General features: G+C 62.2%; 52 protein-coding genes and 7 pseudogenes. 29 read left to right on the forward strand and 30 right to left on the reverse strand.

Going from position 1 to position 55,153, the window contains the following annotated elements:
* Positions 1-546: 546 nt before the first annotated feature.
* Positions 547-903, forward strand: a complete 357-nt coding sequence (locus AC1RT6_RS17605; protein WP_472791941.1) for a DUF736 domain-containing protein — start codon at positions 547-549, stop codon at positions 901-903.
* Positions 904-968: 65 nt separating this feature from the next.
* Positions 969-1,115 carry a hypothetical protein gene (locus AC1RT6_RS17610; RefSeq protein WP_472791940.1) on the forward strand — a complete coding sequence of 49 codons (147 nt, stop codon included), beginning with the start codon at positions 969-971 and terminating at the stop codon, positions 1,113-1,115.
* Positions 1,116-1,161: 46 nt separating this feature from the next.
* Here AC1RT6_RS17610 and AC1RT6_RS17615 read toward each other — a convergent pair whose 3' ends face one another.
* From AC1RT6_RS17615 to AC1RT6_RS17625, 3 genes and pseudogenes are all read right to left on the reverse strand, one after another.
* Positions 1,162-1,440 carry an HU family DNA-binding protein gene (locus tag AC1RT6_RS17615; protein WP_472791939.1) on the reverse strand — a complete coding sequence of 93 codons (279 nt, stop codon included), beginning with the start codon at positions 1,438-1,440 and terminating at the stop codon, positions 1,162-1,164.
* Between the two features lie 110 nt (positions 1,441-1,550).
* Positions 1,551-1,808 (reverse strand): WGR domain-containing protein, encoded by a 258-nt coding sequence (locus AC1RT6_RS17620; RefSeq protein WP_472791938.1) that lies wholly within the window; start codon positions 1,806-1,808, stop codon positions 1,551-1,553.
* Positions 1,809-1,893: 85 nt separating this feature from the next.
* Positions 1,894-2,289: pseudogene (locus AC1RT6_RS17625) on the reverse strand (thermonuclease family protein).
* A 258-nt stretch (positions 2,290-2,547) separates the two neighbouring features.
* On the opposite strand from AC1RT6_RS17625, the gene AC1RT6_RS17630 reads away from it, so the two are divergent.
* Positions 2,548-2,910, forward strand: coding sequence for a hypothetical protein (locus tag AC1RT6_RS17630; protein ID WP_472791937.1), 363 nt, complete (start codon positions 2,548-2,550; stop codon positions 2,908-2,910).
* A gap of 379 nt (positions 2,911-3,289) precedes the next feature.
* On the opposite strand, the gene traG is transcribed toward AC1RT6_RS17630, so the two are convergent.
* Genes traG through traC form a run of 3 tightly spaced genes read right to left on the reverse strand, consistent with a single transcriptional unit; the run spans position 3,290 to position 5,676 of the window.
* Positions 3,290-5,212, reverse strand: coding sequence for a Ti-type conjugative transfer system protein TraG (gene traG, locus AC1RT6_RS17635; protein ID WP_472791936.1), 1,923 nt, complete (start codon positions 5,210-5,212; stop codon positions 3,290-3,292).
* Positions 5,199-5,411, reverse strand: a complete 213-nt coding sequence (gene traD, locus AC1RT6_RS17640; protein ID WP_472791935.1) for a conjugal transfer protein TraD — start codon at positions 5,409-5,411, stop codon at positions 5,199-5,201. Before traD ends, traG begins: the two co-directional genes overlap by 14 nt.
* 4 nt (positions 5,412-5,415) lie before the next feature.
* The gene (gene traC / locus AC1RT6_RS17645) at positions 5,416-5,676 is read right to left on the reverse strand and encodes a conjugal transfer protein TraC (protein WP_472791934.1); all 261 of its coding nucleotides are present in this window, start codon (positions 5,674-5,676) and stop codon (positions 5,416-5,418) included.
* Positions 5,677-5,925: 249 nt separating this feature from the next.
* Between traC and traA the strand changes: the two genes are divergently transcribed.
* The 4 genes and pseudogenes from traA to AC1RT6_RS17665 all read left to right on the forward strand — a co-directional run bounded on the left by traA (position 5,926) and on the right by AC1RT6_RS17665 (position 11,569).
* On the forward strand, positions 5,926-9,246 hold the full coding sequence (traA, locus tag AC1RT6_RS17650) for a Ti-type conjugative transfer relaxase TraA (protein ID WP_472791955.1): 3,321 nt from the start codon (positions 5,926-5,928) through the stop codon (positions 9,244-9,246).
* A 2-nt stretch (positions 9,247-9,248) separates the two neighbouring features.
* Positions 9,249-9,779, forward strand: coding sequence for a conjugative transfer signal peptidase TraF (gene traF / locus AC1RT6_RS17655; RefSeq protein ID WP_472791954.1), 531 nt, complete (start codon positions 9,249-9,251; stop codon positions 9,777-9,779).
* A 19-nt stretch (positions 9,780-9,798) separates the two neighbouring features.
* Positions 9,799-10,934: pseudogene (locus tag AC1RT6_RS17660) on the forward strand (conjugal transfer protein TraB).
* Positions 10,935-10,945: 11 nt separating this feature from the next.
* On the forward strand, positions 10,946-11,569 hold the full coding sequence (locus AC1RT6_RS17665; RefSeq protein ID WP_472791933.1) for a TraH family protein: 624 nt from the start codon (positions 10,946-10,948) through the stop codon (positions 11,567-11,569).
* 86 nt (positions 11,570-11,655) lie between these two features.
* Here the strand turns inward: AC1RT6_RS17665 and AC1RT6_RS17670 are convergent, their stop codons facing one another.
* A complete protein-coding gene (locus AC1RT6_RS17670; RefSeq protein WP_472791932.1) occupies positions 11,656-12,084 on the reverse strand; it encodes a type II toxin-antitoxin system VapC family toxin in 429 nt (142 codons plus the stop codon).
* Positions 12,081-12,335 (reverse strand): hypothetical protein, encoded by a 255-nt coding sequence (locus AC1RT6_RS17675; protein ID WP_472791931.1) that lies wholly within the window; start codon positions 12,333-12,335, stop codon positions 12,081-12,083. The genes AC1RT6_RS17670 and AC1RT6_RS17675 overlap by 4 nt, the downstream gene beginning before the upstream one ends.
* Before the next feature lie 106 nt (positions 12,336-12,441).
* Between AC1RT6_RS17675 and AC1RT6_RS17680 the strand changes: the two genes are divergently transcribed.
* The 3 genes from AC1RT6_RS17680 to AC1RT6_RS17690 all read left to right on the forward strand — a co-directional run bounded on the left by AC1RT6_RS17680 (position 12,442) and on the right by AC1RT6_RS17690 (position 13,504).
* Entirely contained in the window at positions 12,442-12,777 is a 336-nt protein-coding gene (locus AC1RT6_RS17680; RefSeq protein WP_493029559.1) for a hypothetical protein, read from the forward strand.
* Positions 12,778-12,932: 155 nt separating this feature from the next.
* Positions 12,933-13,148, forward strand: coding sequence for a type II toxin-antitoxin system RelE/ParE family toxin (locus AC1RT6_RS17685; protein WP_472791929.1), 216 nt, complete (start codon positions 12,933-12,935; stop codon positions 13,146-13,148).
* Positions 13,149-13,177: 29 nt separating this feature from the next.
* A complete protein-coding gene (locus tag AC1RT6_RS17690) occupies positions 13,178-13,504 on the forward strand; it encodes a helix-turn-helix domain-containing transcriptional regulator (RefSeq protein ID WP_472791928.1) in 327 nt (108 codons plus the stop codon).
* Between the two features lie 38 nt (positions 13,505-13,542).
* On the opposite strand, the gene AC1RT6_RS17695 is transcribed toward AC1RT6_RS17690, so the two are convergent.
* A complete protein-coding gene (locus AC1RT6_RS17695; RefSeq protein WP_472791927.1) occupies positions 13,543-13,764 on the reverse strand; it encodes a hypothetical protein in 222 nt (73 codons plus the stop codon).
* Between the two features lie 351 nt (positions 13,765-14,115).
* On the opposite strand from AC1RT6_RS17695, the gene AC1RT6_RS17700 reads away from it, so the two are divergent.
* Positions 14,116-14,433, forward strand: a complete 318-nt coding sequence (locus AC1RT6_RS17700; protein WP_472791926.1) for a transcriptional repressor TraM — start codon at positions 14,116-14,118, stop codon at positions 14,431-14,433.
* Between the two features lie 100 nt (positions 14,434-14,533).
* Here AC1RT6_RS17700 and AC1RT6_RS17705 read toward each other — a convergent pair whose 3' ends face one another.
* The 13 genes from AC1RT6_RS17705 to AC1RT6_RS17765 all read right to left on the reverse strand — a co-directional run bounded on the left by AC1RT6_RS17705 (position 14,534) and on the right by AC1RT6_RS17765 (position 25,687).
* A complete protein-coding gene (locus tag AC1RT6_RS17705) occupies positions 14,534-15,238 on the reverse strand; it encodes an autoinducer binding domain-containing protein (RefSeq protein WP_472791925.1) in 705 nt (234 codons plus the stop codon).
* Between the two features lie 435 nt (positions 15,239-15,673).
* On the reverse strand, positions 15,674-16,975 hold the full coding sequence (gene trbI, locus AC1RT6_RS17710; RefSeq protein ID WP_493029560.1) for an IncP-type conjugal transfer protein TrbI: 1,302 nt from the start codon (positions 16,973-16,975) through the stop codon (positions 15,674-15,676).
* Positions 16,976-16,983: 8 nt separating this feature from the next.
* Positions 16,984-17,436 carry a conjugal transfer protein TrbH gene (gene trbH, locus AC1RT6_RS17715; RefSeq protein ID WP_472791923.1) on the reverse strand — a complete coding sequence of 151 codons (453 nt, stop codon included), beginning with the start codon at positions 17,434-17,436 and terminating at the stop codon, positions 16,984-16,986.
* A 2-nt stretch (positions 17,437-17,438) separates the two neighbouring features.
* Positions 17,439-18,278 (reverse strand): P-type conjugative transfer protein TrbG, encoded by an 840-nt coding sequence (gene trbG / locus AC1RT6_RS17720; protein WP_472791922.1) that lies wholly within the window; start codon positions 18,276-18,278, stop codon positions 17,439-17,441.
* Between the two features lie 17 nt (positions 18,279-18,295).
* Positions 18,296-18,958 carry a conjugal transfer protein TrbF gene (locus AC1RT6_RS17725; protein ID WP_472791921.1) on the reverse strand — a complete coding sequence of 221 codons (663 nt, stop codon included), beginning with the start codon at positions 18,956-18,958 and terminating at the stop codon, positions 18,296-18,298.
* A gap of 42 nt (positions 18,959-19,000) precedes the next feature.
* The gene (trbL, locus tag AC1RT6_RS17730; protein ID WP_472791920.1) at positions 19,001-20,155 is read right to left on the reverse strand and encodes a P-type conjugative transfer protein TrbL; all 1,155 of its coding nucleotides are present in this window, start codon (positions 20,153-20,155) and stop codon (positions 19,001-19,003) included.
* 11 nt (positions 20,156-20,166) lie between these two features.
* Complete coding sequence (trbK, locus tag AC1RT6_RS17735) at positions 20,167-20,349, reverse strand: entry exclusion protein TrbK (protein ID WP_493029561.1); 183 nt, start codon at positions 20,347-20,349, stop codon at positions 20,167-20,169.
* Complete coding sequence (trbJ, locus tag AC1RT6_RS17740) at positions 20,346-21,143, reverse strand: P-type conjugative transfer protein TrbJ (protein WP_472791918.1); 798 nt, start codon at positions 21,141-21,143, stop codon at positions 20,346-20,348. Before trbJ ends, trbK begins: the two co-directional genes overlap by 4 nt.
* Complete coding sequence (locus AC1RT6_RS17745) at positions 21,115-23,568, reverse strand: conjugal transfer protein TrbE (protein ID WP_472791917.1); 2,454 nt, start codon at positions 23,566-23,568, stop codon at positions 21,115-21,117. The genes trbJ and AC1RT6_RS17745 overlap by 29 nt, the downstream gene beginning before the upstream one ends.
* Positions 23,569-23,577: 9 nt before the next feature.
* Positions 23,578-23,877: a conjugal transfer protein TrbD gene (locus tag AC1RT6_RS17750; RefSeq protein WP_472791916.1), complete on the reverse strand. Its 300-nt coding sequence runs from the start codon at positions 23,875-23,877 to the stop codon at positions 23,578-23,580.
* Complete coding sequence (locus tag AC1RT6_RS17755) at positions 23,870-24,250, reverse strand: TrbC/VirB2 family protein (RefSeq protein ID WP_472791915.1); 381 nt, start codon at positions 24,248-24,250, stop codon at positions 23,870-23,872. The genes AC1RT6_RS17750 and AC1RT6_RS17755 overlap by 8 nt, the downstream gene beginning before the upstream one ends.
* The gene (gene trbB, locus AC1RT6_RS17760; protein ID WP_472791953.1) at positions 24,240-25,208 is read right to left on the reverse strand and encodes a P-type conjugative transfer ATPase TrbB; all 969 of its coding nucleotides are present in this window, start codon (positions 25,206-25,208) and stop codon (positions 24,240-24,242) included. Before trbB ends, AC1RT6_RS17755 begins: the two co-directional genes overlap by 11 nt.
* A gap of 17 nt (positions 25,209-25,225) precedes the next feature.
* The gene (locus AC1RT6_RS17765) at positions 25,226-25,687 is read right to left on the reverse strand and encodes an acyl-homoserine-lactone synthase (protein ID WP_472791914.1); all 462 of its coding nucleotides are present in this window, start codon (positions 25,685-25,687) and stop codon (positions 25,226-25,228) included.
* A gap of 405 nt (positions 25,688-26,092) precedes the next feature.
* On the opposite strand from AC1RT6_RS17765, the gene repA reads away from it, so the two are divergent.
* The 5 genes and pseudogenes from repA (at position 26,093) to AC1RT6_RS17790 (ending at position 30,673) form a co-directional block, all read left to right on the forward strand.
* Positions 26,093-27,307 carry a plasmid partitioning protein RepA gene (gene repA, locus AC1RT6_RS17770; RefSeq protein WP_472791913.1) on the forward strand — a complete coding sequence of 405 codons (1,215 nt, stop codon included), beginning with the start codon at positions 26,093-26,095 and terminating at the stop codon, positions 27,305-27,307.
* Positions 27,304-28,335, forward strand: coding sequence for a plasmid partitioning protein RepB (gene repB / locus AC1RT6_RS17775; RefSeq protein WP_472791912.1), 1,032 nt, complete (start codon positions 27,304-27,306; stop codon positions 28,333-28,335). The genes repA and repB overlap by 4 nt, the downstream gene beginning before the upstream one ends.
* Before the next feature lie 278 nt (positions 28,336-28,613).
* Positions 28,614-29,939, forward strand: a complete 1,326-nt coding sequence (repC, locus tag AC1RT6_RS17780) for a plasmid replication protein RepC (RefSeq protein ID WP_472791911.1) — start codon at positions 28,614-28,616, stop codon at positions 29,937-29,939.
* A 77-nt stretch (positions 29,940-30,016) separates the two neighbouring features.
* Positions 30,017-30,262 (forward strand): plasmid stabilization protein, encoded by a 246-nt coding sequence (locus AC1RT6_RS17785; RefSeq protein ID WP_472791910.1) that lies wholly within the window; start codon positions 30,017-30,019, stop codon positions 30,260-30,262.
* Positions 30,259-30,673 (forward strand): annotated as a pseudogene (locus tag AC1RT6_RS17790) (type II toxin-antitoxin system VapC family toxin). Before AC1RT6_RS17785 ends, AC1RT6_RS17790 begins: the two are co-directional and overlap by 4 nt.
* A gap of 4 nt (positions 30,674-30,677) precedes the next feature.
* Here the strand turns inward: AC1RT6_RS17790 and AC1RT6_RS17795 are convergent.
* From AC1RT6_RS17795 to AC1RT6_RS17805, 3 genes are read right to left on the reverse strand one after another with little or no spacing between them, the layout of a single operon-like run.
* Positions 30,678-31,751 carry a site-specific integrase gene (locus AC1RT6_RS17795; RefSeq protein ID WP_472791909.1) on the reverse strand — a complete coding sequence of 358 codons (1,074 nt, stop codon included), beginning with the start codon at positions 31,749-31,751 and terminating at the stop codon, positions 30,678-30,680.
* Between the two features lie 2 nt (positions 31,752-31,753).
* Positions 31,754-32,140 carry a type II toxin-antitoxin system VapC family toxin gene (locus AC1RT6_RS17800; RefSeq protein WP_472791908.1) on the reverse strand — a complete coding sequence of 129 codons (387 nt, stop codon included), beginning with the start codon at positions 32,138-32,140 and terminating at the stop codon, positions 31,754-31,756.
* Positions 32,140-32,394: a type II toxin-antitoxin system VapB family antitoxin gene (locus AC1RT6_RS17805; RefSeq protein WP_472791907.1), complete on the reverse strand. Its 255-nt coding sequence runs from the start codon at positions 32,392-32,394 to the stop codon at positions 32,140-32,142. Before AC1RT6_RS17805 ends, AC1RT6_RS17800 begins: the two co-directional genes overlap by 1 nt.
* A 268-nt stretch (positions 32,395-32,662) precedes the next feature.
* Between AC1RT6_RS17805 and AC1RT6_RS17810 the strand changes: the two genes are divergently transcribed.
* From AC1RT6_RS17810 to AC1RT6_RS17835, 6 genes are all read left to right on the forward strand, one after another.
* The gene (locus AC1RT6_RS17810) at positions 32,663-33,604 is read left to right on the forward strand and encodes a DUF1403 family protein (protein ID WP_493029562.1); all 942 of its coding nucleotides are present in this window, start codon (positions 32,663-32,665) and stop codon (positions 33,602-33,604) included.
* Positions 33,605-33,621: 17 nt separating this feature from the next.
* Positions 33,622-34,302, forward strand: coding sequence for an SMC-Scp complex subunit ScpB (gene scpB / locus AC1RT6_RS17815; protein WP_493029563.1), 681 nt, complete (start codon positions 33,622-33,624; stop codon positions 34,300-34,302).
* Between the two features lie 625 nt (positions 34,303-34,927).
* Complete coding sequence (locus tag AC1RT6_RS17820) at positions 34,928-37,990, forward strand: TrlF family AAA-like ATPase (protein WP_493029564.1); 3,063 nt, start codon at positions 34,928-34,930, stop codon at positions 37,988-37,990.
* Between the two features lie 64 nt (positions 37,991-38,054).
* Entirely contained in the window at positions 38,055-39,320 is a 1,266-nt protein-coding gene (locus tag AC1RT6_RS17825; RefSeq protein ID WP_472791903.1) for a metallophosphoesterase family protein, read from the forward strand.
* Between the two features lie 3 nt (positions 39,321-39,323).
* Complete coding sequence (locus AC1RT6_RS17830) at positions 39,324-42,848, forward strand: ATP-binding protein (protein ID WP_472791902.1); 3,525 nt, start codon at positions 39,324-39,326, stop codon at positions 42,846-42,848.
* A 231-nt stretch (positions 42,849-43,079) separates the two neighbouring features.
* Positions 43,080-43,511, forward strand: a complete 432-nt coding sequence (locus AC1RT6_RS17835; RefSeq protein WP_493029576.1) for a DUF3320 domain-containing protein — start codon at positions 43,080-43,082, stop codon at positions 43,509-43,511.
* Between the two features lie 600 nt (positions 43,512-44,111).
* Here the strand turns inward: AC1RT6_RS17835 and AC1RT6_RS17840 are convergent.
* A pseudogene (locus tag AC1RT6_RS17840) lies at positions 44,112-44,332 on the reverse strand (hypothetical protein); the annotation flags it as partial.
* 334 nt (positions 44,333-44,666) lie between these two features.
* Between AC1RT6_RS17840 and AC1RT6_RS17845 the strand changes: the two are divergent.
* The 3 genes and pseudogenes from AC1RT6_RS17845 to ligD all read left to right on the forward strand — a co-directional run.
* Positions 44,667-44,985: pseudogene (locus AC1RT6_RS17845) on the forward strand (zincin-like metallopeptidase domain-containing protein); the annotation flags it as partial.
* Between the two features lie 494 nt (positions 44,986-45,479).
* Positions 45,480-46,328, forward strand: coding sequence for an SDR family oxidoreductase (locus AC1RT6_RS17850; protein ID WP_472791952.1), 849 nt, complete (start codon positions 45,480-45,482; stop codon positions 46,326-46,328).
* Positions 46,329-46,640: 312 nt separating this feature from the next.
* Positions 46,641-46,970: a non-homologous end-joining DNA ligase LigD gene (gene ligD, locus AC1RT6_RS17855; RefSeq protein ID WP_493029578.1), complete on the forward strand. Its 330-nt coding sequence runs from the start codon at positions 46,641-46,643 to the stop codon at positions 46,968-46,970.
* Positions 46,971-47,710: 740 nt separating this feature from the next.
* Here the strand turns inward: ligD and AC1RT6_RS17860 are convergent.
* The 3 genes and pseudogenes from AC1RT6_RS17860 to AC1RT6_RS17870 form a co-directional block, all read right to left on the reverse strand.
* A complete protein-coding gene (locus AC1RT6_RS17860) occupies positions 47,711-48,841 on the reverse strand; it encodes an acetate/propionate family kinase (RefSeq protein WP_472791899.1) in 1,131 nt (376 codons plus the stop codon).
* An 11-nt stretch (positions 48,842-48,852) separates the two neighbouring features.
* Positions 48,853-51,227, reverse strand: a pseudogene (locus tag AC1RT6_RS17865) (phosphoketolase family protein).
* 200 nt (positions 51,228-51,427) lie between these two features.
* Positions 51,428-51,833, reverse strand: a pseudogene (locus tag AC1RT6_RS17870) (DUF763 domain-containing protein); the annotation flags it as partial.
* 669 nt (positions 51,834-52,502) lie between these two features.
* Between AC1RT6_RS17870 and AC1RT6_RS17875 the strand changes: the two are divergent.
* From AC1RT6_RS17875 to AC1RT6_RS17890, 4 genes are all read left to right on the forward strand, one after another.
* The gene (locus AC1RT6_RS17875; RefSeq protein ID WP_493029565.1) at positions 52,503-52,631 is read left to right on the forward strand and encodes a hypothetical protein; all 129 of its coding nucleotides are present in this window, start codon (positions 52,503-52,505) and stop codon (positions 52,629-52,631) included.
* The gene (locus tag AC1RT6_RS17880; protein WP_472791897.1) at positions 52,592-52,909 is read left to right on the forward strand and encodes a hypothetical protein; all 318 of its coding nucleotides are present in this window, start codon (positions 52,592-52,594) and stop codon (positions 52,907-52,909) included. Before AC1RT6_RS17875 ends, AC1RT6_RS17880 begins: the two co-directional genes overlap by 40 nt.
* 18 nt (positions 52,910-52,927) lie before the next feature.
* Positions 52,928-53,101, forward strand: coding sequence for a hypothetical protein (locus AC1RT6_RS17885; protein ID WP_472791896.1), 174 nt, complete (start codon positions 52,928-52,930; stop codon positions 53,099-53,101).
* Positions 53,102-54,130: 1,029 nt separating this feature from the next.
* Entirely contained in the window at positions 54,131-54,445 is a 315-nt protein-coding gene (locus tag AC1RT6_RS17890) for a hypothetical protein (protein WP_472791895.1), read from the forward strand.
* Here the strand turns inward: AC1RT6_RS17890 and AC1RT6_RS17895 are convergent.
* Positions 54,442-54,870 (reverse strand): ATP-dependent DNA ligase, encoded by a 429-nt coding sequence (locus tag AC1RT6_RS17895; RefSeq protein ID WP_472791894.1) that lies wholly within the window; start codon positions 54,868-54,870, stop codon positions 54,442-54,444. The genes AC1RT6_RS17890 and AC1RT6_RS17895 overlap by 4 nt on opposite strands.
* Positions 54,871-55,153: the final 283 nt, after the last annotated feature.

Consider the following 55,153-nt stretch of genomic DNA (forward strand, 5'->3'; position numbering starts at 1 on the left):
CCACACCAGTGTCGATCCGGCGACCAATCCCTAGACCTTCATCCCGGGTAACATTCCTTCCTGAGGCAATACGGGGGTCAAACTTCGGCGCCGATTGACACGCTGGGTCGCGCTTGCCGTGATAACCGCGTCGGCCCTGGAGGCGGACTTTCCATTGGCGAACATTGGTTGCCCCGCGATTGATCGTCCGGATGCCGGGTCGCGCTCGTCCGGTCGAAAACTTGCGGTGATTGATGCGAGCTTTCATCTCGGTGCTGCGCCCCTCGCCGTGGGGTATCGTGTGCCTGGCGCTCAGTCGTATCCCATCGGTCGGTCTGAAGCGCCCAATGCGTCCTCGATTTGGCATGTCTAACCGAAGGACGCCGTCGCTGCGCGCCGTCTCGATCTCAAGGCCGCAACGGCCGTGCTCAGCTTTCTTCCCCTGGCCGCTGCGCGCCCATTCCTCGCGAGACAAGAAAGCCTTGCCCTGGCCGTCCTCCACTGCGTTCCGGCCCTGCAGGTGAACGGCCCGATCGCCTTCGGAAAACGACAGCCATCGAGGACGCGATGGTCGCGGCCCGAGAAACGAAAGAGGACACGAACATGGCTACCATTGGCAACTTCACCCTGAACGGCAACAACGGCTTCGTCGGCACCGTCAAGACTCTGGCTCTCGGCACCGTCAAGGCGAAGATCGTCCCGGCCGAGCGCACCTCGGACAAGTCCCCCGACTTCCGAATCCTCGCCGGCGCGAACATCGAGTTCGGCGCGATGTGGAAGAAAAAGTCCCAGGACACGGGCCGCGAGTATCACTCGGTGAAGCTGGACGACCCGAGCTTCCCCGCTCCGATCTACGCGACGCTGATCGAGGTCGAAGGCGAGGAAGGCTACTCGCTCATCTGGTCGCGCCCGAGCCGCGACTGAGCGATCGCGCAAGAGGGCTCCGCCGGATGGCGAGGCCCTCTTCTTTTTAGATCAGCGATACGCTCATGACAGTTGATACCGTCGAAGAATTGCGGACGGAGCCGCGCGACTGCCTATTCACTTCTGGGGAGCGCACAGCCCTCGAAGCCGAATTGGGCCATCTCATCCGCCCGCGCGACGAAACGCTCGCGATCGAGGAGGAGGGGGCATAACCCCCTCGTCCACTTGCTCACCGCGCAACCGCCGTCATGGACGCTCTCATCCGTTGAGGGCGTCCTTGATGGCCTTGGCTGGTGCGAAAGTCAGTTTCCTCGAAGCCGCGATCGCGATCGTCGCGCCGGTGGACGGATTACGGCCCTCGCGGGCCGGTGCATCCTTGACCTTGAATTTTCCGAAGCCGGCGATGCTTGTCTCGGCCCCGCTCGCGGCTGCATCGGCGATCGCCTTGAATACGCCGTCGACAATGGCCTTCGCTTGCGCTTTTGTCAGGCTGTTCTCGGCGGCGATCTTGTCGGCGATTTCGTTGGCAGTCGTCATGAAGGCGGGCTCCGTTTCGTGTGATTTGCCTCCGTCTGACACCAAGATCGTGGGACGGGTAGGGCAGACATCGCAAGCAGAGCCGTAATCCACGGAAAACTGACGATATATCAGACTTTCTCGTCAGCTACGGCGTATCCGCGCTTGCGCTTGACGCGCTCCAGCCGGCCAAACGCTTCTCCGGCCTCCGCGCTGCCGTCGAAGGTCTGTACCATCGTCTGGCCATTGGTGCCGATCCGGCCCCAGTTGCGGACCAGCGAGAACCCGCCGAACAGGGTCGGCTGGATGGACAGCATGTAGAAGCGCTTCATATTGCGTGCGACATCGACGCGGCGAAGATGAAGTGGGTACGGCTCAAGGTCAGGCATGCCCGGAGTCTCGCTCGCTTCGCAAGCGCCGTCCAATTGGAATAATGAATCGAACCTATGCCATCGATTCATTTTCCCCGATGCCTCAGTTGCATCCGGGATGCCGCGCTCCGTTCCATCGCCGCGCTAGTCCTTCCGCCACCAGCGCCTCGCCGATGGAGCGGCCGTTCCGCGTCGGGGTACGCAGTTTGCGGCCATACCGGTCTTCGTCCCGGACTCCGCTGACGAGTGAGAACGCGCCGGCATTGAGCAATTCCTGTAAGCGGTATTTTGCAGCTTCGCCTTTCACACGTTCCACGTCACACCGCGGCGGGCTCAGTTCCGGCGCATCGATGTCCACAATACTGATCTTCACGCGGTTGAGCTAGAACGTGTCGCCGTCGATGACGCAGGTCACGCGATGGTCAGCACCGCAGATCGGAAATGTCGCCGTCAGCGTGTCGATCTGGAGCGCAGCCACCGTGCGCCTCAATCGATCGATCCCAAAGTGCTCGATGACGAGAATCCCCGCTATGACGACGGTGAAAACCAATGCCAATGCGGTTTCCCTGGGGGTGATGGGATCTCACCGGTCTATGATCTCGTCTGGAGTGGTGACATGCCCCCAAAGTGCGCCTCGGCGGGGCAAAAAGGGCCGGGCGGGGACGTCGGCCGTGACGGAGATGTGTCAATGGCATCGTCAAATTTAGCTCTCCCAATTCAGCCCGCGTTGGCAATTTTGGCCTGATCAGAGGACACGATGCCAGACCGTATTCCGCTCGACCCCAAACTGCCGAAAAGCTTCGACGCGATGCCGAACGAGACACGTAGCAAGGTGCAGCTCGACCAATGGTGGGATCGGCCCTACGGCGTCACAATGCCAGATGGGCGCATCGAGGTTCGCTGCCTGAATGGCGGCGCATGGGACCGTTCGACTTATCTCGGTGTTGCCGACGATTACGATGCGGCCTGCGCTTTGGCCGAAGCGAAGCAAGCGGAGTGGCTGAAGTTCCGCGAGCGCCCTTGCACCTGTCTCGACGCCGATCAAATCCTGATGATCCGCCAGCCACCGGACGAAGCCGCAACAGCTGGCAGCGTTCGCCACGGTGCAGGCGGCCACTGACTATCTGCACGTCCCGGACAAATAGCCGGATGTCCGGCCGCCCGCGCGGGAAAGGGACGGCGTCCTCGAACCGACTCCGCTTCGTCCGGCTCACGACGTTCACTATCTCGGAATTAATCCGCGGACCACAGCAGCGTTTGGGCGAGCCCCTTCGGGGACGGCTCTACTCGCTTCGCTCACGGAGCCTGCAAGCGGTCTCTCCGCGCATTCGCGTCACGATCCTCTCGCGGGGCCAAGGCTGCCGACGGACGCCGTGGCTTGCTCCGGGGTGCGCTGCTCCACCTCCGGCCGTCATTTTTGAATGCCAGTTTACCGAGCCGCGCGTTTGATCGGCCGAACGTGGACCGATCGCGACCCGGGCCGCAGCGCTTGGGCTATGTCATGTCTGCTTCTTCGGTTGAAACCGGTTCGTGCTGACGCAGGCTTTCATGTCGGCGCGCCGGAACCAAATCGCGCGCCCGCAGCGCAGCGGCGGATTGCCGGCGGTGAAGATGATCTGCTCGTCGGTCCGCATGCGCAGGACCTCGTGCGGCAGCATCAAGGCCCGGCGCGCGAGTTGCTTGGAGCGAGTCCGCGACGAGCCCGACATTTGTGAGGACCGGCTGAGCTGATCCACCTCGACCGTGGTGTCGCCGCAGCGCTTCGAGATGTAGTCCGCGGTCTCAGGATCGTTGATCGCCGCGAACGAGATCCAGGACACGCTCTCGAACCATTTGCTGGTCGCGTCGCGACCGCCATAGGCTTCGCGCATCTGGCCGATCGACTGATAGAGCATCAACAGGGTAATGCCGTATTTGCGGCCGGCGTCGCGGGCGGTCTCGAGGATGCGCAGATAGCCGAGGCGGGCGACCTCATCGAGCAGGAACAGGGTGTGACCGCTGACCTCGCCATTGCGATTGTAGATGGCGTTGAGCAGCGAGCCGATGACGACGCGGGCGAGGCCCGGATGGTTCTCCAGCGTCTTCAGATCGAGGTTGATGAAGATGTCGGTCTGCCCGTCCGCGAGCTCGGCGGTGGTGAAGCTCGATCCCGACACCAGCGCGGCATAGTTGGCGTAGGAGAGCCAGTGGGTCTCCTTCGCCGCATTGGCGTAGACGCCGCTGAACGTCTCAGGCGTCATGGCGATGAACGGCGCGACGTTTTCCTTCACGAAGCCGGACGCCGAGTTGTCGTAGATCGCCTGAAGCCGCTGCCGCAGCTTCGGCTCCGGCTCGGACAGGTTGGCGCGGACCTGGCGCAGATGCTGGTCCTTCTTTTCCGTATGACCGGACAGGCAGACGTCGGCGACCAACGCCGTCAGGAGCTGCAGCGCCGAGGCGCGAAAGAAATCGTCCCGCGCCGAGCCCTGGCGTGGATTGTCGGTCATGATCCATGACGCGACGGCGGCAATGTCCTCCTCCTTGGTCGCGCCGTGCTGACCGACCCAGTCAAGCACATTGAAGCCGATCTCTGACGAGCGCGGGTCGAGCGCGAAGACCTGCCGGCCGGCGTTCCTCCGATGCGCCGAGACCATCGGCGCGACCTCGTTGGACGGATCGAGGACAACGAGGCCGCCGTCCCATTTGAGCGCCGTCGGCACGGTCACGGACGTGGTCTTGAAGCCGCCCGATCCGGCGAAGACGATGCCGTGCGAGGAACCGAACGAGGCATCGAAGCAGAGCAGCGGGGATTCGCCGCCGGCGCCCCATGTGTCGGCATCGTCGGCGCGAAAGGCGCGGTCGGCGACCGCGTCCCGATCGACGCGATAGCCCTCGCCGACCACGATGCATCCTGTGTCGGGAAACAGCCGCGCGGCCTCGCTCGCCCCCATCCAGTCGGATTCGCCATGGATGGCCCGTCGTCCTCGGAGGCGGCGCGGCGCGGCGGCCGCGAACGCAGCATTGCCGCGCATCGCCACCCGCAATCCGAACACGGCCGCGAGCGCCGTGATCGTCGCCCCGCCGACGGTCGAGGGATCGGCATAAGCAAGAAGGCGTTCTCCGGCCGGCACGGCGGTGGCGAAGGAATGCAGGCGCGCGATCTCACGCGAGGCGGCAATGACGACGACGAGACAGCCGCCGGTCACGACACCCCATCCCGCCGCGCGGATCGCGCTGGCGCCCGCCGCCGCGAACAGGAAGATGACGCCGGCAGCGGCGGCCACCACATAGGGCAGTGCGAGGCCGATCCGGCCAAGCATCAGCCGCGCGTTCGGGCTCGCCCCGAACTTCGATAGCCACACTTCAACGTCCGTCGCGACGAAGCACAGCCCGACCATCAGCACGGCCGGCGCGATGGCGAATACGATCTTATTGAGCGTCATGGCCAAACGCTTTCGCGCCGATCGCCGTCAGACGTTCGCGTTCGGCATCATGGTGAAGCCGCTCTCTGGCATCGAGCAGCAGGCCGAGCAGCAGCGCACGCTTTTCGTAGCGCAAGCCAGCCTTGGCGATCAGGCCGCCGAGCTCGATCTTCTCCCGCGTGTCCTTCTTGCGGGCCTCCACGGAATCGGAGCGGCGCATCCGCTCAGCCCTCTTGAGCCGCGCCCGCAGACACGCCAGCCGTGACGGCCAGGGGCGCTTTCGTGACTCGTCCGCCGCCCTTCCGAAACCTGCTCGCCACCTCCTCGAAGGCCGACAGCAGAGCGGCCTCTTCGATCTCGATCTCGCCCAGTCCGGCCTTCAGCGCGATGCGGCCGATCCTCTCGGCCTCCCGCGTTTCAGCCTGCTTCAGCTGTTCCTGAAGCCGGGCGATTTCCTCCCTGATCTGCCGCGAGGGCTTTTTCATTCCGGACGACCTTTCCTGTCGGATTCAAGCGAAGCTTCGACCAAGGAAAGCGGGGATGAGCGCAAAGCGCGACCCCGCTAATTAACGGGGTCGGCGAAGCCGACACTTTGGAAGATCATCCCGCCGTTCCGAAGGAGCGGTCCAAGGGCGCAGTTATACGTCGCTGACGCGACGTCCTGCTTCCCGCCCATGCTGGGCGGGCCGATCCCGACGAACGGCATGTTCGTTCAACCTGGGATCGCGCCGTCCGTGGCCATCACCCACTTCACCGTCCAGATCATCAGCCGCGGCACCGGCGGCAGCGCGGTGTTGTCGGCGGCCTACCGCCATTGCGCGCGGATGGACTACGAGGCCGAGGCGCGCGTCATCGACTATTCCAACAAGCGCAACCTGGCCCATGAGGAATTTGTCCTGCCTGCGGACGCGCCGGCCTGGGTTCGTGCGCTGATCGCCGACCGATCGGTGTCGGGCGCATCTGAGACCTTCTGGAACAAGGTCGAGGCCTTCGAGACACGCTCCGATGCGCAGTTCGCGCGCGAGGCGATCATCGCGCTGCCGGCGGAGCTCACGCGCGAGCAGAACATCGCGCTGACGCGTCAGTTCGTGGCGCAGGAAATTCTCCCGCGCGGGCAGGTCGCAGACTGGGTCTATCACAATGAGCCCGGCAATCCGCATGTCCACCTGATGACGACGCTGCGTCCGCTGACCGAGAGCGGCTTCGGTGGAAAGAAGGTCGCTGTCACGAGCGAAGACGGCAAGCCGCTGCGCACGAAGGCCGGAAAGATCCGCTATGCGCTCTGGGCGGGCGACACGCCGGACTTCCTGGCGCAGCGGGCGCGATGGATCGATCTGCAGAACCAGCATCTCGCGCTCGCCGGTCTCGACGTCCGCGTCGATGGCCGCTCCTATGCCGAGCGCGGCATCGACATCGTGCCGACCACCCATATCGGCGTCGCGACCAAGGCGATCGACCGCAAGGCGAAGCGGCAGGGCGGCACGCAAAGGCTCGATCGTCTCGCGGTCTTTGAGGAAAGCCGCGCCGAGAACGCCCGGCGTGTTCAACGTCGTCCGGAGATCGTGCTCGAGCTCGTCTCCCGTGAAAGAAGCGTCTTCGACGAATGCGACATCGCCAAGGTGCTGCATCGCTATGTCGACGATACCGGCACGTTCCAGAATCTTCTGACCCGCATCCTGCAATTGCCGGACGTGATCCGGCTGCAAGCCGAGAGCATCGACTTCGCGTCGGGCGGACGAGCGCCGGCGCGCTACACGGTGCGCGAGCTGATCCGGTGTGAGGCCGAGATGGCGCGGCGCGCGATCCATCTTTCGGGGAGCACCGCCTTTCCGGTCAAAGCGCGCGTCATCGCGGCGGTGTCCGCGCGTCACGCCAACCTCTCCACCGAGCAATGTACCGCCATTGAGCATCTGGCGTCCGGGGAAAGGATCGCGGCGGTGGTCGGCCGGGCGGGAGCCGGCAAGACCACGATGATGCGGGCGGCGCGCGAGATGTGGAAATCAGCAGGCTATCGCGTCGTCGGCGGAGCGCTCGCCGGCAAGGCGGCCGAGGGGTTGGAGAAGGAAGCGGGTATTGTCTCGCGCACACTCGCCTCCTGGGAATTGAGCTGGAAGAACGGCCGGGGCGGCTTGGACGACAAGACCGTGTTCGTGCTCGACGAAGCCGGTATGGTCGCCTCGCGTCAGATGGCGCTGTTCGTCGAGACGGTGTCAAAGGCCGGGGCGAAACTCGTCCTGGTCGGCGATCCCGAGCAGCTCCAGCCGATCGAAGCGGGAGCCGCGTTTCGCGCTATCGTCGAGCGCATCGGCTATGCCGAACTCGAGACGATCTATCGCCAGCGCGAACAATGGATGCGCAACGCCTCGCTCGATCTCGCGCGCGGCCGCACGGTGCAGGCGCTTTCCGCCTATCGTCACCACGGGCGCGTGCTCGGCTCGGAGTTGAAGGCGCAGGCGATCGACAGTCTGATCGCCGACTGGAACCGCGACTATGATCCCGCGAAGTCGACCTTGATCCTCGCGCATCTGCGCCGCGACGTCCGCGCGCTCAACGATATGGCGCGGGCCAAACTGGTTGAACGCGGTCTCGTCGAAGCAGGCCACGCGTTCCAGACCGAGGATGGCACACGCCATTTCGCGCCGGGCGACCAGATCGTCTTCCTCCGCAACGAGAATTCGCTCGGCGTCAAGAACGGCGTGATCGGCAAGGTCGTCGAAGCCGCGCCGGGACGCCTGGTTGCCGAGATCGGCGAAGGCGAGGGTGGCGTCGAGAACCGTCGCCGCGTTATGGTCGAGCAGCGCTTCTATCGCAATGTCGACCACGGCTATGCAACGACCGTTCATAAGGCGCAAGGCGCGACCGTCGATCGGGTCAAGGTGCTGGCGACGCTCTCGCTCGATAAACACCTGACCTACGTTGCGCTGACCCGCCATCGCGAGGATGTAGCGCTTTATTACGGCCGGCGCTCGTTCCAGCTCGCTGGCGGCCTGATCCACATCCTGTCGCAGCGCCGCGCCAAGGAAACCACGCTCGATTACGAGCGCAGCGCCCTCTATCGCGATGCGCTGCGCTTCGCGGCGAACCGCGGCCTGCACGTCGTCAAGGTAGCGCGCACGCTCATCAACGACCGCCGGCGCTGGACGCTCCGCCAGAAGCAGCGGTTGGTGGATGCGGGCCGCCGGTTGCGCGCGCTCGGCGGGAAGCTCGGCCTCATCGACAGCCGCAAACCCATCATCAGCACCGCACAGAGGGAGGCGAAGCCCATGGTCGCCGGCGTCACGACATTCCCCAAATCGCTCAACGACACGGTCGAGGACAGGATCCTCGCCGACCCCGCCATCAAGAAGCAGTGGGAGGAGGTGTCGACGCGCTTCCGCCTCGTCTTCGCCGATCCCGAGCGCGCGTTCAGGACGGTGAACTTCGATGCCATGCTGAAGGACCCGCCCGTAGCGACATCGATGATCGCGCGGCTCGCCGCGAGCCCGGTATCCTTCGGAGCATTGCGCGGCAAGACCGGCCTTCTGGCGGGCAAGGCCGACAGACGCGAGCGCGAACGCGCCGAGGCAAATGTGCCGGCCCTGAAGCACGACATCGAGCGGTACCTGCGGCTTCGCGCCGAGGCCGAGCACAAGCACGAGGCAGAGGAGCGCGCGATCCGGCATCGCGTCGCCGTCGATATCTCGGCTTTGTCGCGCGACGCATATCGCGTGCTCGAGTGCGTGCGCGACGCGATCGATCGCAACGACCTGCCGAGCGCGCTCGAGTTCGCGCTCGCCGACCGGATGGTGAAGGCCGAGATCGATGGCTTCAACAAGGCGATCGCCGAGCGCTTCGGGGACCGCACCTTCCTGCCGAACGCCGCCAGAGAGGCGAAAGGCCAGACCTTCGAGAAAGCGGCCGCGAGCATGGACCCGGCGCGGCGCGAGCAGCTGAAGCAAGCCTGGCCCGCGATGCGCACGGCCCAGCAGCTCGCAGCAGGGGAACGCACGGCGCAAGCGCTCAAGAAGTCCGAGGCGGAGCGTCTGACCCAGCGCCAGGGACAGACCCTAAAATGACGATGGGGCGTGTCCCGTTGATGATCCTCGCGACGGGTGCGGGCGTTGCCGCCGCCGCCATCGCGGCCGCCGGCTGGTTTGCCGGTCTGCGCATCAACATGACGCCGAGCTACCCGCGCGGCCTGTGGCGGATCGAGGAGCTCGATCGGCCGGCCGACGTCGGCGACCGCATCTTCATCTGTCCGCCCGACACGGCCGTGTTCGAACGCGCGTTCGATCGCGGCTACATCCGCCGCGGCCTCTGCACCGGGGGCTTAAGTCCGCTCATCAAGACCGTCGCCGCGGTCGGCGAGCAAAAGGTCGATGTCGCCGATCAGGTGTCGATCGACGGCCGTCCACTGCCGGGCTCCGTCGTGCATCACACCGACGCAGCCGGCCGTCCTCTCTCGCCGTTTGCCGGAGGCGTCGTTCCCACAGGTCGGCTCTTCCTCCACTCCGAATTCGCAGGTTCCTATGATTCCCGGTATTTTGGCCCGATCCCGTCGTCGGGCGTTCTCGGCCTCGCCCGGCCGGTCCTCACTTTCGGTCCCTAACGCCGGACGGTCGGCGACAATGATCGTGGCCGCAGCCGTGGTCGGCGCTGTGGCCTGGAGCGGTCACGCGCTCACTCTGCCGCTGGCCTGCGCCTTCCCGGCGCTGTGGGCGTTCGTCCGTTCGCGGGTTGTCGCTGCCATGATCAGCGCCGCTTATTTCCTGGCGGCGTCGCGCGGCCTGCCGCAGGGCGTGGTCAATTTCTACGGCAGCGACTTCTTCGTCGGCATCGCTTTCTGGATCGGCGCCGCGGCCGCCTTCGTCCTGGTCCACGCCGTGCTCTGGCAGAGGCAGCGGGATGGGGAAGGGCGATTTCGTTCGGAACGGCGGCGACCCTGATGAGCCTGCCGCCGTTCGGCATCGTCGGGTGGGCACAACCGATCACGGCGGCCGGCGTGCTGTTTCCCGGATGGGGATGGTGGGGGCTGGCGGCGTCGGCCGTCATCCTGATCGCCATGACGACGCGTTGCTGGCCCGTCGCGGCGATCGTCGCGGCCGGCTTCTGGACCTGGTCGGGCGCGCACTGGATCGCGCCGGCGCCGCCGGCCGCATGGGTGGGCCTCGATACGCAGCTTGGAAGCGCGCTCGGCCGGGCTCCCGATCTCGCGCAATCGGCCGCGCTTCTGCAGCGCGCGCTCAAGACCGGCGCCGCTGGCGCGCGCGTTGTCGTGCTTCCCGAGAGCGCCGCCGGGCTGTGGACACCGACCGCGAGCATGTTCTGGATGGCTGGCCTTCGCGGCGTCGGCGTCACGGTGATCACGGGTGCCGCGATCGTCGATCGTGACGGCTACGACAATGCCATGGTGGAGATCGGCGAGGCGCAGGCGCACGAGCTTTATGGCGAGCGCATGCCGGTCCCGGTCTCGATGTGGCAGCCCTGGCTTGTGTGGACGGGGCGGGACGGCGGAGCGAAGGCCTCGTTCTTCGGCAATCCTGTCGTCGCCTCCGCCGGTAGGCAGCTCGCGCCGCTGATCTGTTACGAGCAGCTGCTCGTCTGGCCTGTCCTGCAGTCGATGTTCTATTCGCCCGACGTCGTCGTCGCGATCGGCAACGACTGGTGGACCGCGGGTACCAGCATCCTCGCCATTCAAAGAGCCAGCGTCGAAGCCTGGGCGCGCCTGTTCGCCCTGCCGCTCGTGCTCGCGTTCAACACCTGAAGGGGATTGTCATGATCGACGCCGCCACCATCCATCACTGCGTCGATCCGGCATTGAAGCCCGCGATCGTCGAGAAATTCATCCGTGCGATCGGATCGTCCGATCCGCTCACCGTCACCATCCACGCCGGCAACCGCGTCGTTCTCGTGTCGCCACCGAAGACGCCGGATCAGGCGATGGCGCTCGTTCGGCGCTATGTCGGCCAGGCCATGGTCCGCGTCGGCGTGACGCAATATCCGGCCGGGCTCGGCGTCAGCGACGTCTCGGAGCTCAAGCCCGATCTCGTCGATGCCTGCGCCAATATCAAAATGGGCACCACGCTGTTCGGCAAGGTCTATCGCATCGTCGTCAAATGGTATGGCGCTCCGGCCGATCAGGCGTTCGGCGATGCGATCGAGGCGTGGAAGAGCGGCTACTTCGAGGGGAAATATGTGTTCGACGAAGCCGAGCCCGGCAGTCTCCCGCCACGGAAGGGCACGCCGGGTGACAGCGATCAGCCTGTCAAAACGGACGATGCGCCGAAGGCTGCGACCAGCGCCGACAGCGGCGCGCAGCCTGTGAAGGAGCCCGACGACCCCAATAAGGCCGGCATCCGCATCGATCTGACCGGCATCGGCGTCGGCAAGCCGAAATAGGCAGCCTGAAAGCCGTTGGTTGCGCGAAATCGTTCTGTGCGAGCAGGTCGTGGAGACAATGGAAGTCTCTGACCAGATCGAGAATTTCATATCTCGATCGAGAATTCTTGTTGCCGCCCGCGTTTTTTGCCGAATTGGGTGATGCGCTCATCGTAAGTCACCAACGGGCAGCGAAGGTCGATCGCCGTGGCGATCAGAAGCCGGTCCGCAGGATCACGGTGCTCAAGATGATGAAGCTGGTAGCTGCGGGCGGCGGCGCGATGCGCCAGGGGCACGCCCTCGAGGCCTGGCCGATCAAGAAAACGGTCGATCCACGCATCCACGGGAATGTCGAGTTCGATCCGTCCCGTATCGACAAGCAGGGCGATTTCCCAAACCGTGACGGAGCTGAGAAAAATTGTTCCGCCATTCCGCCAGCAATTGTCGATCAAAGCGCGGGTCGAATGACGCAAACGGTCGTTGCCGCTGTCGAGCCATAAGGCGATGTGCGTGTCGAGCAGGAGAGCCTCAGTCACCGCTCGACTTCCCTGCCAGTCTCCGCGTCGGGCACTACGTCCAGAATTGGTGCGGTCAGGTCCACGCCTTCGGCAATTCGCACGGATTTCTTATGAGCGCCAAACAAGGTTCCAGCGCGTGCGCCTTGTTCCAGCAACCGCCGGATGGCTAGAGCAACCGCCTCGGTCTTGTTGCCGCCCGTCATTTTCTCTGCGGCCTCCTCGACAAGCGCGACGACTTCTGGGCGATTGATGGTGATTACGGTCGCCATGATCCTGCTCCAATCAGCATACCATTACTTATATAATGACAACGTGCGAAATGCAATGATGTCGCCCGGCGAGATTATGTCGCCTTCGCCTTGAGCCTGCCGAGCGGTGCGACGCACGGTGTGCGTTGCCTGGTTCGACGCCGCATGTCCGACCGGCTTCAGGCTGGCGCCCAACCGTCTCGGAGTGGCGGATCGATTTTGGAGCCTCCGGCAAACCCGGGACGGTTCAGCGTTCGGCGATGCGGTCGAGGCGTGGAAGAGCGGCTACTTCGAGGGGAAATATGTGTTCGACGAACCCGAGCCCGGCAAACTACCATCACGTGACATCGGCCGGGGGCCGGCCCGGGCAACAAGGCCGAGCCGCCACAGGAGCCCGAAAAACCCGAACAAGGCCGGCATCCGGATCGACCTGAGCGGCATCGGCGTCACCAAGCCCAAATAGCCGCGGTGCTGTCGAAGAAGCCGAGCTTGCCTCGGCTTGAAAGTATCATATACGATACCATATGAGTGTGGATGTCGAAGCTATGAGGACGCAAGCGGCAGTCGTCCGTTCGACGCCTGGTTCGACGCGCTCCCAGCCGCTCATGCCGCCACAAGGTGACGGCGGCGGTCGCCCGGCTTGGCGCTGGAGCACGGTCCGGCCTGAAGCCGGTCGGGCAGGGCGTCTCGGAGTGGCGGATCGATTGGGGACCCGGCATCAGGATCTATCTCGCCTTCGACGGAACGAAGCTGATCATCCTGCTCGGAGGCGGAACAAAGACCCGGCAGCAGACTGACATTGCCCAGGCGCTCCAGCGATGGGCCGACTACTAAAGCCGCAAGACGGCGAAGGAGTGAGAGCGATGGCCCTATCGCGAAATTTCAAGGAAACGATGAAAGCACGCGCCGCGCGCGATCCGGCGTTTCGGGTGGCCCTTCTCGGCGAGGCGGTCGAGGCTTTCGCCGCGGGCGACGCCGACACCGGCAAGACGCTGATCCGGGATTACATCAACGCCACCGTCGGCTTCGATCAGCTCGGCGAAGCCGTGTCGATCGACCCGAAGAATCTGATGCGCATGTTCGGGCCGCGAGGAAATCCGCGCCTTACGAACCTGTCGGCTGTTCTGCGCGAGCTCAACCGGCGCGAGGCGGTCCACTTGAAGGTCGAGCCCGAGCGGCTGGCGGGTTGACCGCTCCCGCGGATCCCGACCGACGCGGGCGGCGGCCCCTATTGAATGGTCGAAAGCGCGGCGTGATCGCCCGCCAGCTCCGCGACGCTGAGATGGAGCCGCTCGGCGATCCAGCCAATCCGGAGCAGCGTGGGATCGCCGCTCGCGCGCGCAATTGCATATTCGGTCATGCGCCCAAGGCTCGGCGATGCAAGCTCGCTCTCGAGCCGCTCGTTCTCTTCTTCGATATTCATCAGCAAGTCTCGGGCCTCGCCAGTCATCTGCGCGCCTTTCGTGTCGCTCGTGCTCGTGCCCGTACAGATTGCACCAATTTCGTTGAATTCGCCAACGCTTCACAGCTGGCGCCAAAACCCTCTCCAATCTATAACGAATCACAGGGCAGTACGCGCTGCCTCGGGGCTTAGAAACCCCTCGATTAGCGGTTGGTGCCGGCCGTGACGGTACCGGAAATCCTCTGACCTAACGGCCGGGGGCCTGTGACGTATGTCCAGGCTCCTCGGTGCTAAAGGTCACAGGGACCGTCTAATCGCGGTTTTCTAACCCCCGGCTTGGGATCAAGGGATTGTCGTTGGCGGGGGCGCACCGCGGACCAAGCCTAGGTGAGAATTGTGGTGTCCAGCAATGATGATGAACCGCCCTGCACCGGGCCCGATAGCGATTTCGGGGACATCTTCGGCGGGTTAGCGCAACCTGAACTTGAGCGCCTTGCCATCGGCGCCATTCGCGAATACCGCGCCAGCGTCGCGCTCGCGGAAACGACTCGATTGGAGCTGGTTGCGGCAGAGGCTGACGCAGGCTGTTGTCCTGAGCGCCGGGCGCAGCTCCAACGAATCCACCAGCACGCAGAAACCGAACATCGGGCGCGTCAGCTTGTCTTGAACAACTTGGTCGATCGGCTCGGCTACGTTCCGAAGGTTTCGGCCGCATAGTCTACCAAGTAACGCTTTTTAGACTCCCAATCCGTCAGCTGGAGCCGCGCTCGGGCGTGCCGAAGTCAGTCTGAGTGCTGCTGATGGCGCGCACGCTAAACTAGATCAGCTTCTTCTCCATCGCGATTCTCACGGCCTGCTGAAGGTTGCTGGCGCCGAGCTTGTCTCGCGCATTGTCGAGATAGAACTGGACTGTTCGTGGCTTGATGCCCAGCAGGTCAGCGATCACGTTCATGGACTTGCCATGTGACGACCAACTGAGCGAGGTCGCCTCCTGCGCCGACAGGCTCACCTCTCCTGCTTTCAGTGACGACGCGGACGCCAGACTGAGGTGAATATGAATGTAGGCAAGTGCCAGCGCCGCCTGCATAGGATCCCAAGGCGGGAGCTCGACCTGCCGTCGATCTGACGCAAGCGTAATCATCGCGGTGCGGCCATAGCTTGTTCGGATCGGAACGGAGACGCCGGAGCGGATGCCGAAGTCGGTTGCCTCCGAATAGAATTGCTTGATCTCGCGCGAGCTCCTCCGCACGGCGCGATCCTCCGCCGACCAGGCAAACATCTTCATGGTGCGCTTGGCGGTCGTAACGACGGGATCGATGACTGTATAACGTTTCTCGAGATAGATATTCTGCCACTCCACCGGATAATCTGTGAAACCAACTCCATCACCGGCATGGATATGAATGTAGGCGTAGCGATCGAAGCCAGACGCAACGGTAAAATTCTTGATCGCATTGTGTATGGAACGCTCGTCCTGTGCCACATCGACGGCGTCAATCAACCCTTGTAGCTGCCCACCCAATGTAAGTGCCTCCCAGGTTTTATCCTTCACCTTTCGATCGCGATAGCGCTAGTCGGATGAGATGTCGATATCTTCGAGGCCGATGGCTCGCCGCGGATGCTTGAAGTAATTTCACCGCGTTTCAGCTGTCTGCAACTATTCTAGCGGTTCTAATCGGGGTTCGGGCCGTCTCTTCAAGCCAAACCTCAACTTTCGGCATATACGGCCGTAGCGATCGACACAAGCGTCGTTGTCAGTTCAATGATGAAGCCCCTAGCCGGATCGAAGCCCCTCGCACCGCGGAATTCCGCGCGGGTACTGCACCGGCGTCCTCGCCCTTCGCGGCGTGCGATAATTGCGAGAACGAGAAGCGATCTTCATTCAGCCAACTGGATCGTTTATTTCGAGCACAAAGCGGCATCTCACAGAGAGTCTATCGTAACCACAGTGTAGACTTCATCCACGGTAAGCGCCTGGAAACACCATGTCCTGGTCGACGAGCACGTTGAACACATAGCCCGGCCGAATCTCCAGCGTCGGCTGGACGTTGAGATTCTTGCTGATGGTCTGTTCGGCGACGCGGCCGAAGGTCTGGGCAAAGCTGTTTCGCGCCGCGTCCGTTGGCGTTTGCCGATAGCCATAGGGAGAGCTCGCCGGCATCGACATATCGATGCCCGCGCCGATCGCAGCGATCAGGATCGCCGAGCCGAACACCTTGAAGGAGTGGTTGTCGACCTGATCGTTGAAGCCGCCATAGCCTTCAGAATCCGTGCCCGCCATGCCGCCGATCTGCAATGTCGCGCCGTTCGGGAAGATGATATCCGTCCAGACGACCAGCACGCGGCTCTGGCCGAACGAGATCTTGGAATCGTAGCGGCCCAACAATTTCGTGCCTTGTGGGATCAACAGGTCATGCCCCGTGGCGCTGTCGTAGACGTTCTGGCTAACCTGGGCGGTGATGCGACCGGGAAGATCGGAATTGATGCCGGTGATTAACGTCGCCGGAATGACCGAGCCGCGCTTCAATTCGAAGGCCGAGGTCGGCGCGACCACCTTGTTGGGAAGGTAGCCGAGCTTCTTCAGGTCGGCGTTGAAGAAGTCCTCCTTCGCCCCCTGCCCGTTCGGATCGATGTTCTGCGTGCCGAAGCCCGCGTGCAACGCCGCCGCGTAGAGATCGTTCGCGCCGCGGGCAAAGCCCGGTGTCGACGTTGCCTTCGACGGTGCTCCGCCGCTCGCCGGCGCGGTTGACGTCTGGAGCTTGCCGAGATTGAGGGCAAGCGGGGAATCATAGGCGGCATCGTTGGACTGGACGCGCGCCATACGCTCGCGCTGCCGTTCGCGCAGATATTGCTCATGCGCCTCCCGCTCGAGGCGCGCCCGCCAGATTGCCTCAGGCTCGAGCGTTGATGCCGACGCTTCGGCTTGTTGTCGGCGGGCGAACGGATTGCTCGGGGATTTCGGTGCTTCGGACTGCGGCGCCGGCTGAAAGGCTTGCGCCTCCGACTGGTCGCCGATAATGCCGTTGGAGATTCCCTTCTTCAGCTGATCGGCGAAGGTGGTGGCTGGGCTGGACGAAGCCGTGTCGATCCCGGCCGCTCGATGGACATAAAGCCCGCGCGAGGTCAGCCCGTAGAAGATCACGGCGAAGAACACGATCACCAGCACGATGGCGACGATGATCGGCAGCCGGTTGAGACGACGGATGCCTCTCGCCTCCTCGCCCTCCGGTGTGCCGCCGAGCTTCAGGGATTGCGCCATGAGTCCCCCTATCCGCGTCGCATGACGGAGAGCGGACTGGCCGGCGACGCACCGGCGGCCGTTGCGGCATAGGTGCGTCCGAGCTCGACGTGTGCGGTTGATAGCCGCGCCAGGATTTGGCCGTTGTAGGAGGCGATGACATAGGCGAGCGGAATGGTCTTCTCAGTCCCGGTATTCTGATCGGTCGCGACCGCGTAACCCCAACTCTTCAGCGACGTCTCGAGCGCCTGGCCGAACGGCGAGCCGTCGCGCTTCAGGATGATCGTCCCCGATCCGGGTCCGACCTGCTCCGCGAACTTCGTGACCAGATCGCCGGCGATCGCGGAGGCGGCAGAGCCGGACAGATCGGGCGGCGCCGAGCTTGCCACCAGGCCGCCGGTTCCGAATGACGCGCAGCCCGCGAGCGACAGGGCGACGATGGAAAGAAGGATGGCTCGGCGGGTCAAAGAGTCCGCGCGCATAGTCAGCCTCCCCTCCGGATCGTCACCTTGTCCTGATGCCAAAAGCCCACGCCGGAGACCAGAATGGCGGTGTCGATCTGATAATCGACCACCATCATGTCGCCCTTCAGCCGGTAGTTGACGATGCGATCCTTGCCGCCCGATTCGACGAAGAGCACCGGCGCATCCTGTCCGGCGAGCGATGATGGAAACTGGATGTAGGTCTTGAGGCCGTCGCTGTAGACCCGCGTCGGCCGCCAGGAGGCGCTGCCACTGACGCTATAGGCGAAGTTCAGCTGCTCGGCCGGGACGCCGGCGCCGGGGGTCGTGTCCGCTCCAAGCCGCGCATTGATGTCGGCGAGCCTGCTGCCGACGTCTTCGGGATACCCAAAACCGACGCGCGCCATGTATTGCCTCGCGTTCGACTTGAGCTGGATGTGGTAGGTCCGCCGCGAGGTCGTCACCACCATCGAGGTGACGAGCCCCGGCTCGGACGGCTTGACGATCAGATGGATGGCTTGGCCGCCGACCGCGCCCGAGGTCGCCGGCTCGACTTTCCAGCGCACCGTGTCGCCGACCAGCACATCGCGCACGACTTCGCCGGGCTGGAGCTCGATGTCGCAGACCTCGAGTGGCGAACAGACGACGGAGGGCTGCACCTCGCCGAAGAGGAAGATCACCTTGCCGTCCGGTCCCCGCGTCACGAGTCCGGTCGATCCGCGCCACTGGCCCGAGAGGTGGATGCCTTTTCGCTCCTTGGCATTCATCGCCTGCGCGTGTGCGCTGACATCGGCGAGCAGCAAGCCGAAGGCGGAGGCCGCGAAAAGAATGCCTGTCTGAAATCTGTTCGCGTTTGTGTGCATCGGCTTTCCCGCCCCGTTCATAGTTGCGCCGTCCAGTCGAGGTCGCGCAGGTAGAGGCCGATCGGATTCAGCCGGATGGTCTGCTCGTCCTGGGGTGGAGTCAGTGTGACGGTGGCGACGCCGCGGAAGCGGTGCTCGCCGGTTTGCTTTCCTTTCCGGTCGCGCTCGAACTCGGTCCAGTCGATCTGATAGGATTGGTTGGACAGCGCGACGATGTTGTTGACCTCGACGGCGACCGTCGTCGTCTTTGCTTTTTCGAACGGCGTGTTGCTCCGGAACCAGTCGTTAATCTTCTGCGTGGCAGGATCGGAGGTTCGCAGCAGCGCATAAGTCCGATCGATATATTGCTTCTGGACGACAGCGTCCGGCGTCACCGAGCGGAAGTTTGCCACGAAGCTCCCAAGGGTCGCGCGCACCACGCGGGGATCGGCATATTCGATCTGCTGCGGGAAGCCCGCATTCACCGCCGTGCCGAGCTTGTCGACCTCGACGATGTAGGGGACGAGCTTGACCTGCGTGCTTTCGAACAATGCGTAGGCGAAGCCGATCACTGCCATCAGCATGGCGACGATGCCGATGACGCGCCATGTGGCGGCCGCCTTGACATAGGAGCCGTAGCGCTCGTTCCATTCCTGGCGCGCGGCGAGATAGGGATTGTCGGGCGGACTAGGCGCAGCCATTCGCGGAAAGATCTCCATTCGTCACCTGTCGATTTCTCTCGCTCAGCTCTTTGTTGCCGACTTCTTCTCGCCGCGCTGACGGTCGAGCTTCGCGTTCGCAAGGCCGAGCGTGGTCGAGCCGAACGATGCGCCGACCGCACGGTCGCGCGCGGCCGATGCGAGCGCGCCGCCTGCCGTTCCGACGCCTTCGGTCATCGCCTTGAGGGCGGCCGCACCAAAGGATGCGCCGTCCGCACGCGCGGCGCTGAACCCGGCAGCCCCTGCTCGCGCGCCTCCCATGGCCAGCGCCGCGCTGCCGGCTGCCACGCTCGCGGCCTGTCCCCCATGGCGAACTACCTCCATGCCGCTGCCGATGGAAATGCCCTGGACGACACCTTGCATGATGTTCGGCACGTAGATCGAGATGATGAAGACGACGACAGAGATGCCGCCGATCGCAAGCGTCCCGACGAAGGCGTCGTTGCCCGTGCCGGTCTGGTTGGCGAGATTCAACAAGGTGTCGGAGCCGATCTTGGCGATCATCACCAGCGCCATCAGCTTCATGCCGACCGAGAAGGCATAGACGAGATAACGGATGGCAAAATCCTTGGTGAAGGAGGAGCCGCCAAGACCGAGCATGATCATGCCGGCGAGAAGGCCGACATACATCTCGACCATCACCGCGACGAAGATCGCGGCGACCAGCGAAAACGAGATCACCACGATCACCATGGCGAAGACCGATGCGATGGCGAGCGCGTTATCCTGGAACAGGCCAAACTGCGCGTTCTGCGACATCGAGGACGCGACCTTGAGACCGGCATTGAAGACATCCGCCGGAGAGGCCGAGCCGCCGCCCGCGCCGATCTGATAGAGGCTGTCGACAATCGCCTTGGCGAAAGTCGGTCCCTGGTCGAGAACGAAGGCGAAGAAGCCGATGAACATGATCCGCCGCACCAATTCGGCGAACCACGCGTCGATCGAGGCAGCCTGAATGGCGAGCCAGATGGCGGCGAGACCGACCTCGATGCCGGCGAGCATCCAGAACAGCGACTTCGCCGCCTGCGCGACGGTCGACTGCCAGCCCTTGGTGGCCGTCGCGACGGAGTTCTCCACGGTTGTCAGAACGCTGCCGTCCTGTTGCGCCAGCGCCGGATGCGCAACGACGACGATGCCGATCGCAACGATCAGGACGAGTCCTGGTTTGATCCCCCGCACCCCCCGCCCCCTTACCAACGCGGTTTCATTTTCTGGCCGCCGGTCGTCTTGTAGTCCTGCGGCACTTTGAAGAAATCGTCGGCGCGCGACGTGGCATCCGAGGCCGGTACAGACGTGCGCGGCGCGAGCAACCACCAGGCGCCCACGGCGACGGTGCCGATCGCGACGATGATCATGATCGTCGACGATTTCACCAGCGCGGCTCCATGGTCTGGCCGCCGGAGGTCGCCGGTGCGGTTGTGTTGAAGAACTGCTCGCGGCGCGCCTGCGACAGGTCCTTACCCGCCTGCGAGGACTGGAACCAGGTCGCCATCATCGTGGTCTGCTGCGCGATCAGTCCCCGCAACTTCTGCATCTGCGCGACTTCCTGGGCGGCGATCTCATGACCAACCTGCAGGGCCTTCATCTGGCCGTCGGCGCTCTCCGAGGCGGTCTTGAGTTGCGCCATCGTGGCGCCCTCGGTCGAAAATTGTTGTGAGGTGAGGCCGGCGGCCTGCAACGTGCCTGCGATCGTGTCGCGGTTCGTGGACGACCAGGCCTGATATGCCGAGGCGAAGTTCGCGCCGTTCGGCAGGCTGGTCTTGAACTGCGCGTAGCTTTGGAAGCGCTGCTTGAGCACGTCGTCGATATTGCCCATCGAAAACGCGATGCCCTGCCCCTGGTTGACGACGCTTTGCAGCTGTTTGAGATCACCCCCGACCTGGCCCCAGACATGCGACGGCAACGGCGCGGTGTTCTGCAGCATGTTCTGATAGATTTTGAGCTGGTTCTGAATCTGCTGGACAAGCTGCGAGATCTGCTGGATCTGGTTGTTGATCTGCGTCGTCGACTGCCCGACGAGGCTGACGAGCTCGCCGTTGTTGAGGATCTGCGTGAACTCGGTGGCGCCGCCGGCCGCAGCGCCGGCGAACGCCGGATGGAGCGGCGGCGTCGCGATGACCAATGCCCCGATGAGCGCCTTACACGTCGGCGAGAAGCGTCTCGGCATGGCCGATCCCCCTTTCCTTGAGCCAGTGGATGGGCCAATTGGTGCTGTCCTTCTTCAGCGCAACGATGCGCTTCAAATCTTCCTTGCCGGAGGCGCCGACGAAGGAGAGCGCGACGGGTCCGAGCGCCATGTTGAACAGACGGCGACCCTCGGGCGAAGCAACGTAGTACTCGCGCTTCGGAATCGCGGTTGCGACAATCTCGATCTGTCTATCGTTGAAGCCGATCCGCTCGTAGAACTCGCGCGTCCCGGGCTCCCGCGCCGCGCCGTTCGGCAGGCAGATCTTGGTCGGGCAACTCTCTTTCAGCACATCGATGATGCCGGAGCGCTCTGCATCCGAGATCGACTGCGTCGCGAGCAGCACGGCGCAATTGGCCTTGCGCAGCACCTTTAGCCATTCCCGAATCTTATCGCGGAAGACCGGATGGCCGAGCATCAGCCAAGCCTCATCGAGAATGATCAGGCTTGGTGCGCCCGTCAGCCGCTTTTCGATCCGGCGGAATAGATATGTGAGAACCGCGACGAGGTTGCGCTCGCCCATATTCATCAGTTGCTCGATCTCGAAGGTCTGGAACGATCCGAGCTCCAGCCCGTCCGATTCCGCATCGAGCAGCTGGCCCATCGGACCGTCGACCGTGTAATGATGCAGCGCATCCTTGATCTCGCGCATCTGCACGCCAGACACAAAATCCGACAGTGATCGTCCGCGCGCTTCGGCCATCAGGCCGATCTGCCGGGAGATGGCGTTGCGATGATCGGGCGTGATCGTTACGCCCTGCACGGCGACGAGCGTCTCGATCCATTCTGAGGCCCAGGCGCGATCGGTGTCCGTCGACAAATCGGAGAGGGGACAAAAGGCGAGTGCGGCCGAGCCGTCCGCGTCGTCGCCGCCGATCTCGTAATGATTGCCGCCGGCGGCCAGCGTCAGTGGCATCATCGAGCGGCCCTTGTCGAAAGCGAAGATCTGCGCGCCGGCATAACGGCGAAACTGCGCCGCGATCAGCGCCAGCAATGTCGACTTGCCGGAGCCGGTCGGCCCGAACACCAGCGTGTGGCCGACGTCGTCGACGTGGAGGTTCAGCCGGAACGGCGTGGAGCCGGATGCGACCTGCATCAAGGGGGGCGAGCCCGGCGGGTAAAACGGACATGGCGCGATAGGACTGCCCGACCACACCGCGTTGAGCGGAATCAGGTCGGCGAGGTTGCGCGTGTTGATCAGCGGCTCGCGGATATTGGCGTACCAGTTGCCTGGCAGGCTCCCGAGGAAGCCTTCGGTCGCGTTCAGGGTTTCGATGCGCGCGCCAAAGCCTTCCGCCTGGATCAGGCGGCGGACGGCTTCCGTCTTCTCCTGCAGGCGGGTATTGTCATCATCGAACAGCACGATGACCGGCGTGTAATAGCCGTAGGCGACGAGCTGCGAGGACGCTTCGGCGATGGCATCCTCGGCCTCCGCCACCATCGCGGCCGCATCCTGGTCGATCGATCGGCTTTGGGTCTGGAACAGTTGGTCGATGAAGGGCCGCACCTTCTGCTGCCACTTCTTGCGGGTGCGCTCGAGCTTCTGGCGGGCATCCTGATCGTCGAGAAACATGAAACGCGACGACCAGCGATAGGTCAGCGGCATCAGATCGAGCGAGTTGAGAATCCCCGGCCAGCTCTCGGCCGGAAAGCCGTCGATCGCCACCACGCCGAGAAAGCGGTTCTCGACCATGGGTGAGAGGCCATGCTGAAGTTCGGCCGTCGCCAGCCAGTCGAGATACATCGGGATGTCCGGCAGGCGGATCGGATGGTTCTCGCCGGTGATGCAGAAGCGGATGAACTGAAAGAGCTCGTCATAGCGCGCGACGCGCGTGCCATCCCGCTCGTCGACCTCGCTCGTTTCCATGCGCTGGATCGACAGAACGCTGGCGAGGTATTGCTCGATCTCACGGACCGCGTTCTGAAAGGTCTCGATCGCCGTGTCGGCATAGGAGGCTGAGCGGCTTTCGACATCGGAGTAGATGTAGCGCGCGAGGCCCGCGCGCCGCCGCTCCGGCGGCCGCCAGGTCAGGATGATCGCGTGCCGGCTCTCGAAATGTCCCCTCTCCTCCTCGAAGCGGGCGCGGCGTTCGTCGTCGATCGCGCGCGACACCGGATCCGGGAAATGGCAATCCTGACGCGCCGGGTAATCCGTGGTCGGCACACGCACCGCCTCGACCTGGATCATCCAGCCGGAGCCGAGGCGCGACAGGATGGTGTTGATCTGACGCGAGACCTCATTGCGTTCGGCGTCGGTCGAGCTCTCCGAATCCGGCCCCGCGAAATACCAGCCCGCCATCAGCGAGCCGTCCTTCAACAGGACGATGCCGTTGGCGACCAGGCCCGCGTAAGGCACGAGATCGGCGAAGGATGGCGAGGGGTGTCGGAAGGAGCGCAGCGCGACCATCGGCGGACCTCAGTAACGACGCCAGGGCGTCGACGTCGCCCGGTAGGTCGGCCGGTAGGAGATGTGCCGGGCATAGACGCGCCGCATCATCGGGTCGGCCTTGCCTATCATCCGCAGCGCCGCCACGACGACGATCCAGATCGCGACGCCGAGGATCGCCGCGTACCAGGTCAGCACGACGAAGATCAGGATCACGGCGGCGAGGCCCGTGAGCAGGACGAGCTCGCGATCCGCGCCGAACAGCAGGTTCGGCCGCGACAGCGCGCGATGAATGCGATTGCGACGAAGATTGACGCCGACCTCAACCATGGACGGGACCCCCTGCCCTATCGGCGGTCGGCGTGGTGGGCGCGACGTCGCCGATCGAGGCGCCGCTCGCGCCAAACAGCGCGACAATCTGCGTCGCGCCGAGCAGGATGCCGGCGACGAGCACGACATACATCAGCCGTCGTGCGAAATCGTTGAGCTCGCCGCCGAAGATCAGCATGCCGCCGGCGACCGCCACGGCCGCGAGCGCGATAAACCCGGCCACGGGGCCGGTGATCGATTGCTGGATTTGTTGAAGCGGGCTTTCCCAGGGCAGATTGCCGCCACCGCTGGTCGATGCAAAAGCAGGGTCGAGTACAATAAGCGCGAGCACCATGCCCGTGGCGCCCACGATCATCATGCGATTACGCGACATGGCGCGCCTCCTTCCGGGTATAGGATCGAAACTGGTATTGGCCGGCCGAGAAGCTCTCGACATGCAGCACGTCGCGGACCTGGCGGCCGCGATCCGTTCGTTCGATCGAAACGATCATATCGACCGCCTCGCCGATGACTTCTCGCATCGGTTGTTGGCTGACCTCGGCCGTAAGTTGCTCGAGGCGGCGCAGCGCAGAAGCGGCGCTGTTGGCGTGGATTGTGGTGATGCCGCCGGGATGGCCGGTGTTCAAGGCCTTGAGCAAGGTCAGCGCCGCGCCGTCTCTTACTTCTCCGACGATGATGCGATCCGGCCGAAGCCGCATCGTACTCTTGAGCAGACGCGCCATGTCGACCGTGTCGCTGGTGTGCAGCGACACGGCGTTCTGGGCGGCACACTGGATCTCGGCGGTGTCTTCGAGGATGACGAGACGTTGTTCCGGCGCATGCGCAACGATCGCGGCGATCACGGCATTGGCGAGCGTGGTCTTGCCCGAGCCGGTGCCCCCGGACACCACGATGTTCAGGCGCGAGTCGATGGCACTGCGGACAACCGCCACCTGATCGGCGGTCATGACGCCGTGCGTCACGTAATCATCGAGATCAAACAGGCGCGACGCCCGCTTGCGGATTGTGAAGGCGGGCCCACGGACGACGGGCGGCAGCAGGCCCTCGAAGCGATGGCCGCCGATCGGCAGTTCCCCGGAAATGATCGGGCGCTCGTCGTCGGCCTCCGATTGCAGCGCGTGCGCGACGCTGCCGATGATGATCTCGGCGGTCGTGGCCGGCATCGTGCCGGCCGACGCCATCCCCTGCCCGAGCCGTTCGATGAACAGCCGGCCGTCCGGATTGAGCATCACCTCAATGACGCTCGTGTCCTCGAGCGCGGCGCAGATCTGGTCGCCCAAGGCGTCGTGGAGCTTGCGGACAAGCCGCGGGTGGGAACGAAGTTCGGCCATGATCAGGGCGCTGGCGGTCATGCTGCGACGCGCTTAAGGCAGCGCGGGTCGGAGCAATAGCCCGGCGGATAGACCTGTTCGAAGCTCGTCCGATCGGCTGGCGGGATGTCGGCGACGCTCATAGTCTCGCCGATCAGTTCTACGCCGCCGAGGCGCGTCATCGGCCAGCCCGCGCGTTGCAAGATACACTCAAAGCGGACATCCGTCGCCGTGGCGATCTCGTCGAAGCCGTTCCGGGCCAGCATCGTCGGGCTCGTGGCCGAAAGCAGGCGCGCGCAGCCGGCGACCTCACCGCGATTCGTCACGGCCAGGACGTAAATCGTGTCGAGCGCATCGTACCCGTCGCGCTCGCGTCCTTCCTCGATCTGCACCTGCCAACCGAGCCGGCCGGCGAACACCCGTGCACGCACCTGATGCATCTCGTCGAGCAGAGAACCCAATCCGCCACGTTCGTTCGCATCAATCGCAATGGCCCGCATTCGCCGAATCCTCCGTTGCATTCAGGTGAACGGAGGCAAATCACAGAGGGACGGTTTTCATCCTCTGTAGGATTAACGGGGGGCCGGCGAGTCGGCTGAGTCGCGGGGGAGTCGCGAGTGCGGGACCGAACGAGGCTCATTTGCCGTCGGAATCGGCTGCCTCCCGGATGTAGGATTAACGGGGTACTGAACTGCCGTCGTGACGTTGTTGGCGCGAGTATTAACCCCACGAAATGATTGCGCGATTCTGAACGTATCATCGCGGTCTACTGCGCGGCTGAGAACCATCGTTAAGTATCTGTTAACCTTAAAGGACTGGACGAACGCCGAGAATCGTGGCCTTGTTTTTGGCGGGCAAGGGGCGACAAACCGCCTATTGGCCGACAATGAAGGAATGAATCGGCAATGCCTGCGCAGGCCCTAAATAGTGACCGCGCCGAGGACCCAGCGGACAAGATCATCCGGCACGGGGGAATGCTTTCCGAACATTTGCAGGCACGTCGCCAGCAGATGTACCCCCCAGACGCTCAGAAGAGCCTTCGACATTTCATGACCCATGAGGTCTCGAAACTGACGTCGATTCCGGAATCAACACTGAAGTTGATGTCGAATGAAGGGAAAGGTCCCCTCCCTGCGCGGCTGGAAAATAATCATCGAGCCTATACGCTTGCCCAAATCAACGAACTTCGGCAGCTCTTTGCCGCCCAACGGCCGGCAGATGCCCTTAGGTTTTTGCCCCATCGTCGACCCGACGAGCATCTGCAGGTTCTCGCGGTTGCTAACTTCAAGGGCGGCAGCGCCAAGACAACAACGAGCGCGCATCTTGCCCACTTCCTAGCCCTCCATGGCTATCGCGTCTTAGCAATCGACCTCGATCCGCAAGCGTCGTTGTCGGCGATGTTCGGTGCGCAGCCCGAAATCGATGTCCGGCAGAATGAGACGATCTACGCCGCCCTGCGCTACGACGATGAACGCCGATCCATCGCTGACATCATCCGACCGACCTACTTCACGGGCATCGACCTCATCCCCGGAAATATCGAGGTGATGGAGTACGAGCATGAGACGCCTCGTTACCTGTCGAGGCGGCAGTCGGGTTCGGAGAGCATCTTTTTCGAGCGGTTGCGTCTCGCATTGGCGGACGTTGAAGACGCTTACGACGTCGTCATCTTGGACACGCCGCCGTCACTTGGCTTCTTGACATTGGGCGCCATTTACGCGGCGACTGGGCTTCTCGTGACGGTCCATCCCGCAATGCTCGACGTCATGTCGATGAGCCAGTTCTTGCTGATGATGGGTGATCTTATATCCGTTATCCGCGATGCCGGGGCGACCATGAAGCAGGACTTTCTTCGGTATGTCGTCACCCGCCATGATCCGTTTGACCAATCGCAGGTCCGGGTCGTGACGATGCTCCGACATCTGTTCGCTGAAGATGTGCTGACTGCGACTGCGATCGCGAGCACCGCGATTGAGACGGCAGGGTTGGCTAAGCGAACCCTCTACGAGTTGGAGCCAGGCAACATTTCCGCAGCAACTGCGAAGCGGGCGAGAGAATCAATCGACGCGGTCAACGAGGAGATCCTGGCATTGGTTGCGCAAGCCTGGGGGCGAACATGACGAGCAAAAGTCGTTCGGGACGATCGATACTTGCCAACTTCGGATCGTTCTCGGAGCCTGAGACGATCTCGGGCCCCTCCCCTTCAAGCCCCGCTTGTGTGGATGCGCCAGCGCAACCGCCAGCCCGTGTCGGAGCTGGGGTTATTGGAGCAACGCAGCGATCATTAGCGGAACTACGCGAAGAGCGAGACAAGCTTCAGGCGCTCGTCGATGTTGCCGGCAGTTCAGAGCTTGATCCGGGCTCTATCGATCCTTCGCCTTTCCCGGACCGGCTGCCTGACGACAGTCAGGTCGATTTCGAAGCGCTCAAGAGGCTTATTGCCGAAGAAGGTCAGAAGGTGCCGATCCAGGTCCGGCGACACCCGAAGATCAGCGGTCGGTACCAGATCGTTTACGGGCATCGCCGCTGGCGAGCGGCCTTGGATCTCGGCATCAAAGTCAAAGCCACGGTTGTCGCGCTGTCGGACAGCGAGCTCGTCGTCTCACAAGGTATCGAGAACGCGGCGCGTCAAGATCTGAGCTGGATCGAGCGTGCGCTTTTTGCGTGGCGAATGGATCAGGCCGGCATCAAAGCCCGCGATATCCGTGCCGCTCTTTCGATCGACGATCCAGAGCTAGCCCGCCTTCGAGCGGTCTGCCGAGCCGTCCCGGTCGATGTGATCAAGGCGATCGGTCGGGCGCCGAAGGCCGGTAGGCCCCGTTGGGTCGCGATGGCGACTGCCATCGGAGAGGATCCGGCTGCGCTGGAGCGGGTGCAAAAAACCTTGTCAGGTGACAAGGTTTCCACCCTGACCTCCGAGGATCGATTCAAGCTCGTCCTTGCCGCTGTAAAGGCGCCACCAGCGCGCTCGCGAAGCGAGCTCGAACTTCGGAGCCCAGCGGGCAGGGTCCTGGGGAAGGCTACCTTCGTAAAAGGTGACATCAAGCTCACAGTCGCCGAGGAGCACGCATCCGGATTTGGCGCCTTCCTGGAGGGAGAGCTGCCTGGTCTGGTGGAAAGATTTTTTGCCCGAGAGGGCACTGATTGATTTTCGGCGTGCGGTCCGACCCTGTCACCTGACAAGGTTTGCCTGGACGGCGGAAGGGCAGAGGCTTTGGCCGAAGCCGGACGATAGCGCAACAAACACAGAGGTAGCATGCGGTAAAAAAGAAAGGCCCCCGAAACAGTGTCCCGGAAGCCTCTCTCGTAATGTTTAGCGACGTCGAGAATCTCACTTCCGTGAATCACAGTCAAGAGCCTCTTTGAGGCGTTGGACACCGGTTCGGTGAGCGCTTTCGCTTTGCCTAAAAGCTGAAGGGCACGACCATGACGGAACACATATCAACGACGCCCTTTGGGCGACGGCCGATGACGCTTGGCATGATTTCAAGCCAGCTGGCCGCGAAGAAGGGGAAGTCGGAGACGGCCATTGTTCACAAGTGGCACGTCTTTCAGCACATCAAGGAGGCGCGCCAGGTTCTCGGCGCCACCGATCGGGCGCTCGCGATCCTACACGCGCTGTTGTCATTTCACCCCGAGACTGCGCTCGAGGCAGAGAGCGAGTTGATCGTCTGGCCATCCAACGAGCAGTTGATGGAGCGTGCCAACGGTATGCCGCCGACGACGCTGCGCCGGCATCTGGCCGTCCTTGTCGATTGCGGTCTGATCATTCGCAGAGACAGTCCGAACGGGAAGCGCTTTGCCCGCAAAGGGCGGGGCGGAGAAATTGAACAGGCCTACGGCTTCGACCTGGCGCCGATCGTGGCAAGGGCTGAGGAATACAAATCCGTGGCCGAGGCGGTACAGGCCGAGAAGAAGGCTTTCCGGGTTGCCAAGGAGCGGCTCACCATCCTGCGCAGGGACATCGTGAAGATGATCGAAGCGGGGATTGATGAGGGCGTGCCAGAGGACTGGAGGCGGTTTCAGCAGGCTTACCAGGAGATAGCAGGACGAATCCCCCGGACCGCGCCAAGGCAGATGCTGGAAAGCATCGGCGGCGAGATGGAAAAGCTGTGGCGTGTGATCCGTGAGCTGCTGGAAACTTTCGCAAAAACAAAGAATCCGGACGCCAATGAGTCCCATTCCGGACGCCACATACAGAATTCAAATCCAGAACCCTTATTTGAATCTGAAGACGGTCTGCCAAAGAAAAATGAAGCGGGCGGCAACGCCATGGCTGCCGACAACCTGCGGAGCTTGCCGAAGCGTGAGTTGCCTTTGGGTCTCGTGCTGGACGCCTGCCCCAACATGCGCTGGCTGATGAAAAACGGCGAAATCCACCACTGGAGGGATTTGCTGGCCGCGGCGGAGCTCGCCCGGCCGATGCTGGGGATCAGCCCGAGCGCGTGGTGCGAAGCGAGGGAAGTTCTGGGCGGACAACAGGCCGCGATCACGCTTGCCGCGATCTATCAGAAATCCGACCAGATCGGCAGCGCTGGTGGCTATTTGCGCAGCTTGACCGATCGTGCCAGGGACGGCAAATTCTCGGTCTGGCCGATGATCATGGCCTTGTTACGCGCAAAACTCGACGCCTCGAAACCGCCGGCGACTCAGAGTGGGCGGGATCCCGCCGAGCCGCAAAAACCGCCCCAAGGCGGCGGTTTGCAGCCGAGCGACCAATTGCGGACCCCTCTGGCCAGGTGGCAAAAGTGATCCAGGCTGGCAAGCCACCAGATGCCATCTTGGCAGGCCGCTTATGGCTATATGCTGAAGGCCAGAGGCAAAAGGTTATGGCTGAACCGCAACTTTCTGTTCGAAGTGCGAAGGCTCGCGATGTTGCCCATCGCCTGGCGCGTCGGGAGAACCGCTCGATCGCTGACATGGTCGAGCGCGCGTTGGAGGCCTACGAGCGGGCGGTCGGACGTGAGCCGCCGACGGCATTCTATGCCCGTCTGAAGGCGAGCGCCGATGCCGACATTGATCTCGAAGCAGTCATCCGCGAGGGACGGCACGCGCACACGGGGCCAGAGCTTTGATCTTTCTCGACACCAATGTCATCTCCGAGACCCTGAGAAAAGCCCCCGATGACGGCGTGCTTGCCTGGCTGGTTCGCCATGATGCCGAGCTTGCGCTTCCCACGGTTACGATCGCCGAGATCGCCTTCGGTATTCAGAAGATCAGACCCGATCAGCGCGCTGAGCGCCTGGAACGGTGGCTATTGGATTGGCGGCGACGCTTCGCCGATCGAATCCTGGGCCCTGACCGAAGAGGCTGCGCTGGCATATTGCGAGATCATGTGGGAGGCGATACGCCGCGGTCAGCCGATGTCCGCGCCCGACGGAATGATCGCGGCTATCGTCCGAGTCAACGGCGGTCGCTTGGCCATGCGTAATCCTAGTGATTTTGCGTCGACAGGACTCGAGCTGATGTCACCGTGGGACTTCTGACAGGTCAAAGCCCGGCCGCTTTGGTCAGATTGACCCGGAATCGATCGCGCCGGCGCTGATAACGGCGGGTCATTTCCGCGGTGGCGTGGCCGAGCTGCTTCTGGACATAGCGCTCGTCGACCTCGGCCGAGGAGGCGAGGCCAGCGCGCAGCGAATGTCCGGCGAATTTCTGCTCGCGTTCGCCTTCGGGGAGATCGCCGCGCACGCCGGCGGCGAGAGCGGCGCGCTTCACCAGCCGCGCCACCTGCTGGTCGGCCAGGCGATCAGGTCCGACCTCCTTGCCCTGGCCGGTGACGCGCCGAAAGAGGGGGCCGTGGCCGATCCGGGCCAGCTTCAGCCAGGTCTGCAAGGCGATGAGCGGGCAGGTCGCATCGGAGGAGCCGCGCCCGACCTCGAGCTCGCGCCAGCCCGTCTTGCCGCGCAAGGTGACGAGCAGGCCCTTGTCAAGGATCTCGACCCAACCGCAACCGTCCTCGGTCTGGTCACGGCCGACGTCCAATCCGACGATCTCGGAGCGCCGCAGCCCGCCGGCGAAGCCGATGAGCAACATCGCCCGGTCCCGCAAGCCCCGCAGCGTGCCGCGATCGAGCGTTTCCAGCATAACAATGACGTCCGCCGGCAGGACCGCCTCCTTCTGGCGTGGAGGGGCGGCGTGGGTGTTGCGGATGCCGGCGAGCACGGTCGCGATATGGCGATCCTTGCGGTCGAGCGGCGTGCCACGCTGGGCGTAGTTCCAGGTCAGGGCCGAGAGCCGCCGTTCGATCGTCGACACCGAATTCGGCTGGTGATCGGCGGTCGCCGTGCCCGAGGCGCAGGCGGTAATGTAGAGCCCGACCGTCTGCGGAGAGGGCGGAAAGACCTCGAGCCCCTGGCGGCGGCACCAGGCCGAAAAATGCTTCCAGTCGGATCCATAGGCGCGGCGAGTGTTGGCCGAGCTCGCGGCGTCGACATAGCCGCGGGCGCGATCGGCGAGCTGTTCCAAGTGAGCGGGCAGGGTAGGGGCGGGGGCTTCGCCCGCCTCGCGCACGACCTCCGAAGTGACGGGCAGGCTGTCGCTGGCCGAAGAGAGTACGGTCATGGTCAGGCCGCCTTGATGTCGGTCTGCGAGAAGTCGCCGCCCTTGAACAGCAGCGGTTCTCCGGTGAGGGCGGCGAGAGCGTAAGAAAAACAATCGCCAAAGTTCAGCTTGGCGGGATGCCGGCCTTTCCCATACCGCCGCCACGCCCGCCGTGCCTGATCCGCGTGCCCAGCCGTGACCGGAACAATCTCGACGCCAACCTTGTGCAGCCAGAGATCAAGCTCGGCGCCGCCGCGATCGCTCAACTTTGACTCGATCCCTATTCCGCTTTCCAACACCGTCGCCGCCGAAATCAACCGGACAGGATCGGCCGCAATGCGATGCTCAAAGTCGCTGGCTTCCGGCTCATTCAAAAAAATCGCCAGAATGGCGGAGGAGTCGATCACCATCAGACCGGCAAGCCGTTTTCGTCGTACCCGAGGATGTCATCCATGCTGCGCGGATCGAGCACGGGGAGGGCAGCGAGACGGCGCCGGATGGCTTCCATATCCTCAATCAGCGCGGCTTTGGTCGCGTCGGCCCCGACCCGTCGCAGTCTATCCTCGAGGGCGCGCCTGGTCGCGACGGTGAGGGTTTCCCCGGTACGCTCGGCGAGGGTGCGGGCGAGTTTTTCGGTTTCGAGATCCTTGATGCTCAGCGCCATCGTGGGATTCCTTGTTCCTAGTTTTCAATATTCTACCTATATAGGGGGCCTCGGCCCCAGCCTTAAATATTTTTTGGCGGGCTCTCAGGCGCAACGAGCCCTGCAGAGGGTGCTTTTCGGGGATCTGGCGGCGATATTGGGCATTTCCTTATATAAGGAGCAAAACGAACGATAAGGCAAGATTATCGGTCGTTGTTATCCCCCGACAGGCGCGGCGGTTTTATTTAATTTCAGTAGTCATAACCGCCGTTCCAAATTAGCCTTCGACATGCCCCCGCGCGCGCGAATCATCCCCGAGCCCCCGCCCACCTTCCCGCCATTTCCCGGCTGGGTGAGGCAGGCCATGACGTCCGAGAGCGTTGACGATGCGATGTTTTCGGCCGGCGCCGCGCTCGCCGCGATCCATCCCATCGCGCACAGCGAACACCCGTTGGGCTCGCTGTGGCGGCATCGGCTGTCGCTTGCGAATGCCGCGGTGCTCGCCCGCCAGGGCGGCCGCACCGAAGACGAGGCGGCGCTGCGCGACGCCTGGTATCTGCGCCGCGACGGTGACGATCCGGGACCGGGCGGCCGCATTCTCAAGGCCTGGCGGCATCTTGGCGAGCGCGCCGCCATGCTGTCGAAAGACTGGACCATCAATCTTTCGGCGTTGTTCGAGGTGCGCTTCGGCGACGCGCTCGACGATGTGGTCATGCAGGCAGCGAAACTGGCCGTAGGGCAGGGGAGCGCCGTCGCGGCCGCGGCAGAAGTTGCGGCGGCGAGCCTGCACTTCGTGCCGCAATGCGAGCCGCTCGCCTTATGGCTCGCCGACATGGTGCTCGCCCATCGCCTGAAATGGCCGATGGCGGCGCCGTTGATCGCGAGCCAAATCCGCCGCGGCGATCTGCGCGCGGCGGGCAAAGCCGGTGCTGCGGACGAAGTCTGGCCGAAGGCCTGCGCCCTGGCCTATGCGCGCGCGGCCGCAAGCGCGGCTGACCTCTATGTCGACCTCGTGCGCCGCGCCGATCGCCTGTTGGTGGCCGCGCCCAAGCTGCGCGGCAAGGACGCCGACACCATGGTGGCGATCCTGATAATGGAGGACGCCCAGCCGGCCGGCGCCGGCAAGACGGCGAGCGATCGCAGTTCGCGGCGGCTGTTCGAGCGGCTGGTGGCGCTCGGCGCCGTGCGCGAGCTGACCGGCCGGCCGACCTTCCGATTGTACGGGCTTTGACATTTTGGGAGGTTGATTTGGGCCGCCGCGCGCGAGTCAAAGGGGGGCTGGACACCGAGCTGGCCGACCTGCCGCTGGAGTTGCGCTGGCGGCAATGGATGGGCCGCGTCGAGGCCGTCATCTTTGCCTCGCCGGGTCCGGTGTCGCGCGAGGTGCTGACGCGCGTCGTCGGCCGGGACTGCAACCTCGACCGCCTCATCGACGACATCCGCGAGGAGCTGCGCGGCCGCCCCTATGAGCTTGTCTCCGTCGCGGGCGGCTGGCAGCACCGCACCCGCGAGGTGTTCGCGGAGGCAATCCGGACCGCGACCGGCTTGGGTGACCAGGTGCGCCCGCTCTCCCAGCAGGAAAGCCTGATCCTGATGTGCATCGCCTACTATCAGCCGATCACCCGCGGCGAGCTTTCCCAGTTCTTCGGTAAGGAGGTCAGCCGCGACTTGGTAGCCCACCTGCGCGGCCTCGACTTCATCGCATCGGGGCCGCGCGCGCCCCAACCCGGGGCGCCCTACACCTATGTCACCACCAAGGGCTTCCTGTCGCAATTCGGGTTCAATACGCTGCGCGACCTGCCCGATATGGACATGCTCGAGGACGCTGGCCTGCTCAGCAAGGACAAGCTGCTGGTCGGCGATTTCCCCGCTATCAATGACGATACCCTCCTTGAGGAGGTGGTCGAGTTGGACGATTCAAACATCTAGGGCAGCAAAGGGATTTCAGTTTTGCGCGGCCAAGGACCGCGTGATGCCGCGGGAGTCGGATTTCGGGCTCATGGTCTGCGACCGCAAGAGCCCGGGTGCTCCCCAATTGTCTGCGCCTCCCGCGCGCTGGAAAGAAGGGTCCTGTTCAACATGCCGGCGCGCCGTGTAACGACGCTCAAGGTTGCGGCAGATTGGAAGTCTTTTCTCGCTCAGGCGGATGATGAATTGCGGCCTCGGGCTCCGAGAACGTGCGACGGACGAGGATGGCAAGCGCAGCTCGAACCCGATCAGTCTGACATGCTGGACGCGCTCGCGGCGCCGGCAGACGAGCTTGCTTCGCTGATACGAAAGCAATTGTTGAGGCGTTGCGCTCGCGGGCATGAGCCAGGTTGCGCGCGAGACTGGCTTGGCGCGGAAGGGCTCTATCGCGCTCAGCGCTGACGGAAATCCAGAGTTCTCGAGGTGATTCGCGGTATGAATGCAATGGGTTTCAGCTCGCTGCCCGGAAAACCACAGCTTAGTCGATTGGCTTGGTTGCTCGCCGGCTTTGCTCGGCAAAGGTTGAACGAAGGAGAAATAGGCAGTATCGCATTGGCTTTGAATTGCAGGTTGTGCGGGGCGAAGGATGTATTCGAGGGGGTCAGAATGGCGCGAGTGGGACTTGCATATCCACTCGCCAGCGTCATTTCACTGGAACGGTGAACGGCTAGGGTCCGACGCGGATAGAAACAACCAGCTCGTCGATGAAATGATTCGTGTGTTAAACGAGGCCGCGCCAATCGCGTTTGGTCTCATGGACTACTGGTCGTTCGACGGCTGGTTCGCATTAAAATCCCGACAAACCCAGCATGGTGCGCCATCACTCGAGAAAACGGTGTTCCCCGGCATAGAGCTGCGCCTGTCGGCTCCCATGGAGGGCCGTCTTAATGCCCACGTCCTTTTTTCTGATGAGATTAGCGACCAGCATCTTCGGGATTTTCTGTCGCGTCTGGAGCTCGAACTCATCAACCAGCCTCTCTCACCTGACGCGCTTATTGCGTATGCCAGATATGTCGGCGCCGACAAGCTCGCTAACCATGGTTTTGATAAGGGCAAGGTCGCGTCGGATCGAGACGAAGCGTTACGGGCCGGATGCACGATCGCGGAGGTAAAGGTGGACTCCTACAAGGAGGCGATCCGCCAGGTGCCCGGGGACCACGCGGTGGGCTTCATCCCCTTCTCTACCTATGATGGGCTCGCCTCAGTCAAGTGGTCGGACCACTATGCCTATGTACTGGGTCTGTTTGAATCCTCGCCGATTTTTGAGACGCGAAAGCCCGATGAGTGGGCGGCCTTCTGCGGCGTTGAGACAGATGGCAACAAGAAGTGGCTCACAAATTTTCAAGCTGCGCTGAAAGGGGTTCCGCGGCTGGCCGTCTCTGGCAGCGACGCTCACTGCTTTCGTGGAGATGGCACCAACAACAAGCGCGGCTATGGCGGCTTTCCATCCGGGAAGCGCACCTGGATCAAGGCCGATCCAACCTGGAAAGGGTTGCTGCAAGCTTTGAAAGAGCCCGCCAAGCGCTCATTCCTAGGAGAGCGGCCGCCAAAGCTGGATCGCATCAATCAGAACAGGACATTTTACATCGACCGGGTTCGCATTAGCAAAGCCGAGGGCAGCGTTCTCGCCGAAGCTTGGCTGCACGGAACGGAAATTCCTTTGAATCCTGATCTGATTGCGGTCATCGGCAACAAGGGAAGCGGAAAAAGTGCGCTGGCCGACATCATCGCGTTGCTTGGCAATTCCCAACAGAGCGCGCATTTTTCCTTCCTGAAGCGGGATCGCTTCCGAGGCAAGGCAGGCGAGCCAGCCCGTCAGTTCGCGGGGGAACTATCCTGGCTCGCGGGCGACCCGAGCGTGATGGGCCTTGCCGACGATCCGTCGGCCGAACGTGTCGAACTTGTTCGGTACATACCGCAGGGTCGTTTCGAGGCCCTCTGCAATGATCATGTCTCGGGCAAGACCGATGAGTTCGAGAAAGAGCTGAGGGCCGTCATTTTCTCACACGTGCCAACCGACGTTCGCCTCGACGCCCTTGATTTTGATCAGCTCATCGAAAAACAGGAAAGCGTCTTCCGAGCCCGGGTGAATGAGCTTCGCAAATCGCTGCGCGCGCTCAACGAGCAGATCGTCAATACTGAGGACCAGCTTCATCCCAATGTCCGAAAGAACATCGAGGAGCAAATCAAGCTAAAAGCGAAGCAGATCGAAGAGCACAACGCAATCAAGCCGGCCGCGGTCGAGCCTCCTACGGAGGAGCCTTCCTCAGATCAGAAGCAGGCAAGTGACCGGCTCGCGGAGATCGCCGAGAACTTGCAGACGCTTGCGGCTGAGAGCAAGAAAACCGGAGAGGACCGGCAACTCATCGGGAGGAAGCAGCGGTCGCTCCGAAACATAAATGAACGCATTACCTTGTTCGAAAAGCAGTTTGCGACCTTTGTCACAGAGGTCACTGACGACCTCGCCTTGGTCGGACTGAAGGCGGGAGATCTGATCACGCTGACTGTAGACCGCTCTTTGTTGAAGGAGCATCAAGAGTCGCTTACAGCGGGCGAAGGCGACGTCGTGAAGAAGGCCGAAAACGCTGCGACCACGCAGGCTGCGCTCGTCGAGGAACAGGAACTCCTGTCGGAGAAGCTGAACGAACCACAACAGAGGTATCAGGCGTATGCGCAGGCTCTGAAGGAGTGGGAAACGGCGCTGGAGACAATCGAAGGGTCGGATACCGAGCCCGAAAGCCTCAAAGGCCTGCAGCGTCGTGTGGCCCAGATCAATGGGCTGCCGAATCTTCTCACTCAGAGGCGAGAATCGCGGCAGCAGATCACCAGTCAGATTTTCGCGGTTCTCGAGGAACAGCGTGCTGCTCGTGAAGCGTTGTTTGCCCCGTTGCAGCACCTGATACAAAGCAACTCACTGATCCGAGACGAGTACAAGCTTCAGTTCCAGGCGAGGCTTTTGGGCTCTCCTGAAGCTATCGCGACGAACCTATTCAGCGCGATCAAGCAGAGCAAAGGGGAGCTTCGTGGAGAGGACGAAAGCTTTGCCGCCGTACGGAGCCGTTTTGAAAAATATCGGTTTGAGAGTGCGGTGGACGCGATCGGGTTTGCCGAAGACATCTCCACTCTACTGGCCGAGAGCGCGGAGTCCGCAAGCACCATTCCCAATATCCGCTCGCTCATGCGTAAGGACAAGGACCCGGTCGATGTTCATAGCTATATTTTTGGTCTTCAATATCTCGAGCCGAAATACACTTTGCTGTTCCAAGATGCACAGATCGAGCAACTGTCGCCGGGGCAGCGCGGCGCTCTCCTTTTGATCTTCTACCTACTTGTCGACAAGGGCCGTAATCCGATCGTGCTCGATCAGCCCGAGGAGAACCTCGATAACGAGACTGTAGTGAGCTTGCTCGTGCCGGTGCTTAATGAGGCAAAGAAATCCCGTCAGATCATCATGGTGACGCACAATCCCAATTTGGCGGTGGTGTGCGACGCCGAGCAAATCATCCACGCGACATTTGATAGGAGGAATGGGGCGCACATCTCCTACTATTCGGGTTCAATCGAGGACGGCATCATAAATCGAGCGGTGGTTGACGTGCTCGAGGGTACGAAGATCGCGTTCGATAACAGAGGTCAGAAGTATCATTGAGGGCAGGCTTGAACATACTGATCGATCCACTCCTGAACGCGGACGTGGTGGGGGGTGACAACTAATGTTCCGCTTCGTTCACACGGCAGACATTCATCTGGACTCTCCCTTGCGGTCGCTCGCGCTTCGTGATGCGAAGCTCGCGGAGTTCATCGGCAATGCGACGCGCCGGGCCTTTGTGCGGATCATCGATCTATGTCTTGAGGAACAGGCCGATGCGCTACTGATCGCCGGCGATCTCTATGATGGCGAGCAAACGTCGATGAAGACGGCGCGCTTCCTCGCCGAGCAGCTTCGGCGCCTACATGTGACCGGTATTCGGGCGTTCATCGTCCGCGGCAATCACGACGCCATGTCAAAGATCACGAAGGAATTGGTGTTGCCGGATTCGGTGAAAGTCTTCACTGGACGCGCTGAGGCTGTGGAGATCGATCGCGCGCTCGGGGGTGCCCCAGTCGTAATACACGGGTTGAGCTTTGCCCAGCCGCATGCACCCGAGAGCCTGCTTGGCAGGTACAAGCCGGCTATCGACGAGGCGGTCAACATCGGCATGTTGCACACCAGCCTCGGCGGTGCGCCGGGGCACGACCTCTATTCTCCCTGTACCATTGCTGATCTTACTGCCACGGGCTTTCGCTATTGGGCGCTCGGCCATGTACACAAGCGTTCGATCGTCGAAGGAGCGTGCGCCATCGTGATGCCGGGTATGCCGCAGGGCCGGGACATCAACGAGGCTGGTCCGAAATCCGCGACGGTCGTGACCATCGATGACGATCGCTCGGTCCACATCGAAAACCGCACCACCAGCATCGCGCAGTTCGAGCGTGTTCTGGTGGATGCAACCGGAATAGAAGACTGGCGTGAGCTGGTGTCTGCCGTATCGCGCGCATTGGAAAGGAAACGCACTGGGGTGGTTTCCGATCATCTCGTCGCGCGGGTTAGGATAGAGGGAACAACCCCGTTGGCTTGGCGAATTCGCCGGGACACGGATCTGCTGAAGGCGGAGGCGGACGACAGAGCCTCGGTCATCGGGGCCTGCTGGGTTGAGAAGCTGGAGATCGTCTGCCGTTCGGCCGAGCAGCGGGAGGAGCCATCGGAGGATCCGCTCTTCGAGCTCCACCGCGTGATTGAGGAGAATATACTCGCCTCCGACGCCTTCCAGAACGAACTTGTCGGCATGGCTGAGGAGATAAGAGCGCAGCTCCCGCCAGAAAGCCGCGACGCCTTCGGCGTTGACGAGGTGTCGTTCCGGGAGGCGCTCACCCGCTTGGCGCGTGACGGAGCGGAAAGCGTGATGGCGCGCCTTGAGCCTACCGGGGAGAGTGGCTAAGACATGCGCCTGCGTCGCCTCGACCTTACCCGGTACGGGAAATTCACCGACCACAGTATCGATTTCGGCGAGCGGCCCATCGATCAGCCGGACCTGCACGTCATTTACGGGCCGAACGAAGCCGGCAAATCGACCGCCTTTACCGCGTTTCTCGACTTGCTGTTCGGAATTGCAACGCAGAGTCCGTTCGATTTCCTCCATCCGTATTCTACCATGCGGATTGGCGGAGCGCTGGAGTTCGGCGCCGAAAAGCGGGAGTTCGCGCGCATCAAGCGGCCGCAGAACAGCCTGCTTGACGCCGATGATCGCCCTATCCCGGAAAGCGCAATTCGCGCGGAACTCACCGGCATCGAGCGTGACGCCTATCGCACCATGTTCTCGCTCGACGACGAGACGCTTGAGAAAGGTGGCGAAAGCATCCTGGCAAGTAAGGGCGATCTCGGACAATTGCTGTTTTCTGCGAGCGCAGGCCTTTCCCATCTCAGCCAAAGGCTCATCGATCTCAGGGTCGAGGCAGATGGCTTCTACAAATTCCGGGCACGCAGCGGCGCACTCGTGGATCTCAAGACGCGGCTCGTGTATCTAAAGGCAGAGCGGGAAAAATTCGACACTCTGGCCTCGGATCACGCCCGGCTCGTTGAAACTCGGGATCGGTCTAAGACCCACTATGATGAGGTTGTCACCGAACGCACCCGCACTCATGAACGCATCGACGAGATCCAGCGCCATCTCGCCGCACTGCCACGGCTTGTGGCGCTGCGCAGTATCCACGAACGCCTCGCTCCGCTTGCGGATGTACCTGAGGCCCCGCTCGGCTGGGCGAATGAGGTTACCGGGTTGCAGAAGGAGGAGATCGAGCTCGGCGTCCAGACGAACGCCATCGGCGACGAAGTCGACCGTCTTGCAGACGAGATCGCGGCGATCGCGGTGGACGAAGCTGCCCTGCGGCTCGCTGACCGCGTAGATCGGCTCGCGGAACTGCGCGCACGCCATGTGACCGCGGAGAAGGACGTTCCCGAGAGGCGGCTGCAACTCCGGGAGATCGACCGCGTCATTTCGGTGATCCTGCAGCGGGTCGAGCGCGAAGGGGAGACGGAGCCCCGCCGCCTCGTGCTGACGGCGGGCACGGTCGGCCGACTGGGTGAGCTGATCGAAGCCCGCTCGGGCATCGACGCCGCGAACCGCAATGCCGCCACGGAGCTCGCCGAGGCGCGCCGTCGTCTCGGCGAGATTGCGGACAGGGCGCCCGTAACCCGCGGCGATCCGCAGTCCGCGCGGGAGAGGGACCGCTCAATAGCGGAGCTCGCTATCACCGTCGAGACGCTACGTTCCGCCGATCATCATGTTCGGTATCGCCTGGCCGAACGCACCCGCGCCGCCGCGTCTGAGGCGCTCACGGATCGCCTGTCAGCGCTGCGCCCCTGGCAAGGGACGGCGGATGACCTCGTTGGCATGCTGTGCCCCGGTCCTGACGCTGTGCAGCGCTGGAAGGCTGCCCGTGGCAATGCGGAGGCCGTGCTCGTCCGTCACCAAAGCGAGATTGAGCGGCTGACGACTCAGCTCCGCCGCCTCGAGGCGGAACGGGCGGGCCTCGCTTCCGTAACGGGCGTTGTGACTGATCAGGAGGCTGCCGAGATTCGCAGGCAGCGCGAGCAGGCTTGGGCCGCGCATCGGCACGCTCTCGACCTGACATCGGCCGACACCTTCGAGGCGGCGATGCGTCACGACGACATCATTAGCGCCGGCCGTTTCTCGCATGTGTCCGAGCTGGCGAAGTTGCACCAGAGCGGGCAGGCGCTCGCCGTGACGCGGGCCGACCTTGAGCGCGCCGTCGAGCTGAAGGACGGCGCCGCCGCGGTGCTGGCACGCATCGACGTGGAAGTAGCGGAAGCTGTCCACACAATGACAACCTCCTTCGTTTCGGCGCCATCCCTGCCGGAGCTCGAGGATTGGCTCATCCACCGGGAAAGAGCGCTTGAGGCACGGGAAGCTGTCCAGAGCGCCGAGCGGGATCTTCACGCCGCGCAGTCGGATGCCGGCACGGCGACGGAGCGGCTGCGTGCCGCGCTCGGTCGGGCCGGCCGGCCGCAGGAGGCCGACGCGGATTTCAACGCGCTGCTCGTCAGTGCTCAGGCGGCGCTCGACCGTGAGGCCGAGCTGCGCCGCCTCCGCACCGAATTGAAGGAGCGCCAGCGTGACGTCGACTTACGCAAGCGTGCGGCCGAGCTGGCTGAAGCCGAGGAGCGGACCTGGGCCAAGGCATGGTCCGCGACCTGCCGTGGCTGCTGGCTCGGCGAGGCGCCCGAGGTGCCGGCCATCGGTGTGGTCCGCGAGGTCCTCGCTGCGACAGCTGATCTTGCGCCGGCGCTTGAGAAGCGGGCAGGGCTCGTCGATCGTGTCGAGAAGATGGAGAAGGACCAAGCGGCGTTTCGCGACGAGGTGGTGGCCCTCGCGGGCCTGATGGGCGTCCCGGTCGGTTCGGCGTTTGCGCTCGAACTGGCGCAGCGCATCGGCGAAAAGATGCGTGAGGCAGATGCCGACAGTGATCGCCGAAAAGGGGCGACTGAACGGCTGGAGGAGGCGAAAGGACGGCAGCGCTCTCTCGTCGAGAGATTGGCGATCCATAATGAGCAGAAGCACCAAATGATCGCCTTCTTCGGTGTGACCTCGCTGGCGGCGGTGGCGGATAAGCTGTCCGACGTCGCGCGGCGTGCCGAACTTTGCGGACAGGCCGAAGATGCAGAGCGCGAAATCCTCGAAGCAGTACGGACGCCCGATCTCGTCGCCGCCGAGGCGGCGCTCGACGCAGCGGATCGGTTGGCGCTGGAGGCGGAGCTGATTGAGCTGAAGGCGCGCTTCGAAGACCAGGATGTGCGTTGCCACGAGCTCTTCGCGGCATGCTCGGCGACGAGAGACCAGGTAGAGGCGATCGGAGGTGATGCTACTGTCGCCGCCATTGAAGAGCGCCGCCGCACGACGCTGCTGGAGATAGAGGACGGCGCGATGCGCCATCTGCAGCTCCGCGCCGGCATTGCGGCGACGGAGCAGGCGATCGCCAGTTATCGCGAGCGCCATCGCAGCTCGATGATGATGCGCGCCTCGGCGGCGTTTCGCACCATTAGCCGCGGCGCTTATACGGGACTTGCTGCCCAACCCAACAAGGACGGGGAGACGCTCATCGCGCTTTCCGCTGCGGGTGGCTCGAAAGCGGCAGACGTACTCTCAAAGGGTACGCGCTTCCAGCTTTACCTCGCGCTTCGGGTTGCCGGATATGATGAGTTCACGCGTGCCCGCAGCGCGGTGCCGTTTGTCGCCGACGATATCATGGAGACCTTTGACGATTTTCGCGCCGAGGAAGCCTTCCGCCTGTTCGCCGAGATGGCGCAGGCCGGACAGGTCATCTACCTTACCCATCACCAGCACCTGTGCGAGATTGTCCGACGCGTGTGTCCGACGGCGCGATTGCACCGCTTGGACGCGGCGGCGCGTCAGTATGAGTTTGCCCGAGCATTCGCGACAGCAAAATAGCTAAAAATCCGGGCATGTCGGACGCAATCCGTCCCCGAGCGGCGTTGGCGAGCGCCTACTTTCTGACTTCGGGGCAATACAGATCCTAGAAGTGCGGGACACTCACCTTCCCTCCTGTCGCAGCTCGCCGCGACGTTCGAACAACCAGCGACGCAGACCGTCAGCACCTCGCGCTCTGTCAAGCAGCGCACTTTTTTTGTTTAGAGTGCCGCCTAGCTAGAATATGAGCCAATTATCAGGAACATGTTGGAATCCGCGCTGAAGCAAGGGGCTCCGATTTACGAGGACGTGCTCGTCGTTCGCATCGCGCGTGCGCATGGATTTCAGCGATTTGGCGATCGCATACAGAACGCGGTCTTGAGGGTCCTCGGCAGAAGTTACCGCAAGACTCATGAGGACGGACGCGCTGTGATTTGGGCCGAAGATTCGCATGAACCCTGTTTGGTCAGCTATCGGGAGAGCCGACCAAAAGTCCGGTCCCATGCGGACACGCCCGTTGCAAAGCTTGCGAGCCTGGCATTGCCGTTAATCTGCGTTCGTTTCTCGGACGAGGACATTCTGTACAGGATGGCAAACCACTTTCAATTGGGTCGGCTGAGAGAACCAACTCGCGTCCGTTTCCAATCTGCCATCGATGTTGCGAGGCGATCTTGGCGAGAATGAGCCCATCACCTGACCATACCTCGGTATGGCTAAGCGGGCTGGCCTGATCCGGACCTTCTCAGCGCGTTGCAATTGGGCGCGCTTCTCCGGGATACCCAAGAGTCGAACTCTAAGGTTTCTCCTTGCGAAGCCGCCCGATTCTCGCGCCCGCGCGGCCGCCGCGCTTGATCGTTTTTTCGTTCTTCGACAGACGTCGTCTTGCACGAATACGACCCTCATCAGTTCATCCCGGCTCATCAATGGCGAAGGCGAAGGACGAGAACTGATCGCCCGCGCTTGAGCGCTCAACTCGGCGACACTAAGCCTGCGGATTGCTGACGAGGTCCGCAAGCCCCGTCGAGATGGGGCTAAGGAGCGTCGCGATTGTCTCAAGGTGTTCCATTTGAAACCGTAGCACGCCGACTGCGGACTGGTTCGAGTTTGTGCCGGGAGAAGCGTTTCTTCCAGGATTGGGAGGAAGAGCGCCTCGGTCCGGCGTGTCCACGGGCGCTGGGCTCTCGACCTCTGTGACTACGACGATAAAGGCACGCGCGAGGTGGGATTCGTAACGCGCCGGCTGCATCTGCCGGAAGAGAAGCTCAGCGGGCGGAGTATGTCGCGTCAAAATCCGTAGGGCCGTTCGGCCCAGCGCAGTAACACACGCGCATCTCGATAGGCAATCGCACGCGCTCGTCGCGGATTCCCTTTATGACCGCTTGACCGACCTCCGGCTCAACTCGTTTGCCATGAGTCATCAAGAAAAACCAACCAAATGGGGCGCCGACCCCACGGTCGATGGTTTCAACGCGATCCATCAGAATATGAACCGAGGCCTCGCCGGCGTCGCCGTCGAAAACGGAAATCCCTGAAACGCTTCTGTAAGCGCGGCCGCCAATGCCGCCTTATCAGCGCCGACTGGAAGACGCGCGAGAACCGCCTCGATCGAGGCGGGATCGGGCAGCGGACTGGGATGTTCTCCGGAGTTTCACCCATAGCATGATCCTATCACGGTGGCCTTTCGAGTCCTGTTCGTTTTTCTCGCGACCTCTCTATGTGTTGCGCTACGTGCCAGCTGCGACATTTAGGTACTGCTCGAGGGCCTCTATGTTCGCCGCCCTGGTGAAAAGTCATCGCGCATCCTTGCCGATTCGGTTTCGGCTTCATCGTTCCGGCCGCCGGAACGTCGGCGGCGATCTCAGCCGCTATGCGGAGGATCGGAGTGAACGAGCGCGGGAAGAAGCTCGGTGCGGAAATTGGGTCTTCGCTGATTTGCGCCGATCTTGGCATCGTGCCCGAGCTTGAGCCGAGACCGGATCACGCCGCTTATCTGGCAAGCTGGCTCGAGGTCCTTTCCAACGACAAGCGGGCGATCTTCTCCGCGGCGGCCCACGCGCAGCGGGCGGCCGCTTATGTAGTGTTACGCTCGATTGCTAGGATCGCCACTGCCCTAGTTCGGAAGAGAATGGCCATCCGAGACGACAGCGTATTCGGGTGAACAATCCCTAAACGAGATTTCTGCCCGTCCGGCTTTATTTATCACACCGGGTCGATTCTGACGGGGTGCTCCAAAATGATCTTAGGCCAAGGCCACACGCTCCCCTTCCGCCCTTAAGTCCGGCAGGCAGCCGGAGGTCCGCAAGCGGATGTTTGTAACCAGGGGCCAGCGGCCTAGAGCGTTTCTCGAATTTACTGAATCTGGAGGGATTCCGGTTCAGCAGCGAATATGATTCAAGATGCTGGCTGTTTGTATCCCGCCCGTGGTCTCCTGTGAGGAAACGCGGCTGTTCGCGCTCTTCGGGAACAAAGTCCCTCCCCCATGGTTCGTACCGAAACCACGACGGGAGCTTGCAAATGGACGAGGATCAAGGTTTCGCAATGTCCCGTCGGCAGCTGGTCGGTGCTGTTGGATTGGGAATGGCGAGCGCTGCCGGCGCGGTGCGCGCTCAGGAGCACACGCAGCCTACCGGCAATCAACGCAGCGAGGCGACAATGCAGGATCCGCGTTCTAACTACCCGAAACCGCCCTTCAAGGAGCAGACGCAACCGTGGCCCGGTCTAGCCCGCGATATGGACCCCAAGCCGGACCATGGCGAAACCAGCTATAGCGGTTCTGGCCGTCTCGCTGGCCGCAAGGCTCTCATCACGGGCGGCGATTCCGGAATGGGACGGGCCGCCGCTATCGCCTACGCGCGCGAAGGCGCAGATGTAGCGATCAACTACTTTCCTTCCGAAGAGCCGGACGCGCAGGAAGTAATCCGGCTGATCGAAGAGGCCGGCCGAACCGGAGCCGCCATCCCCGGTGACCTGCGCGACGAGGCCTTCTGCAAAAAGCTGGTCGAGGATGCGGTGCAAAGCAATGCCGGTCGCCAGCAGGCGAAGCCCTCAATCCTCGACATCACGACCGAGGATTTTGACGCGACGATGAAGACCAACATCTACGCGCCCTTCTGGATCATCAAGGCTGCGTTGCCGCATCTGAAGCCCGGCTCCTGCATCATTGGCACAGCCTCCGAGCAAGCCTATGATCCTTCTGCCGAACTTTATGACTACGCGCAGACCAAAGCGGCGACCATGAACTATGTGAAGTCGCTGGCCAAGCAGTTTGGCCCAAAGGGAATTCGCGTGAACGGCGTGGCCCCGGGACCGATCTGGACGCCTTTGCAGATTAGCGGCGGCGCTTCGCAGGAGAAATACAAGAAGTTCGGTAGCACGACCGTTTTCGGCCGACCGGGCCAGCCGGCTGAACTCGCCTCGATCTATGTCCAACTCGCGGCCGCCGATGCAAGCTTCGCCACCGGCAATATTTACGGGTCTGGAGGCGGTCAGGGGCAGCCCTGAAAAGCCGTGCCCGCATTTTCTTCGGCGCACATGCGCGTGCACGAGACAGTTGCAACTACATGGTCGCTCATAATTACGTGGCCGACCTGATTGTGACGGGAAGGTCCCGCTTGAGATATAGATGAGCGCGGTCGGCACGGCGATGCAGCTCCGGTGACCGTTCTTCCAGCGCCAGGCCAGCCTGCTACATAAATTCTTGGAGTGGTCACCTCTTCGGCGTCAGAAACCCAATTGGCAGATCGACCGTGCTGAAGGCACGCCCGTGGTCGGGTCAAGCGCGGTCGAACTGCCATCCCTCGAATTGCAAGCTTCATCAGCCGGACACGCCAGGGCGGCTGGTTATTCGATTGCGATCCCGGGCCGGACGTGCCATTTTCGACTCGAAGCGCACCAGTAATTCGCGACCGCCTTCATGACCTCGGACTCGTCAGCTTCTACAAGACGACCGGCGGCAATGTCAGCAGTCGTCGCACGCAGCAAGCTCTCCCGGCGGAGGCCAAAGGTTTCGTGCATGATGTCTGTCCGCACCTGGCGACCGACCTGCGGACCGGCCCATTTTTCTTGATTATCCGCAAGGATCACATGGTGGGTGGCTTGCCTTTTTGTTCGGACCGTTCGGCGGCCACAGCAGCTCTCGCGTGAGGGTGGCGGCCCCACGCACAGCGCCTCCGTGCTGGATTTGTTGTGCTTACCGCCTCAATAAAATCTGTCGGGCGCCAGCAATCTGCCATTAAGACATCGGCCAGCCAGTTTTTCTTGGGCCGATTCGTATTTCATAGTGCCGCATTGGTCGGCGGCCGGCTTTGCCGATAGCCTTATGCCATCGTGCCCGTCACATCGAGACGACCGCCGGCGCAAACGAATCCTTGATTCATCTTCTCATGTTCGCGGAGGTCGGTCTGCCTCTGCTGGCGGCGATGTTCTTGAATATCAACGCCATCATCATCGCCGCGACGACCCTGATCTTCTTTGTGTATGAGGCAACCGCATATGGGATGTAAGTTATGCGACGACAGCGCGAACGGTCACGCCGATCGAACGACACGTCCATAGCTTTCTCGAAATGATTTCGTTGATGGCGATCGTCATCATTGTCTCACTCCATTGGGGACATTCGGCATCGGACCGGAGCCCTTGCAGACTGATCTCGGTTGGAAATCTCAGCCCCTCTCTGTGCTTTATGTTGGCTGCATCATGACGCTCATCGTGCTTTTCGAATTCTTGCGATACTTGAGAAGTTTTTTCGCGGTCTGCGCGCTAATCGGGGGCAGCTGATTCCACCGAAGGCGAAAGACACCAAGTTAGAACAGACTACAGTGCGTTGAACCGGACGCCGCTGTGACGATGCGCATCGATTATTCAAAGCAATTATCTAGGCCAGTTCAGCTCAGGGCGCGGATGGTGTGAAGAGCGATCACGTATTCTTCGTCGGCGGGAATTGCACGAACCGCGATGCGATGATCAGCACTGGCGCTTTCGCCCTCCCTTGAGAGGCCGATCCATTTTAGCCGAGCGCAAACGTTGTCGCGAATTTCCTGGCTGTGTTCGCCAATCCCGCCAGTGAAGACCAGCATGTCCATCCCGTTCATAGCCGTCGCCATGACGGCGATCTGCTCGGCTACGCGGGCGCAGAACTGGTCGACAGCCTCCTTCGCTCTCGGGTCTTTGCTCGTAAGCAGCGTCCTCATATCGGCGGAAAGACCGGATACTCCAAGCAGCCCAGATTTATGATATAGTAGGTCTTCGATCTCCGCCGCGAACATGCGCTCGGACTGTTGAAGATAAAGCAAAACGCCGGGGTCGATGGAGCCGCTTCGTGTCGCCATCATCAGGCCGTCAAGCGGCGTAAGGCTCATCGTGGTGTTGACGCTTTTTCCATCGTGGATCGCACAGAGGCTGCTTCCGCTCCCAAGATGAGCGACAACCAGGCGCAGGTCGGGCTGATTGAATTGCCGCGCGATATACTCGAACGAAAGTCCATGAAAGCCGTAGCGGCGGATGCCTCTCGCTTCGTATTCGAGCGGCAGTGCAAAGCGGCGATAAATCGGCGCGAGATCGTGATGGAAGGCAGTGTCGAAGCATGCGATCTGGCGCAACTTGGGTCGCGACACCATGATACTGCGAACCGGACCGAGACATGCCGGCTGGTGAAGCGGCGCCAGCGGCGTCAATTGCGCAAGTCCTTCGATGATTTTGGCGTCGATCAGGACGGGCGCTGCATACTTCGGGCCGCCGTGAACGATCCGATGACCAACGGCCAGGAGTTCTTGACCGTACAGAAGTTGCTCCACCCGGTCTAACAGGGATGTGGCGAGATCGGCCTGGGAATCGACCACCGGCGAGCCGGCGTCCTGAACCAGCTTTCCAGCCGCATCCTTGATCGCGAACTGGCCAACGTTTGCGTCCAAATCCAGCAGGCCGCGAAAGAGAAGGACGAGTCCTGATGATTGCGTTCCATACAGAGCAAACTTGACGCTCGAAGAGCCGGAATTGAGCGCCAGAATGGCTTTCATCTTTCGCGCCCTCAGTCGATTGTTTCCTTGCCCTGCCACTGCCAGTCCTGGACCTCGGGCATGTCTTGGCCGTGCTCACGAATATAGCGGTGGTGCTCGATCAGCTTGGCGTGAAACGCCTGCCGCGCTGACGTCCCATCGCGAGCAAGCGCCGGAATACGTTCTATCGCCGCTATCGCCAGATGATATCGGTCAAGCTCGTTCAGGACGACCATATCGAACGGCGTTGTCGTCGTACCCTTTTCGCGAAAGCCGTGGACGTGCATGTGGTCGTGGTTGGCTCGGTTATAGGTCAGGCGATGGATCATGTAGGGATAGCCGTGGTAGGCGAAGATCACCGGCGTGTCGGGTTGAAATATCCGGTCGTACTCCTTGTCGGATAGCCCATGCGGATGCTGCTCCTGCGGTTGCAGCGCCATCAGATCCACGACGTTCGCAACGCGGATGCCGAGATCTGGAAAGGCTTCTCGCAGCAGCGTGACGGCGGCCAGCATCTCCAGCGTTGGCACATCGCCGGCGCAAGCCAACACCACGTCGGGCTTATTGGTTTTCTCGGTTCCCGCCCAAGGCCAGATGCCGATGCCGGCGGCGCAATGAGCCTCGGCTTCCGGCATCGATAGCCATTGCGGCACCGGCTGCTTGCCGGCAACAATGACATTGATGCGATCGTAGGTCCGCAGGCAGTGATCGGTCACCCACAAGAGGGTATTGGCATCGGGTGGAAAGTAGATGCGGACGATATCGGCATCCTTGTTGGCGACGAGATCGACGAAGCCGGGATCCTGATGACTGAAGCCGTTGTGATCCTGGCGCCAGACATGCGAGCTCAGAAGGTAGTTCAGCGAGGCAATCGGCCGCCGCCACGGCAACCGTCGTGACACCTCCAGCCATTTCGCATGCTGGTTGAACATCGAATCGATGATGTGAACGAAGGCCTCGTAGCAATTGAACAGGCCGTGCCGTCCGGTTAGGAGATAACCTTCGAGCCAGCCCTGGCACAGGTGCTCACTCAGCACTTCCATGACGCGACCGTCTTGCGCGAGATGGACGTCGTAAGGCTCGATCGGCTCCATCCAGACCCGGTCGGTCGCCTCGAATACGTCATCCAACCGATTTGAGCTGGTCTCGTCGGGCCCATCAGCCGGAACGTTCTCGCTTCCGCGTTGAGCCGGATCACGTCTCGTAGAAAGCTGCCCATGACCCGCGTCGCTTCCGACATACGAGCGCCGGCTGCCGATACCTCGACCGCGTGCGCGCGATAGTCGGGCAGTTCGAGCTTGCGCTTCAGCGTTCCGCCATTCGCATGTGGATTGGCGCCCATACGGCGGGCGCCGACCGGGGCTAGTGCCTGCAGATCGGGGACCAGACGCCCATCGGCATCAAATAGCGTTTCGGGCCGATAGCTGCGCATCCAGGTTTCGAGGATATTCAGGTGAGCGGAATTGGTCCTCACTTGGTCGACAGGCACCTGGTGGGCCCGCCAGAATCCTTCGATCTTTTTGCCGTCGACCTCCTTTGGGCCAGTCCAGCCCTTCGGACTACGAAGCACAATCATGGGCCAGCGCGGACGCTCTGTTTTCCCTGCGTTTCTGGCAGCGTGCTGGATTTCCGCGATCCGATCGAGCGCCTCGTCGACCACCGATGCCATCCGCTGATGCATCCCGGCCGGATCATCGCCCTCGACGGCCATTGGCTCGTGGCCATAACCTCTCAGCAGATTGAACAATTCATCGTCATCGAGACGTCCGAGGATAGTCGGGTTGGCGATCTTGTACCCGTTGAGATGCAGGATCGGCAGGACGGCGCCGTCATGGATCGGATTGAGGAATTTGTTCGAGTGCCAGGACGCCGCGAGCGGACCGCTTTCCGCCTCACCGTCACCGATAACGCAGGCGACCACGAGATTTGGATTGTCGAAGGCGGCACCATAGGCATGTACGAGAGCATAGCCAAGTTCGCCACCTTCGTGGATTGAGCCGGGCGTCTCCGGCGCGGCGTGGCTGGGAATGCCCCCCGGAAACGAGAACTGACGGAACAGCTTTCGCAGGCCATCCGTGTCGCGGCCGATTTCGGAGTAAATTTCCGTGTAGGTTCCTTCAAGATAGGTATTTGCCACCATGCCCCGCCCACCGTGACCGGGTCCGCAGACGTAGATCATGTCCAGATCACGCGATTTGATCACGCGATTGAGATGGGCGTAAATGAAGTTCAGTCCTGGCGTCGTGCCCCAATGCCCGAGCAGGCGTGGTTTGATTTGCTCAGGCTGCAAAGGCTCACGGAGCAGCGGATTGTCCAGAAGATAGATCTGTCCGACCGACAGATAGTTTGCGGCGTGCCAATAACGGTTGATGAGGGCAAGGTCGGTTTCTGAAGCAGATTCGGCCATATTATAGATCCCCCCCGGATATCCAGAATGAAACATCCGAACCCTTCTGAAGTTCACTTCAACCGATCCGACCGCACAGCTCGCAGTCCGCTCGCGACCTCATCACCTTCCCATCCGAACACAGAGCGTCCGCTGAGGGAAACCGTTTTATTTCTCGCTTGGCCACAAATGCGTCGAATGACGAATGGTTTCGTCGTAACTTTGATCGGCACTGGATAGGGTTGGCGATCCTTGCCGCCGTGAGCCAGCGAAAACCGCGCGGGGTCCCGAAAACGAAACGGCGCCGTGGACGACCTCCGCGACCATTGCAATATATTGCACCTTGCGAGCGGCGATGCGCGGCGTGAGAAGCAATTCGGGGAAATCCACCGAACCTTGCTCGGCTGCGGCCGCGAGCGTTCCGTGCAGACGGCGCGTGAAGACGTCGCTGGAGGGCACGTCATGGTGCGCCGGCATGCGAGATGCGGCAGCTCGGGCTGGGCCACCGCCTGGCCTGTGAGCTCTCTCCCGTATTTCCGGATGATCCCCGTCCGAGTCGGTGAGCAACCCGATCTGCGCGACGAGCGACCGCGCGGCGCGCCGGTCCATGAGGTTGAATTCCGGGCCGCACACGGCGGCTGCAACCGCTAGATTAGAGGGCTAACACACATGATTATATTATCTTTTTTTTAAGACCATGCATCCCCATGCTAACCCACAAAAGCACGTCTGACATTTGCGGGACCAGCTCCAAGTCGGCCGGCCGCGCGTCGGATACTTGGTTCGTCGAGCCTTCCGGGACTTGTTGCGATGAGTGAGACAAACTCGCTGCATGATCTAGACTTCGAGACCACGATTAGACTTCGGTGGGTGCTGCGCGACATCCGTTCGCGACGAACCGAACTTATGGCGCCCAGTAGTGACGATCTTTCGTTACTCGAACAGCGCGGGTTGATCACGATGAATGATGGCGAGCCGCTACTGCGGTAGCGGCGAATTCATAGACTGACAATGACGGGACGTGAATCGAGACAGCTCGATAAGGGCGACCGTGTAGTTTGGAGCGGCGACAGCAAAGACGGAGGCACGTGACCGAAAGGGATTGGGCTGGCGTTACCATAAAAATGAGACAACCGACAGCAACAAAAGATCCTGCATAACGACATGGCCATGGTGACTAAGGAGGAATGAAGCGCCTGATTAAATAGTCGGACCCCTCGTCAATTCTTCTTGGGGTCCTTTCGCGTGTCTGCAAGCTGCAATATGATCTGTCTGCGTGCCCACAAAGAGGGTGACATGCACCAGTTCTGGCAGTGGCTGAGAGGCGAGATCGCGCCGGATGGATTGCCAGACCCAATGCTGGCATTTAGCGCGGGCGCCATCGCATGGGTGATTACGAATTTTCTGAGAGCGATCTTCGCCTGATCCGTCATTCGTCTTGCCGAACGGCAGAAGCCGAGATGGTTTGGCGGATCATCGAATGGCCGCTGGGACGCATAGGTGATCATCAAAGGATCACGACAGGGGTTTTAATGAGTGACACCAAGCCGACCGCAAAACCTACATTAGAGGGAGCGTTGGTTGATATCCAGACTCTGGCCAGCTTCGCCTTACGGAGCGGCGACCAGACTCGCATGAAGCGCGATTTAGAGACGATCCTGACAATCACTGAAATGGTTTTGCCGCCCAAAAAGCAGTCATAGAATCCGCCGGAGCGACGCATGTTGAGTAAGTCGGAAGAATACAGAGAGAACGCCCGCAACTGCGATGAACTCGCCGCTGAGGCGAAGGACTTGCCTTCGAAGAACCGCTACAAACGCACGGAGGCGGCTTGGCTGGCCTTGGCCGAGGAGCAAGACTGGCTGGACGGGAAAGTGCCGGCCGCGGATCAGTAAAAGCGCCGATGGGTGGACTGAGAAAAGGCCTGAGACAAAGGCATCCAGGCCAAAAGCCATCCGCCGTCTTGGCGAGATAGCGCTGAAGGGCAAATGAGCCGAATACGAAATGAGTGCGACGGCACGCGGCGCCGGCCGGGCATCCAGATTTGCTGATAGCTACGATTTCAGGATTGCTGGCGTGCAGCATTCCCACGCACGGGTGCCGAGCGCTTCCGTGATAATCGTCTTGATGGTCCGGGCACATCGGCCGCATTCGGCACTGCATCCGAGGCACCGAGCACGCGATGTCGATGCCAGCGCGTCTTGACGTCAAGAATTTGGCGGACGCCTTTCACATGCGGCATACCTAATCTCGTCGGTGATGACGGGTTCGATGCCATCGAGCATCCGGACAAACACCGCTGCTTTGGATGACTGCCCGACGATACCGAAGATGGCGACGGTGATGAGAGCAGCGTTCTCCAGATCGTCAGGCGTCGATCGAGCGCCGGCGTCGGCTTGCCGCTTCCGGACCTCTTCCGCCGGCGATGGCGGCCCGGTTCACGGTATCTGAACTGGCGGTTCTCCGGATCGTCGGCGATGAGGTATTGCAGCATGGCGTCTGTGATCGGTCCCTTGCCGAGCTGGCGGCTCGTGCTGGGTGCTGCAGGAAGCTGGCGCAGCGGGTTCTCCGGATGGCGTCTCGGGGTGGATTAGTGACCGAGCAGCGCCCCCGTCCCGGCCGGAAGAATCTGACCAACGTCGTCCGGATCGTGTCGGTGGAATGGTTGGCCTGGCTGAAGCGGGGGCCACGATCTCGTCAGCTACAGGGGGAAAAAATTGTCACCCCACGGGCACAGATTTTCAAAAGAGCCGATATCGGCGGTGTGGATAAGGTCGAGGAGAGGGGGAATCGGACCGGCGCTGGTCGCGCCAGACTCTAAGATTAGAGCAGACGCCGCTTCGCGGCGGCTTGGCAATGAGAGATCGGGGAAATTTCTCGCGGTCAACCAATACTTATGGCGCGGAGAGCGCAGGGGGTGCAAGATGATGGATGCCAATGATTTGGGCGCGATCCTCGAAACCGTCGACGCGCTGTTCTGTAGCGTCGCTGTAGGCATAGCCGGCAGCACGGGCATGGAAGCTGCGCACGAGGAAATATGGACGCTGTTCGAGGGGGGTTATTTCAAGTTGGTTGACACCGACGACACCGTCGGCATCGTGCCCTGCCATAATCATGACGAGCGCCGTCTCGCGGCAGAGCAAAACAAGCCTCTCTCTGATTATCGGCGGCGCGTCATCGAGGAAGCCAGCCTATGGGCCGCTGGCGAGCCCGTGGAGAGGCGCAGCGGAGCGAGCTAGTTTGCCCGTCGGATTTGGAGTAGCGCACGAGCGACACGTGGAGCCTGATTAGAGACCAGGCCTTCGAGCCCCAACAGGCAGGCGTGCTGAAATAGATTGGGGCCGATCTCGCCTTGCTCAAAGGACGCCGGATGGATGCCATCCACACGCCGAGCGAGTAGCCGGGCCAGCTTGGCCTTGCGCAGGTGCAGCGGCAACCCTCGGAGATCGTCGCCGGCGAGCGCCAGGCAGTCGAAAGCGTAGAGTTCGATTTCAGCGTCGTGCTTGCGTGAGTGCAGCCCGTTGAAGTCGCTGTGGCCGTCGGCGTCCAGCAGCACCGCCTCGCCATCGATGACGAACGAGCTGTTTCGATTGCGCAGCGCCGCCGCGACAATTCGCGGATAGCGAGCTGTCCAGTCATGACCGTTGCGCGTGAACAGTCGCACGCGCTTGCCGTCACTCGTGAATCCATTCCGGCCGATCCGGGACTTTGGTTGCGCGGGTAGGGAGGCAAGGTGGAAACGGGTGCATGATGGCGAGATAGTCGGGACTCGGGCTGGCCAGTCAAGATTACGTGGCGAGCCCGCTGGCGGCCAGATCACAAATACTAGAGCACAGTAGCAAGCCTGAAACTGGATGCTTAGGTGGATGCCTCGCCGGCCCAGAATTTGGTCGGCAAGCTGTCTGCCGAAGCCCCCACGGCAGGTAAGCACACGGCCCTCGATACCC

The sequence above is a fragment of the Nitrobacter sp. MLSD-S21 genome (assembly GCF_058809865.1).

Bases quoted from the DNA above. Each gene is read 5' to 3' on its own strand.
- AC1RT6_RS17605 (WP_472791941.1), top strand. From the start codon at position 547: ATGGTCGCGGCCCGAGAAACGAAAGAGGACACGAACATGGCTACCATT.
- AC1RT6_RS17610 (WP_472791940.1), top strand. From the start codon at position 969: ATGACAGTTGATACCGTCGAAGAATTGCGGACGGAGCCGCGCGACTGC.
- AC1RT6_RS17615 (WP_472791939.1), bottom strand. From the start codon at position 1,440: ATGACGACTGCCAACGAAATCGCCGACAAGATCGCCGCCGAGAACAGC.
- AC1RT6_RS17620 (WP_472791938.1), bottom strand. From the start codon at position 1,808: ATGCCTGACCTTGAGCCGTACCCACTTCATCTTCGCCGCGTCGATGTC.
- AC1RT6_RS17630 (WP_472791937.1), top strand. From the start codon at position 2,548: ATGCCAGACCGTATTCCGCTCGACCCCAAACTGCCGAAAAGCTTCGAC.
- traG (WP_472791936.1), bottom strand. From the start codon at position 5,212: ATGACGCTCAATAAGATCGTATTCGCCATCGCGCCGGCCGTGCTGATG.
- traD (WP_472791935.1), bottom strand. From the start codon at position 5,411: ATGCGCCGCTCCGATTCCGTGGAGGCCCGCAAGAAGGACACGCGGGAG.
- traC (WP_472791934.1), bottom strand. From the start codon at position 5,676: ATGAAAAAGCCCTCGCGGCAGATCAGGGAGGAAATCGCCCGGCTTCAG.
- traF (WP_472791954.1), top strand. From the start codon at position 9,249: ATGGGGCGTGTCCCGTTGATGATCCTCGCGACGGGTGCGGGCGTTGCC.
- AC1RT6_RS17665 (WP_472791933.1), top strand. From the start codon at position 10,946: ATGATCGACGCCGCCACCATCCATCACTGCGTCGATCCGGCATTGAAG.
- AC1RT6_RS17675 (WP_472791931.1), bottom strand. From the start codon at position 12,335: ATGGCGACCGTAATCACCATCAATCGCCCAGAAGTCGTCGCGCTTGTC.
- AC1RT6_RS17690 (WP_472791928.1), top strand. From the start codon at position 13,178: ATGGCCCTATCGCGAAATTTCAAGGAAACGATGAAAGCACGCGCCGCG.
- AC1RT6_RS17695 (WP_472791927.1), bottom strand. From the start codon at position 13,764: ATGACTGGCGAGGCCCGAGACTTGCTGATGAATATCGAAGAAGAGAAC.
- trbI (WP_493029560.1), bottom strand. From the start codon at position 16,975: ATGGCGCAATCCCTGAAGCTCGGCGGCACACCGGAGGGCGAGGAGGCG.
- trbH (WP_472791923.1), bottom strand. From the start codon at position 17,436: ATGCGCGCGGACTCTTTGACCCGCCGAGCCATCCTTCTTTCCATCGTC.
- trbG (WP_472791922.1), bottom strand. From the start codon at position 18,278: ATGCACACAAACGCGAACAGATTTCAGACAGGCATTCTTTTCGCGGCC.
- AC1RT6_RS17725 (WP_472791921.1), bottom strand. From the start codon at position 18,958: ATGGCTGCGCCTAGTCCGCCCGACAATCCCTATCTCGCCGCGCGCCAG.
- trbJ (WP_472791918.1), bottom strand. From the start codon at position 21,143: ATGCCGAGACGCTTCTCGCCGACGTGTAAGGCGCTCATCGGGGCATTG.
- AC1RT6_RS17745 (WP_472791917.1), bottom strand. From the start codon at position 23,568: ATGGTCGCGCTGCGCTCCTTCCGACACCCCTCGCCATCCTTCGCCGAT.
- AC1RT6_RS17750 (WP_472791916.1), bottom strand. From the start codon at position 23,877: ATGGTTGAGGTCGGCGTCAATCTTCGTCGCAATCGCATTCATCGCGCG.
- AC1RT6_RS17755 (WP_472791915.1), bottom strand. From the start codon at position 24,250: ATGTCGCGTAATCGCATGATGATCGTGGGCGCCACGGGCATGGTGCTC.
- trbB (WP_472791953.1), bottom strand. From the start codon at position 25,208: ATGGCCGAACTTCGTTCCCACCCGCGGCTTGTCCGCAAGCTCCACGAC.
- AC1RT6_RS17765 (WP_472791914.1), bottom strand. From the start codon at position 25,687: ATGCGGGCCATTGCGATTGATGCGAACGAACGTGGCGGATTGGGTTCT.
- repA (WP_472791913.1), top strand. From the start codon at position 26,093: ATGCCTGCGCAGGCCCTAAATAGTGACCGCGCCGAGGACCCAGCGGAC.
- repB (WP_472791912.1), top strand. From the start codon at position 27,304: ATGACGAGCAAAAGTCGTTCGGGACGATCGATACTTGCCAACTTCGGA.
- repC (WP_472791911.1), top strand. From the start codon at position 28,614: ATGACGGAACACATATCAACGACGCCCTTTGGGCGACGGCCGATGACG.
- AC1RT6_RS17785 (WP_472791910.1), top strand. From the start codon at position 30,017: ATGGCTGAACCGCAACTTTCTGTTCGAAGTGCGAAGGCTCGCGATGTT.
- AC1RT6_RS17795 (WP_472791909.1), bottom strand. From the start codon at position 31,751: ATGACCGTACTCTCTTCGGCCAGCGACAGCCTGCCCGTCACTTCGGAG.
- AC1RT6_RS17800 (WP_472791908.1), bottom strand. From the start codon at position 32,140: ATGGTGATCGACTCCTCCGCCATTCTGGCGATTTTTTTGAATGAGCCG.
- AC1RT6_RS17805 (WP_472791907.1), bottom strand. From the start codon at position 32,394: ATGGCGCTGAGCATCAAGGATCTCGAAACCGAAAAACTCGCCCGCACC.
- AC1RT6_RS17810 (WP_493029562.1), top strand. From the start codon at position 32,663: ATGCCCCCGCGCGCGCGAATCATCCCCGAGCCCCCGCCCACCTTCCCG.
- AC1RT6_RS17820 (WP_493029564.1), top strand. From the start codon at position 34,928: ATGTATTCGAGGGGGTCAGAATGGCGCGAGTGGGACTTGCATATCCAC.
- AC1RT6_RS17825 (WP_472791903.1), top strand. From the start codon at position 38,055: ATGTTCCGCTTCGTTCACACGGCAGACATTCATCTGGACTCTCCCTTG.
- AC1RT6_RS17830 (WP_472791902.1), top strand. From the start codon at position 39,324: ATGCGCCTGCGTCGCCTCGACCTTACCCGGTACGGGAAATTCACCGAC.
- AC1RT6_RS17850 (WP_472791952.1), top strand. From the start codon at position 45,480: ATGCAGGATCCGCGTTCTAACTACCCGAAACCGCCCTTCAAGGAGCAG.
- AC1RT6_RS17860 (WP_472791899.1), bottom strand. From the start codon at position 48,841: ATGAAAGCCATTCTGGCGCTCAATTCCGGCTCTTCGAGCGTCAAGTTT.
- AC1RT6_RS17875 (WP_493029565.1), top strand. From the start codon at position 52,503: ATGCACCAGTTCTGGCAGTGGCTGAGAGGCGAGATCGCGCCGGATGGA.
- AC1RT6_RS17880 (WP_472791897.1), top strand. From the start codon at position 52,592: ATGGGTGATTACGAATTTTCTGAGAGCGATCTTCGCCTGATCCGTCAT.
- AC1RT6_RS17885 (WP_472791896.1), top strand. From the start codon at position 52,928: ATGTTGAGTAAGTCGGAAGAATACAGAGAGAACGCCCGCAACTGCGAT.
- AC1RT6_RS17890 (WP_472791895.1), top strand. From the start codon at position 54,131: ATGATGGATGCCAATGATTTGGGCGCGATCCTCGAAACCGTCGACGCG.